Origin of the sequence: Streptococcus infantis, from assembly GCF_001579645.1 — a bacterium.
Taxonomy (GTDB): domain Bacteria; phylum Bacillota; class Bacilli; order Lactobacillales; family Streptococcaceae; genus Streptococcus; species Streptococcus infantis_E.
Map to the genome: position 1 here is coordinate 51,746 of NZ_KQ970821.1, position 57,671 is coordinate 109,416.

At 39.9% G+C, this 57,671-nt stretch carries 51 protein-coding genes and 3 pseudogenes (1 of these 54 cut by a window edge); 6 read left to right on the forward strand and 48 right to left on the reverse strand.

Annotation, left to right across the window (positions count from 1 at the left end; all coding sequences use genetic code 11):
• On the forward strand, window positions 1–626 hold a 626-nt coding region (locus tag SINDD18_RS06650; RefSeq protein ID WP_193750839.1), incomplete at its 5' end, for a transposase.
• Between the two features lie 10 nt (window positions 627–636).
• On the opposite strand, the pseudogene SINDD18_RS06655 reads toward SINDD18_RS06650, so the two are convergent.
• Window positions 637–843: pseudogene (locus tag SINDD18_RS06655) on the reverse strand (hypothetical protein); the annotation flags it as partial.
• Window positions 844–975: 132 nt separating this feature from the next.
• Window positions 976–3,621 carry a DEAD/DEAH box helicase family protein gene (locus tag SINDD18_RS06660; RefSeq protein WP_061863552.1) on the reverse strand — a complete coding sequence of 882 codons (2,646 nt, stop codon included), beginning with the start codon at window positions 3,619–3,621 and terminating at the stop codon, window positions 976–978.
• Window positions 3,622–3,757: 136 nt separating this feature from the next.
• Between SINDD18_RS06660 and SINDD18_RS06665 the strand changes: the two genes are divergently transcribed.
• On the forward strand, window positions 3,758–4,378 hold the full coding sequence (locus SINDD18_RS06665; RefSeq protein ID WP_049503131.1) for a TVP38/TMEM64 family protein: 621 nt from the start codon (window positions 3,758–3,760) through the stop codon (window positions 4,376–4,378).
• Between the two features lie 239 nt (window positions 4,379–4,617).
• Here the strand turns inward: SINDD18_RS06665 and SINDD18_RS06670 are convergent, their stop codons facing one another.
• The 4 genes from SINDD18_RS06670 to prfB all read right to left on the reverse strand — a co-directional run bounded on the left by SINDD18_RS06670 (window position 4,618) and on the right by prfB (window position 8,734).
• Window positions 4,618–5,772, reverse strand: coding sequence for an MFS transporter (locus SINDD18_RS06670; RefSeq protein WP_061863553.1), 1,155 nt, complete (start codon window positions 5,770–5,772; stop codon window positions 4,618–4,620).
• A gap of 239 nt (window positions 5,773–6,011) precedes the next feature.
• Window positions 6,012–6,938: a permease-like cell division protein FtsX gene (ftsX, locus tag SINDD18_RS06675; protein WP_061863554.1), complete on the reverse strand. Its 927-nt coding sequence runs from the start codon at window positions 6,936–6,938 to the stop codon at window positions 6,012–6,014.
• On the reverse strand, window positions 6,931–7,623 hold the full coding sequence (gene ftsE, locus SINDD18_RS06680) for a cell division ATP-binding protein FtsE (RefSeq protein ID WP_061863555.1): 693 nt from the start codon (window positions 7,621–7,623) through the stop codon (window positions 6,931–6,933). The genes ftsX and ftsE overlap by 8 nt, the downstream gene beginning before the upstream one ends.
• 15 nt (window positions 7,624–7,638) lie before the next feature.
• Window positions 7,639–8,734 (reverse strand): peptide chain release factor 2 gene (prfB, locus tag SINDD18_RS06685; RefSeq protein WP_153014433.1). Its coding sequence is split into 2 segments (ribosomal slippage): window positions 7,639–8,661 and window positions 8,663–8,734, totalling 1,095 coding nucleotides; the frame shifts between segments, so codons are not numbered across the junction.
• A gap of 506 nt (window positions 8,735–9,240) precedes the next feature.
• On the opposite strand from prfB, the gene SINDD18_RS06690 reads away from it, so the two are divergent.
• Complete coding sequence (locus tag SINDD18_RS06690; RefSeq protein ID WP_061863557.1) at window positions 9,241–10,719, forward strand: oligosaccharide flippase family protein; 1,479 nt, start codon at window positions 9,241–9,243, stop codon at window positions 10,717–10,719.
• A gap of 167 nt (window positions 10,720–10,886) precedes the next feature.
• On the opposite strand, the pseudogene SINDD18_RS06695 reads toward SINDD18_RS06690, so the two are convergent.
• The 17 genes and pseudogenes from SINDD18_RS06695 to SINDD18_RS06775 form a co-directional block, all read right to left on the reverse strand.
• A pseudogene (locus SINDD18_RS06695) lies at window positions 10,887–13,269 on the reverse strand (MBL fold metallo-hydrolase).
• 79 nt (window positions 13,270–13,348) lie between these two features.
• Window positions 13,349–14,059 carry a LicD family protein gene (locus SINDD18_RS06700; protein WP_061863558.1) on the reverse strand — a complete coding sequence of 237 codons (711 nt, stop codon included), beginning with the start codon at window positions 14,057–14,059 and terminating at the stop codon, window positions 13,349–13,351.
• 3 nt (window positions 14,060–14,062) lie between these two features.
• Window positions 14,063–16,210, reverse strand: coding sequence for a LicD family protein (locus tag SINDD18_RS06705; RefSeq protein WP_061863559.1), 2,148 nt, complete (start codon window positions 16,208–16,210; stop codon window positions 14,063–14,065).
• 8 nt (window positions 16,211–16,218) lie between these two features.
• Complete coding sequence (locus SINDD18_RS06710; RefSeq protein ID WP_193750840.1) at window positions 16,219–17,187, reverse strand: glycosyltransferase family 2 protein; 969 nt, start codon at window positions 17,185–17,187, stop codon at window positions 16,219–16,221.
• Window positions 17,184–18,020 carry a LicD family protein gene (locus SINDD18_RS06715; protein WP_061863561.1) on the reverse strand — a complete coding sequence of 279 codons (837 nt, stop codon included), beginning with the start codon at window positions 18,018–18,020 and terminating at the stop codon, window positions 17,184–17,186. The genes SINDD18_RS06710 and SINDD18_RS06715 overlap by 4 nt, the downstream gene beginning before the upstream one ends.
• A 140-nt stretch (window positions 18,021–18,160) precedes the next feature.
• A complete protein-coding gene (locus SINDD18_RS06720) occupies window positions 18,161–19,480 on the reverse strand; it encodes an LCP family protein (protein ID WP_061863562.1) in 1,320 nt (439 codons plus the stop codon).
• A complete protein-coding gene (gene pheA, locus SINDD18_RS06725; RefSeq protein ID WP_061863563.1) occupies window positions 19,477–20,325 on the reverse strand; it encodes a prephenate dehydratase in 849 nt (282 codons plus the stop codon). Before pheA ends, SINDD18_RS06720 begins: the two co-directional genes overlap by 4 nt.
• Window positions 20,322–20,798: a shikimate kinase gene (locus tag SINDD18_RS06730; protein WP_061863564.1), complete on the reverse strand. Its 477-nt coding sequence runs from the start codon at window positions 20,796–20,798 to the stop codon at window positions 20,322–20,324. The genes pheA and SINDD18_RS06730 overlap by 4 nt, the downstream gene beginning before the upstream one ends.
• The gene (aroA, locus tag SINDD18_RS06735; protein WP_061863565.1) at window positions 20,791–22,074 is read right to left on the reverse strand and encodes a 3-phosphoshikimate 1-carboxyvinyltransferase; all 1,284 of its coding nucleotides are present in this window, start codon (window positions 22,072–22,074) and stop codon (window positions 20,791–20,793) included. Before aroA ends, SINDD18_RS06730 begins: the two co-directional genes overlap by 8 nt.
• Before the next feature lie 167 nt (window positions 22,075–22,241).
• The gene (locus tag SINDD18_RS06740) at window positions 22,242–23,384 is read right to left on the reverse strand and encodes a TPM domain-containing protein (RefSeq protein ID WP_061863566.1); all 1,143 of its coding nucleotides are present in this window, start codon (window positions 23,382–23,384) and stop codon (window positions 22,242–22,244) included.
• A 251-nt stretch (window positions 23,385–23,635) separates the two neighbouring features.
• A complete protein-coding gene (locus SINDD18_RS06745; protein WP_061863567.1) occupies window positions 23,636–23,974 on the reverse strand; it encodes a YlbF/YmcA family competence regulator in 339 nt (112 codons plus the stop codon).
• A gap of 11 nt (window positions 23,975–23,985) precedes the next feature.
• Window positions 23,986–25,089 (reverse strand): prephenate dehydrogenase, encoded by a 1,104-nt coding sequence (locus SINDD18_RS06750; RefSeq protein WP_061863568.1) that lies wholly within the window; start codon window positions 25,087–25,089, stop codon window positions 23,986–23,988.
• Window positions 25,090–25,098: 9 nt separating this feature from the next.
• A complete protein-coding gene (gene aroC, locus SINDD18_RS06755) occupies window positions 25,099–26,265 on the reverse strand; it encodes a chorismate synthase (RefSeq protein WP_061863569.1) in 1,167 nt (388 codons plus the stop codon).
• 9 nt (window positions 26,266–26,274) lie between these two features.
• Window positions 26,275–27,342, reverse strand: coding sequence for a 3-dehydroquinate synthase (gene aroB / locus SINDD18_RS06760; protein WP_061863570.1), 1,068 nt, complete (start codon window positions 27,340–27,342; stop codon window positions 26,275–26,277).
• A 16-nt stretch (window positions 27,343–27,358) separates the two neighbouring features.
• Window positions 27,359–28,216, reverse strand: a complete 858-nt coding sequence (locus SINDD18_RS06765) for a shikimate dehydrogenase (protein WP_061863571.1) — start codon at window positions 28,214–28,216, stop codon at window positions 27,359–27,361.
• A complete protein-coding gene (aroD, locus tag SINDD18_RS06770) occupies window positions 28,206–28,883 on the reverse strand; it encodes a type I 3-dehydroquinate dehydratase (protein ID WP_061863572.1) in 678 nt (225 codons plus the stop codon). Before aroD ends, SINDD18_RS06765 begins: the two co-directional genes overlap by 11 nt.
• Window positions 28,880–30,043, reverse strand: a complete 1,164-nt coding sequence (locus SINDD18_RS06775; RefSeq protein WP_061863573.1) for a class I SAM-dependent rRNA methyltransferase — start codon at window positions 30,041–30,043, stop codon at window positions 28,880–28,882. The genes aroD and SINDD18_RS06775 overlap by 4 nt, the downstream gene beginning before the upstream one ends.
• A 245-nt stretch (window positions 30,044–30,288) precedes the next feature.
• Between SINDD18_RS06775 and SINDD18_RS06780 the strand changes: the two genes are divergently transcribed.
• Window positions 30,289–31,740 carry an alpha-amylase gene (locus SINDD18_RS06780; protein WP_061863574.1) on the forward strand — a complete coding sequence of 484 codons (1,452 nt, stop codon included), beginning with the start codon at window positions 30,289–30,291 and terminating at the stop codon, window positions 31,738–31,740.
• A gap of 198 nt (window positions 31,741–31,938) precedes the next feature.
• Here the strand turns inward: SINDD18_RS06780 and SINDD18_RS06785 are convergent, their stop codons facing one another.
• The 12 genes from SINDD18_RS06785 to cdaA all read right to left on the reverse strand — a co-directional run bounded on the left by SINDD18_RS06785 (window position 31,939) and on the right by cdaA (window position 43,282).
• Entirely contained in the window at window positions 31,939–32,613 is a 675-nt protein-coding gene (locus tag SINDD18_RS06785; RefSeq protein ID WP_061863575.1) for a DnaD domain-containing protein, read from the reverse strand.
• Between the two features lie 8 nt (window positions 32,614–32,621).
• Window positions 32,622–33,566, reverse strand: coding sequence for a homoserine O-acetyltransferase MetA (metA, locus tag SINDD18_RS06790; protein ID WP_061863576.1), 945 nt, complete (start codon window positions 33,564–33,566; stop codon window positions 32,622–32,624).
• Window positions 33,567–33,758: 192 nt separating this feature from the next.
• Window positions 33,759–34,271 carry an adenine phosphoribosyltransferase gene (locus SINDD18_RS06795; protein ID WP_006145170.1) on the reverse strand — a complete coding sequence of 171 codons (513 nt, stop codon included), beginning with the start codon at window positions 34,269–34,271 and terminating at the stop codon, window positions 33,759–33,761.
• 122 nt (window positions 34,272–34,393) lie between these two features.
• Window positions 34,394–34,999: a hypothetical protein gene (locus SINDD18_RS06800; RefSeq protein ID WP_061863577.1), complete on the reverse strand. Its 606-nt coding sequence runs from the start codon at window positions 34,997–34,999 to the stop codon at window positions 34,394–34,396.
• The gene (locus tag SINDD18_RS06805; protein ID WP_061863578.1) at window positions 34,999–36,867 is read right to left on the reverse strand and encodes an ABC-F family ATP-binding cassette domain-containing protein; all 1,869 of its coding nucleotides are present in this window, start codon (window positions 36,865–36,867) and stop codon (window positions 34,999–35,001) included. Before SINDD18_RS06805 ends, SINDD18_RS06800 begins: the two co-directional genes overlap by 1 nt.
• Window positions 36,864–38,063 carry a CCA tRNA nucleotidyltransferase gene (locus SINDD18_RS06810; protein WP_081108285.1) on the reverse strand — a complete coding sequence of 400 codons (1,200 nt, stop codon included), beginning with the start codon at window positions 38,061–38,063 and terminating at the stop codon, window positions 36,864–36,866. Before SINDD18_RS06810 ends, SINDD18_RS06805 begins: the two co-directional genes overlap by 4 nt.
• On the reverse strand, window positions 38,060–38,827 hold the full coding sequence (gene dapB / locus SINDD18_RS06815; RefSeq protein WP_061863580.1) for a 4-hydroxy-tetrahydrodipicolinate reductase: 768 nt from the start codon (window positions 38,825–38,827) through the stop codon (window positions 38,060–38,062). The genes SINDD18_RS06810 and dapB overlap by 4 nt, the downstream gene beginning before the upstream one ends.
• A 156-nt stretch (window positions 38,828–38,983) precedes the next feature.
• Complete coding sequence (locus SINDD18_RS06820) at window positions 38,984–39,832, reverse strand: DegV family protein (protein ID WP_061863581.1); 849 nt, start codon at window positions 39,830–39,832, stop codon at window positions 38,984–38,986.
• 3 nt (window positions 39,833–39,835) lie between these two features.
• Window positions 39,836–40,210: a DUF1149 family protein gene (locus tag SINDD18_RS06825; RefSeq protein ID WP_001050093.1), complete on the reverse strand. Its 375-nt coding sequence runs from the start codon at window positions 40,208–40,210 to the stop codon at window positions 39,836–39,838.
• A gap of 65 nt (window positions 40,211–40,275) precedes the next feature.
• Window positions 40,276–41,625, reverse strand: a complete 1,350-nt coding sequence (gene glmM / locus SINDD18_RS06830) for a phosphoglucosamine mutase (protein ID WP_061863582.1) — start codon at window positions 41,623–41,625, stop codon at window positions 40,276–40,278.
• Window positions 41,626–41,646: 21 nt separating this feature from the next.
• Complete coding sequence (locus SINDD18_RS06835) at window positions 41,647–42,438, reverse strand: CdaR family protein (protein WP_061863583.1); 792 nt, start codon at window positions 42,436–42,438, stop codon at window positions 41,647–41,649.
• Window positions 42,425–43,282 carry a diadenylate cyclase CdaA gene (cdaA, locus tag SINDD18_RS06840; protein WP_061863584.1) on the reverse strand — a complete coding sequence of 286 codons (858 nt, stop codon included), beginning with the start codon at window positions 43,280–43,282 and terminating at the stop codon, window positions 42,425–42,427. Before cdaA ends, SINDD18_RS06835 begins: the two co-directional genes overlap by 14 nt.
• Before the next feature lie 134 nt (window positions 43,283–43,416).
• Here cdaA and SINDD18_RS06845 point away from each other — a divergent pair.
• Window positions 43,417–44,386: pseudogene (locus tag SINDD18_RS06845) on the forward strand (NAD(P)/FAD-dependent oxidoreductase).
• Window positions 44,387–44,419: 33 nt separating this feature from the next.
• Here SINDD18_RS06845 and whiA read toward each other — a convergent pair.
• From whiA to rlmD, 13 genes are all read right to left on the reverse strand, one after another.
• The gene (whiA, locus tag SINDD18_RS06850) at window positions 44,420–45,331 is read right to left on the reverse strand and encodes a DNA-binding protein WhiA (RefSeq protein ID WP_061863585.1); all 912 of its coding nucleotides are present in this window, start codon (window positions 45,329–45,331) and stop codon (window positions 44,420–44,422) included.
• A complete protein-coding gene (locus SINDD18_RS06855) occupies window positions 45,328–46,305 on the reverse strand; it encodes a YvcK family protein (protein ID WP_061863586.1) in 978 nt (325 codons plus the stop codon). Before SINDD18_RS06855 ends, whiA begins: the two co-directional genes overlap by 4 nt.
• A complete protein-coding gene (gene rapZ, locus SINDD18_RS06860) occupies window positions 46,302–47,192 on the reverse strand; it encodes an RNase adapter RapZ (protein WP_061863587.1) in 891 nt (296 codons plus the stop codon). The genes SINDD18_RS06855 and rapZ overlap by 4 nt, the downstream gene beginning before the upstream one ends.
• Before the next feature lie 51 nt (window positions 47,193–47,243).
• Window positions 47,244–47,624, reverse strand: coding sequence for a RidA family protein (locus SINDD18_RS06865; protein WP_001140420.1), 381 nt, complete (start codon window positions 47,622–47,624; stop codon window positions 47,244–47,246).
• 9 nt (window positions 47,625–47,633) lie between these two features.
• Window positions 47,634–48,221 carry a ribosome biogenesis GTP-binding protein YihA/YsxC gene (yihA, locus tag SINDD18_RS06870; RefSeq protein WP_000405196.1) on the reverse strand — a complete coding sequence of 196 codons (588 nt, stop codon included), beginning with the start codon at window positions 48,219–48,221 and terminating at the stop codon, window positions 47,634–47,636.
• A gap of 8 nt (window positions 48,222–48,229) precedes the next feature.
• Window positions 48,230–49,462, reverse strand: a complete 1,233-nt coding sequence (clpX, locus tag SINDD18_RS06875; protein WP_061863588.1) for an ATP-dependent Clp protease ATP-binding subunit ClpX — start codon at window positions 49,460–49,462, stop codon at window positions 48,230–48,232.
• Window positions 49,463–49,494: 32 nt separating this feature from the next.
• The gene (locus tag SINDD18_RS10870) at window positions 49,495–49,665 is read right to left on the reverse strand and encodes a hypothetical protein (RefSeq protein WP_000442255.1); all 171 of its coding nucleotides are present in this window, start codon (window positions 49,663–49,665) and stop codon (window positions 49,495–49,497) included.
• Window positions 49,665–50,171, reverse strand: a complete 507-nt coding sequence (locus SINDD18_RS06885) for a dihydrofolate reductase (protein ID WP_061863589.1) — start codon at window positions 50,169–50,171, stop codon at window positions 49,665–49,667. The genes SINDD18_RS10870 and SINDD18_RS06885 overlap by 1 nt, the downstream gene beginning before the upstream one ends.
• 127 nt (window positions 50,172–50,298) lie before the next feature.
• On the reverse strand, window positions 50,299–50,817 hold the full coding sequence (locus SINDD18_RS06890; RefSeq protein WP_061863645.1) for a Dps family protein: 519 nt from the start codon (window positions 50,815–50,817) through the stop codon (window positions 50,299–50,301).
• A gap of 148 nt (window positions 50,818–50,965) precedes the next feature.
• On the reverse strand, window positions 50,966–52,747 hold the full coding sequence (locus tag SINDD18_RS06895) for an ABC transporter ATP-binding protein (RefSeq protein ID WP_061863590.1): 1,782 nt from the start codon (window positions 52,745–52,747) through the stop codon (window positions 50,966–50,968).
• Window positions 52,748–52,757: 10 nt separating this feature from the next.
• Window positions 52,758–54,494, reverse strand: coding sequence for an ABC transporter ATP-binding protein (locus SINDD18_RS06900; RefSeq protein ID WP_061863591.1), 1,737 nt, complete (start codon window positions 54,492–54,494; stop codon window positions 52,758–52,760).
• 229 nt (window positions 54,495–54,723) lie between these two features.
• Entirely contained in the window at window positions 54,724–55,482 is a 759-nt protein-coding gene (gene tpiA / locus SINDD18_RS06905; RefSeq protein WP_000087887.1) for a triose-phosphate isomerase, read from the reverse strand.
• Between the two features lie 117 nt (window positions 55,483–55,599).
• Entirely contained in the window at window positions 55,600–56,967 is a 1,368-nt protein-coding gene (gene rlmD, locus SINDD18_RS06910; RefSeq protein ID WP_061863592.1) for a 23S rRNA (uracil(1939)-C(5))-methyltransferase RlmD, read from the reverse strand.
• Window positions 56,968–57,023: 56 nt separating this feature from the next.
• Between rlmD and SINDD18_RS06915 the strand changes: the two genes are divergently transcribed.
• Window positions 57,024–57,671 carry the 5' portion of an aminoglycoside 3'-phosphotransferase gene (locus SINDD18_RS06915; RefSeq protein ID WP_061863593.1) on the forward strand. 126 nt of this gene lie beyond the right edge of the window, so only the first 648 of its 774 coding nucleotides appear in the window; it begins with the start codon at window positions 57,024–57,026; its stop codon lies off the right edge, out of view.

Consider the following 57,671-nt stretch of genomic DNA (forward strand, 5'->3'; position numbering starts at 1 on the left):
TTCAATTAATAAAAGAAATGTTTCCTAACGCTAAAATTATCATTGATCCTTTTCACATCGTACAAGCCTTAAATAGAGAATTAAATCGAACTAGGGTACGTGTCATGAATAAGCATCGTTATAAAGATCCAAAATTATATCGAAAGTTAAAACATTATTGGAAGTTAATTTTAAAGAACCCTAATGAACTTCAGAACTATAAATATAATCGTTATAAGCTTTTTGAAAGCTTCATAACAAGTAAAGGAATCGTGGATTATATCTTAGAAAACAATCCATCTCTTAAAAATGATTATGTGGTTGTACATTCACTTCGTGAATGTATTCAGGACAGAAATTATATAGAATTCAAGGAAACGATTGAAGCAGCTACACAATTAAACCTATCTCCTGGTTTAAAAAGGGTATTAAAGACTCTAATTACTTACTTGCCATATATTCAAAATACTTGTGAGCATCCAACTAGAACAAATGGCCCTATCGAAGGAATAAACAATAAAATAAAAGTACTCAAAAGGAATGCTTATGGCTTTAGAAACTATTACCATTTTAGGAACAGGATTATTTTAATAACAAAAATGTTTGGCCCAAAACAAAAAGGAATTAAGCAACAATTAGTTGCTTAATCCCTTCCTAAAATTCTTCATCAACACTATTTGACAAAGAGCCATTAAATTTTAAAAATTGCTCCTTAAAAACAGATACAAGGATGTTGGTATCTGGATCTCTTTCTGCAATCTCTTTCCCATTACGAGGAAGATAGGTATAGCCCATACGCATGAGATGCAAGGCTGCTGGGATTTGAACCCTGGTTAATTCAGAAAAATCTTTTCTCTTTGCCATAAAAACTTCCTTTTGCTAGTCAGAATTGTCTATTTTTACTAACAATATCTTTAGACTATCTCTCTAATTTATCACATGGTTAATTATCTATTATTATATCATAGTCCTATCAGAAAAACTTCCTCTCCCTCCCTACTTCAACGCACTTTTTACCTTTTTCTTAGTTATGATGCGGTCATTTTTGTTGGCTAGGGATTTGAGTCGAGCTTCGAGTAAGACTTTTCTGCCTGCTTCGTTGCGGGTGTAGACTAACTGGTAATCACCTAGCTGAGGTGCGATTGCGTCTAGAAAGAGCTGAGCTTCTTCCTTGCGCTTTTCAAAGAGGCTAGGAACTACAAAATACTTGGATTGACCTTCTGGTGCTTTTTTTGCTACTAAGAGGTAGCGTTGATTGTCCACGGGAGCAAAGAATTCGCCCAAGGTCTGAGAGAAGAGCTCCTTATCTCGCATACTGCCACCTTTTAGATAGGCAAAAACGCAATAGCTATCCTTATCTTCTTCCACCTGCACGCGCGACCGATCATCAGAAAGATGCCCCATCTTTAGCATGGCATTACGAATACCTTCACCCACCTGACGTAGGCGTACATAAGGACTCTTGTAAAAGAAATAGCGAATCACAGTGTAGGCTAGAAAGAGGATGCTCAGTCCAAACAACCAGCGAATACTAGTTCCACGGACCCTAAAGATATAAAAGAGGAGATTGAGGGCAGTTAGCATAAAGGAATAACGGAGCCATTTTTCAGCATCAACAAGAGTGAGCAGAGGGATCTGCTTGCGATCTGTTGCTATCTCATTGACAATCTCTAGCTTATCCGCAACTACCAACGCCTCCTGCCATTTTTTGCGAAGGGTGGTACGGTCCTTGGACAATTCCTTGATTTTCTGATTATAGGCTTGAATCTTATTTTTCTTAAAGGGTGGTTTAGGGAAGTCCAAGCGATCCAGACCTGTTTCGATGGTATCTTCTTTATAGGACAAGCCAAGGAAATGGTCCATACGACGGGCAAGGGTTTGTAGGTCCTGATATGGATTGAGGTCTTGTTCTTCTTGATTTTCATTAGAAAAGGCTGGATTTTTGTAAGGTTTGATAGCGACCAGGTGCCAGATATTGCTGGTCTTATCTGGATGCCCTGGCCAGATACGGATAGCACGGCCCCGCATTTGATTGCTGAGCATAAAGCTTCCGACAAAACTTCCTAAGATTAGAGAGTTGACGCAAGGCGCATCCCATCCTTCTCCCAAAAGAGACTTAGTGCCTACCAAGACCTGGATGGCACCCCTCTGAAAGAGTTCAGTTACAGCCCCTACCATACCTTTACAGGTTGAGGGGAAACCTACCTGAAGATAGACATCTGGATCTAGTTGACCAATAGCTGAGAAGGTCAAAGCGACTGTTGGCAAGAGTGCTTGGAGTTCCTCCCTAACACTAGTTGGCACGATAACCACACTTCCCGAAAGCACTGCTAGGGGAACAGAAATCCCCTGTTTCTGAGCACTGCGGCGAATAGTTTCAAAGTATGGGAGTACACCTAATTGCGTGATTGGTGCTTGGTCATCTCCCAGATAACTAGCAAAATCCTTGCGGATATAGTCCGCCAAGACTAACTGTCTCAAGTCCTGACCTAGACTAGCATACTCGGTTTCAAAGATAGATGCGATGCCAGCCAGTTTTCCTAGAGATTGATTGAGGATTTGGTCATTGGCCTTGGATTTTACCAAGAAGACCTGACGTTTTTCAATCAATCCTCTTGATTTCAATTCGGCTTCTATCTTTTTCTTTGTCCCCTGTGGATCCTCATACCAATCAGGTGTCTGATAGAGAAGGCCTTGCAAGAGGACTTCGAGCCAGTAGTAATTAAGTGCAGGCAAGCCTTCCGCCCCCAGTAAATCTCGTAGATGCTTGGGAATTTCTAGTTTTTGAGCCTGTAGATAAATGAGTAGCGCTGAGAGATACTTGGGATCTTCCAGGAGCATATCCGCAGAGATTTCCCCTTTGAAAACCTTGGAACTCTTAATCAACTCTTGAAAATCTGGATCAACGACTAGTTGGCTGACATACTGCCACTTGGTGTCCTCAAACTCTTCCAGGCGTTTGTCTTCTTCCTTGGTTGGAAAACAGATATAGACAAAGTCCTGATGAGGGCAGAGGGTGTCTTCCTTGACTAGTTCTGGCACCGTGATTTCTTGGTCGATCTCACCACACATCTGGAGATAGCGATCCCAGAGTTCTGGCTCACTGTCATAAGGAGGTGTTGCTGTGAGAGAGATGACTTGCAGTTGTTGGTAATTTTTACGGAAATCTTCTAGGCTTTTCCACCATTCATTTCTCAAGTGATGGCATTCGTCCAGACAAAGGGTTTCAACTCCTTTTTCCTTGAGTCTAGCAATCAGGTCAAAGCCGACAAAATCCTCAACCTCGCCATTATCTTCTTGAGATTGCACCTGTTGCATAGCACTGTGAAAGGCTTGGTAGGTAGCGATAGTGATTTGCTTCATGTCCTTGAGATTTTGAGACACGAGACTTGTGATCTGGTCCTCATCCTCTAAAAAGGCCTGACGAATCCTGTCCACCCATTGTTCCCGAATGGTAACAGTCGGCACCAAAACCAGAGCTGGCTTATCAAAGCGGGCAATCAACTCGATCCCAATGGTTGTTTTCCCAGAACCTGGTGCTGCCACCAAGTGGACATGGCCATCTGCTTGATATTCCTGAAAGTTATCCAAGACCTGTCTTTGGTAGTTGCGCCAAGTGCCATTAAACTTCAATCCTAACATGATTTTCCTCATTCTAAGCTGCCATTTTCTTATTCCCATTTTACCATACTTGAGGCAAAGTCACATGAAGTACCCCATATAGTCTTTCTCCTTAAAATATGGTATAGTAGAATCATACTACTCAAGAGGAGTTTACATGTCACACGATAAAGAAATGAAAGCTGTTTCTCCCCTTCTACAGCAAGCAATTAATATTTCCTCCATCATCGGTGGAGTTGGTACTTTGATTTTCTGTATCTGGGCCTATCAGGCTGGAGTCTTGCATTCCAAGGAAACCCTATCTGCCTTTATCCAACAGGCCGGTATCTGGGGGCCACCACTCTTTATCTTTTTACAGATATTGCAGACGGTTGTTCCTATCATTCCTGGTGCTCTGACCTCTGTGGCAGGTGTCTTTATCTACGGGCATATCATAGGCACTATCTACAACTATATTGGTATTGTTATTGGTTGCGCCATTATCTTTTACCTGGTTCGCCTCTACGGAGCACCCTTCGTTCAGTCTGTCGTCAGCAAGCGTACCTATGATAAGTACATCGGTTGGTTAGACAAGGGTAATCGCTTTGATCGATTCTTTATCTTTATGATGATTTGGCCGGTTAGTCCAGCGGACTTTCTCTGTATGTTGGCTGCTTTGACCAAGATGAGCTTCAAACGTTACATGACCATTATCATCCTTACAAAGCCCTTTACCCTGGTCGTTTACACATACGGCTTGACCTATATCATTGATTACTTTTGGCAAATGTTCGCCTGATCACTAAAAAAAGTTGATCAAAAACTCAATTTTATACTTAATGAAAATCAAAGAGCAAACTAGGAAACTAGCCGCAGGCTGTACTTGAGTACGGCAAGGCGACGTTGACGCAGTTTGAATTTGATTTTCGAAGAGTATTATCAGAAAATGAAAAAATAAAACGCATAGTATCAAGGCTTTTCAACACCTGATAGTATGCGTTTTTCTGATTGTAAAGATTTTTTCTCAACCTCTTTTTGTTAAGCTTCTTTTTTCAATAGGAGAGAAACAAGGACTGATGTGACAATCATCCATGCTCCTAGAATAATAAAAGTCATTCGACCATTCGTTGTTACTAAGCCAATTCCTGAAAGAACAAAGGGTGTTAAGGAGGCACCAAAACTACATCCCAAAACAGCATAGGAAGTTGCTTTGTTGAGGAGTTTTGCAGGGATTCTCTCAGATATCAATTGAAAGACTGTCGTCAGAGCAATGCTATAGGCAAATCCTCCTAAGACAGAACCTGCAACGACAACCCAGATAGAAGGGGAAAGAGCAATGATGATTTGCCCAATACCAAAGGTTACACCCGCAACCAATAACAATTTTTCCTTAAAGGCAGAGATGAGGAAAGAAAAGCTAATTCCCGCCAGAATCCCAATCAACTGCATGGCACTGAGTACCAGACTAGACAATTGAGCATCTCCAAAGCCTGCCTCAATCATGAGACTAGGAATACGGAAGGTAATAGCTGTATTGGTACATACAATGACTGCAGCACCGATAGCTAGAAAGAAAATCAACTGTTTCATGGAGCGAGTTAGTTTCGCTACTTCTTCTGTCTTTTGCTTAGACTCATGAACTTCTTCTTTGTTATAAGGGACAAAGAGAAGAAAGAGTACAAGAACCACTAAACCTGCTACATAGGCTAAGAAGGTTGCAGTCCATCCAAAGGTCAAGAGTTGACCAACTGCCAGAGTCAAGATAGAGGCTCCCACCACCTCAGCTGACCCACGAAAACCAAGCATCTGGATACGAGTCTTACCATGGTATCGTTCACTGATGATAGAGATAGCCTTAGCATTTAGCATCCCCACTCCAATCCCAAAGAGAAGACGAGTGGCAAAGACAAAGTAGTATCCCTGATACCAGAAGGGAGCTGTTCCACTGATTGATAAAATCAAAAGTCCCAAAGTCAACTGGAGACGTTCAGGAAAAATCCGTTCTAAAACTCCATTTAAGAGGAGCATGGCCATAATCCCAAAGGATGGAAGGCTGACCAAGAGCTCGACCTGACCTGTCGAGTGGCCCTGATAATAGTCAAACATGGCTGGTAGGGCACTTGATATTGAAAATGATGTGATCAATACTAACGACAGGGAAAGTATACTCACTTTTTCCAAAAATTGTTTCATTTTATCCTCATTCATTATTTATGTTAAGTCAAAAGAGCTAGATATTACTGTAGAGATAAAAGATATCTTTCATCTAGTCCCTATTACTCTTTTAGCAAAAAGGTCCTTTCCTATCATACACTGTTTCCCAAAAATTGGCAAGCAACTGCTTTCTAAGTTCAACATAAAAAGTAGGACCATCAGACTCGGAGAAGCCTCGATGGTATCCTACTTTTATAGATTTTAGTAAACTATCTTACTTAGATTTTCAAGAATCGACGCATAGAGATTCCTGAACCAAGTGATCCGATACAGATCCCAATTACAAACAAGAGACCAATCATCAAAGGAATAAAGGTATCTGGTGTAATCAGAGATAAATTCTGTCCGACCAAGGATGGGTTAACAGATTGGAAAACTCTATTATAGACAAAGTAAACCAAGGCTGAAGGTAAAGCAGCTCCTAATAGTCCGATAAAGGCACCTTCTAGTAAGAAAGGTCCACGGATATAGCTGTTTTTCGCTCCTACCAAACGCATGATTTGGATTTCACGGCTACGAGAAATAATGGTGATACGAATGGTATTTGAAATCAAGAATACTGCAATGAAAATCAAGAGACCTGCAATGACCAAGCCCCAAACACGAATGAATGATGCTAGGTTAAAGAGACGTTCTGTGTTGGCACCACCGTCTTGAACTTCAGAGACACCCTCAATCTTTTTAGCTTCAGCAGCTACAGTCTTTACATCACTAGGTGTATTGGTATCTACAATATAGGCATCATGAAGGGGATTGGCATCTCCTTCAAAGACCTTCCATTCTTCCCCCATGGTTTCAGTCAGCTTGTCATACTGTTCTTCCTTGCTTGAGAAAGTAACATTCTTGACAGCTGGCATGGCTTTAAGGGCATCATAGACCTTGTGATAGTCATTATTGGTAACGGTCTGTCCTTCTTTTACAATGGTTTCACTATTGTCTTCAACGTCCTTACGGATATAGACCATTACACGGACATTATTTTCAATATCAGTGGCCAATTTTGCAGTATTAAAGATAACTGAGGCAAAAACAGCAACCAAGGTTAAAGTGATCATTACTGAACTGACAGCAGCAATAGTCATCCATCCATTACGCTTTAAACTTTTTAAAGCTTCCAATAGATGGCGGAAAAATCTACTAATCATCGTATCCGTACTCTCCTTTCGCTTCGTCACGAACCACGCGACCATTTTCAATGGCGATAACGCGGTGGCGTAGGGTATTTACGATTTGGCTGTTGTGGGTCGCCATCAAAACTGTCGTGCCTTGAAGATTAATTCGTTCCAAGAGGTTCATGATTTCCCATGAATTATCTGGGTCCAAGTTCCCTGTTGGTTCGTCGGCAATCAAAACTTTTGGATTGTTGACGATGGCACGGGCAATGGCAATACGCTGTTGCTCCCCACCCGAAAGTTCATTTGGGAAGGAACGAACCTTGTGTTTCAAACCAACAAGATCCAAGACTTCCATAACACGTTTTTTGATGTTGCGACGGCTTTCACCAACTACTTCCATTGCGTAGGCAATGTTCTCATAAACAGTTTTCTTTGGCAAAAGTTTGTAGTCCTGAAAGACTACGCCGACGTTTCTACGCAAAAGCGGAATATCTTTCTTTTTAATCTTTACTAGGTTGAAACCTGCGACTTGCAAGCTTCCTTTGTCGATTTTTACCTCACGATACAAGGAACGAATAAAGGTTGATTTCCCTGCACCAGAAGGTCCTACGATATATGCAAACTCTCCTGCATCAATACTTACAGTAACGCCACGTAGGGCAGTTGTCCCGTTGTCATACTTTTTGACAACATCTCTCATTTCAATGATTGACATGTGACTTCCTTTCTATTAACTAATGCGCCATTTGAGGTAGGCATCGATGAAACCATCTAGGTCACCATCCATGACCTTGTCCACTTGGGCAACTTCAAAGCTAGTACGATGGTCTTTGACCATGGTATAAGGGGTAAATACATAGGAGCGGATTTGGCTTCCCCATGTGATTTCTTTTTTCTCTCCCTTAAGTGAGTCAACCTCAGCAGCTTTCTTTTCCTGCTCCATCTGATAGAGTTTCGCCTGAAGCATCTTCATTGCACGGTCACGGTTACCGTACTGGGTACGGTCAACAGTTGATGCTACGACAATCCCTGTCGGAATGTGGGTCAAACGGACACCTGTTGAAACCTTGTTGACGTTTTGTCCACCTGCTCCACCTGAGCGGAAAGTATCCATCTTGATATCATCTTCTCGGATGTCAACTTCAATAGTATCATCCAACTCTGGCATAACTTCTACAGAAGTAAACGAGGTGTGACGACGCTTAGCTGAGTCAAATGGTGAGATACGTACCAAACGGTGAACTCCCATTTCTGACTTGAGAAGTCCATAAGCATTTGGCCCTTCAAAAGACAAGGTCACCGACTTAATTCCTGCTTCATCACCAGCTTGATAGTCCAAGACTTCAACCTTAAAGCCTTTAGCGTTACCATAACGAGTGTACATACGAAGGAGCATATCGCCCCAGTCTTGGGCTTCTGTTCCACCAGATCCTGGGTGAATCTCTAAAATAGCATTATTATGATCATAAGGCTCTGATAAGAGCAAGGTCATCTCGTAGCTGGTCATCATCTGATCTAGCTCAGCTAGCTTCTCCACCAACTCATCCTTAACAGACTCATCCTCTGCTAAAAAGTCTAGTAAGATTGCAACCTCATCCTGCAACTCTTCCATGGTATGGAAGGTATTGTAGGTATTTTTTAATTCATTTAATTCTTGCGACGTTTTTTGGGCCGCAATATTATCGTTCCAAAAATCAGGTTCTGTCATTTTGTTTTCCAAAATGGCAATTTCTTCTTCTAACCCTTCGAGGTCAAAGAGACCCCCTAAAAGAAGCTAATTTTTCACGATTGGCGTCAATTTTTTGACGGATTTCTGAAATGTCCATATATACTCCTTTTTTGTATCGTTTTATTATACCATAATTTTTCTTATTTATCTAATCGGTGTTTTTTAAAATTTCTTATCAAAATATTTCGATTTGAAGACTAAGAAAATGTTTTCAACAAATTAGGGGGTAAAGAATCAAAAAACATCCCAAAGCTAATCAATATTTTCAAGCAAAATTCTTTTGTATTTCAAAACTGTAAAAACTTCAAAAGCAGAAAGAAGCAATTTGATTCTCTCCATAATATGACTTGTTCAGTGTTTTTTATGAGCTCCTCTCTCATGTAAAACATGAGAATTTATATTTTCTGTAGCTAATTTAAATAGATTTTCTAAAGTTATGGTTGTTTTTAAATTGTACCATTATCTTATTTCCAACCTAACTCTAGTAAACATACGCTAGCAGTCTATCTATGCAAATCTTATTTTAAAGATTTTATCAAAAGGATGACGTAGCAATGTGATATAATACTAGTATCTATTTTAGAATGTAAGAAAGAAAGTTTCATGAAAAATATAAAAATCAACGCTCTGGCTAGCTTGCTGGTCAATATTTTAAACATCGTGTTCCCCCTGATTACTAATCCCTATCTAACGCGAATTCTTAGTAAATCAAATTATGGTTACTTTAATACAGCTAACACCTGGGCAAGTTTTGTTATTCCGCTAGCTGCTTTTGGAATCTACAATTATGGAATTCGAGCCATCAGTAAAGTAAAGGATGACAAAAATAAGATTAATTATGTCTTTTCTAAGTTGTTCTATATCTCAGTAATTACTTCAGTTGTAACAACTGCTATTTATTTCCTCTTTATTTATTTTGATACTAGTATTGTCAATCTAAAAATCCTTTACTATATCCTTGGAATCCAAGCTCTCTTCCAATTTTTGAATATCGAATGGATGAATGAAGCCTATGAGAATTATTCTTTTATCCTTTATAAAACACTAGTTATTCGTATTGGAATGTTGGTTGCTATCTTCGCCTTCGTTAAGACACCTGATGATATTGTTCCTTATGCTACAATCATGAGTGCGACAACCATTATCAACTATCTACTTAGCTTTCTATGGATTAAACGAGAGGTTTCCTTTGTTAAGATCCAAGTCATCGAACTTCTCAAAGCTTCTAAGCCTCTTATGACCATGCTACTCCTAGCAAATGCTAATATGCTCTATACCTTGCTAGACCGTATGTTCATTACTAAGGGTCCTGATGAAAATTTCATCTCCTACTACACCATTGCCTCAAGTATCGTCATGCTGATTGCTAGTGTCCTCAGTGGAGCCATTAATGTCAGCATTCCTCGACTTGGCTACTATTTAGGAAAAAAAGATTTTAATTCTTATAAGTATTTGGTCAATCAAGGAGCAGCTCTCTTTTTCTTCCTTATGATTCCGACTAGTATCGGAATTATGGTTTTAGGAACCTATGCTACTGTTATCTATTCTTCTGAGAAATACATAGAAGCAGGAATTGTAACAAGCGTCTTTGCCTTTCGAACCATTATCTGGGCTATCGAATTAATCCTTGGAAAGCAAATCATCTTTATCAATGACCACGAAAACCGATTAACAGCCTTTTACTTTATCGGCGGTGGAGTCAATGTAGTTCTAAACTCTCTACTCCTTTTCAACAACATCTTTACTCCTGCATACTACATCGGAACAACGATTATTGCCGAGGCAATCGTCGTTCTACTTGAAGTACGGTTTATTCTGAAGCATAAACTCTTGGATTTAAAAGAAATTTTCGGAACATTAGCCCGTTACACAATTGTGTCACTTGGCTTTATCCCAATTTACTATACCTTTAAAATCCTCTTCCAAGTTCATTCATACACAGTGAATATGGCTATGCTCAGCATGGTGGCATCTACAATCGCCGGATGTGCTATCTATTATGCCTTAACTCTCTTTGTAATAAAAGATAAAACCCTCCACTATGCACTTGATCTAGTTCGTGCTAAAATCAAAAGAAGTTAACAAAACACCTATAAGGCTAAGCCTTATAGGTGTTTTAATTATCTTCTAAAAACATTGATCGATTCTTTGAGATGTATATAAATACTATTTCATGAGAAAGCTAGGTAGTGAGTGAAATACCAACACAAAGGGAGTTTCTCGAAGACTTAGTAAGAGGTAAAAAGCACTTATTCTTTATCTGCCTTCAAAGTCGATTTTATTTCCTCAGCTTCCTCTTTTTCAATCGCTTCTGCTGATTTTTCTTCCTTATCTACTGGCTTATCATAATCCTTCTTAGGCTCTTCTGAACTTCCTTGGGCTTCTTTATCAGGTTTCAAACTCCAAATACCATCTTGATTGACCTTGTAGCCATCAGGTGTTGTTCCATTTCTTAGAAGTGAACCATCTGCTTGGAAATAGTACCAGTTGCCATTCAACTGTTTCCAACCAGTCTCCATTGCGCCACTAGTATTGAGATAATAACGAGAGCCATCAATCTCTTGAATACCTGTTAGCATGATGCCTTCCTTGTCTAGATAGTACCATGTGGCCTTATCTTTGAACCAGCCTGTCTTCATAGCTCCGCTAGTTGCAAAGTAGTAGTAATGATTATCAAGCCATTTCCAACCAGTTTGCATAGCTCCACTTGCATTGAGGTAATAGCGAGTGTCATCAATTTCTTGAAGACCTGTTAGCATGATACCTTCTTTATCTAGATAATACCAAAGATAGTTTTCTTTGAGCCAGCCTGTCTTCATTGCTCCACTACTTGTGAAGTAACTATAATGATTATCAAACCATTTCCAACCTGTTTGCATAGCCCCACTTGCATTTAGATAATAGCGAGCACCTTCAATTTCTTGTAGGCCAGTTTGCATGATACCTTCTTTATCTAGATAGTACCAAAGACCCTTATCTTTGAGCCAACCTGTCTTCATTGCTCCACTGCTTGTGAAGTAGCTATAATGATTATCGAACCACTTCCAACCTGTTTGCATGGCTCCACTTGCATTTAGATAATAACGAGTTCCTTCAATCTCTTGTAGGCCAGTTAGCATAACACCTTCTTTATCCAAGTAATACCAAGTATCTTTATCCTTGATCCAACCTGTTTTCATCGCTCCGGAACTTGCAAAATAGTTCCAATGCCCTTCAATCGAGACCCAACCTGTTTGCATAACTCCCTTATCATCAAAGTAGTAGGTTACTCCATTGATTTCTTTTTTACCAACTATTTGTTTTCCTTCTTCATCAAAGTAGTACCAGTTTGATTCAATCTTTTGCCAACCAGAACCTGTCTCATCTGTCTCTAAAGCTCCGCTACTTGCAAAGAACATTTTCTTGCCATTAAAAACTTGTGAGCCAGTAAGCATTTTACCATCTTTATCAAATAGGTACTTTTTACCGCCTATTTCAGCTAGTTCATTATAGAGTCTAGCCCCTGTAGAGCTGATATAATACCAAGAACCATCTTGCTTGAACCAGCCCTCATACTGCATCTTCCCACTACTATTTAGATAATACCAGTTGCCTTCCAGCTTTTCTCTACTATCATTTAAATGAATCCATTTGCTTGCCTGCATCTGACCTTTTCCATTAAAGAAATAATAGATATTATCTATCTTTCTCCATCCAATGGCCATTTCATTATCTGATAGACGATATTTCCAGTAACCATCTTCTTGATACCATTCTTCAGATACTGTAGGAATATCTGGGAAAGAATCAGAAACATTTGTAAAACCAGAATCAGCAATATTAAATACCGTCGCATCCTTAGTTAGACTAGAAGCATGAACAACCTGAATATTCTTCTTTTTTAGATAATCTCTTGTTGAAGCCAGATTTGCGTCATAAGAAGACGTATGGACAACCATACTAGGTGAAAGAGAATCTAAAAAAGGAATGGTATTTGAAATTTGAGCATCATAATGATGATTCCATTTCATCATGTCTACTTTGCCAATTTCTGGGCCTAATCTATCCTCAGCACCTTCAGCATTATCTAAGTCACCACCAAGATATATCTTCTTCCTTAATATCTTGAACAATCGTTACTCCTTTTTCACGAGCAACATTGAGTGCATTATCATAATTAAAAAGGTTATCCCACAAACGCCATTTACTGGTAATTCTCTCATCAGTATATTTTTTTAAATAAAGTTTTCCGACTGGATAACGTTTTAGAATTTCATCCGCGCCACCGATATGATCACTATGGACGTGCGTTCCTAAAATAAAATCGAATTTTTGGATACCAAGTCGATTTAAATGACGAAATAGTCTATCTTCCAAAACAAGCTCATTTTGCCTTGTAATACCAACTCGGCTTGGATAACGCGGATCCGTTCCATCTGGAAAATCATAATCTTCTCCCATGTCGATTAGGGCATAATGTCCATTACTTTCCAATAGAATGGCATCACTTCCTGAAGCTCCCTTGGTATTGATAAAGTGAATACGATTCCCAGAACCTGCTGAGATAGTGTCTGCCTTTACTGCTTGCAAGTGACTGGCAGTAACTGACAAAAGTATAATACTAAATAAGATTGTCTTCTTTAAATTTTTCAAATCTATCACTTCTTTCTTTTAAACTTTTCACTAGACATTCACAAATAGACTTTTTGATTCATTTGTAAGTGTACTTAGCTTATTTCTTTAAAACAACTCGAGCAAAGTTAGCATCACCTTGTTTATAGATTGGATTTTCTTTCCAGTTATAGTTGGTATTCGGAGTTTCAAAATCAAGTCCATACAAGTGACTGATATATTCTCTAGTATTCTCTGGAATTTTCACATCTACTCCCTTAAAGTTAGCGACTTGCAATTGACTGAATGGTAATTCATAATGATAGACCTCGTGGCGAGTCGGTACTCCCAAAGCATTAATCATAAAGAAAATCGTATCAGAGGAGATTGTTTCCTCTTTTTTATCATAAACAATAAGATCGACATTCAATCCTTTAAAACTATAAGAAAGTTCTACCAATTGCTCATTATAGTAAAATTCTTTAGTTCTTGAGAAACCTCTTTCCAAGAGATATTGTTCATCCTCTACAAAGCGTTGATAATCTGGAATAATGATGCCAAAGTCCATATCCAGGTCATGGCTAATAAAATCATTTTCTCTAAAAAAGCCTAATAGAGTCCCAAAATCCAACCAAATATCATAATCTTTTAAAGGAGAACTATAAATCGTTTGAAGAATCTCTTCAAAGTTGTCTTTTAACAACTCACTTCTTTTGGAGTCCAATTCAACGTTCGCTTTGTCATTGAGACTTTTAATGATTGGTAAGTTCTTGATGAGGTCTTTCTTGTCCCCTAAAAGACTTGCCAAACTTCTTTTTAACCATTGTAACACGTCTTACACCTCTTTTATATAAGCGACAAAATCATCATGTTTCACTCGTTTTTCAACTGGTGGAATTTCCATAAAATCATCACCGTAGATAGCTGATAAGATCTGGTGAGAAGCTTCTGGAATTTTATAAATTCTATCTTCGAATGGGCTGTCCATTACTTTATCAAGCAGCGTCTTCTCAAATTTTGTAGAAGTTCTCTTATTTTCCATCAAATAATCAATAGAATCATTATCATTAGCCTGCATTGAGAGAATGTTCATTTTTTTATTCCAAGTTTTAACTCTTGTTAAACGGAAAACAAGTACTAATAGATATCTGACAAGATTCTTAAATCCAGCATTTTTACTATGAATACCATAGAGAGTATAAACAGAAAGTCTACGATAGGTATCTAGTTTAACCATCTCTTTATTGACATCAGCATAATAATCAAATGGGAAAACATCCACGCAAATTCCTAAATCGATATCATTTTCAATATAGTTATTCTCATAAACGGTACGAGCATCATATACTCGATAAAATGGATAAGGATAGCGAGCATCATTTTCCCAAGATACTACTTTGTAGATAGGGTCATTGTCCCGTAGAACTGCTTGATATAACTTGTCATACTCATCACGTTTCAATGAGATATCAACATCATCATCCCAAGGGATGTAGCCCTTATGTCTAACGGATCCTAATAGAGTTCCATAAGCCAAAGAATAACTAATATTCTCTCTTTCACAGAGATTGTGGATATAATCCATTACCCCTAATTCTACTTCTTTAATCTCTTCTTCAGATAGTTTTCTGTATCCATCTCTCTTTTTAGAAATAACAGAGAAATAATAGCCTGAGATTATAAACAGAATACAACCTAATAATGAGATACCATAGAAGGTTGAACTCAAGAATAAGTTAGAAATCAAGATAACGACGGTCATCAGTAATCCTGAAACAAGCTCATGATCAATTCTATCTTCCTCTTTGTCTTTTTTGAATTTTCTAAGACTTGCAAAGATAAATGAGAGCATGAAAATAGCGATCGGCACGATACCAAAGATTCCGTTATAGAATAATAACTCTAGGTATCCATTGTGAGTTAAGTAATGTTGTTTAATGATATATGCACTTGCATCATAAATTTTCCCTAACTCATACCAATTACCTGCTGAGTAACCAAATAATGGTCTCTTTGGAATGAACGAAGCTGTTGATTGCCAAATAGCAAAGCGGTTATTTGAAATATTTTCTTCGCTAGTATCAGTTCGCTCCAAAGTCAAATTATTGTTTGCACCTTTTTCCTTATTTCGTTGAATTTCAGCTGAGTGAGCTCTCAAGTATAAATCACTGCTATATTTGACACCATTATAGGATAAAAATACTAGTCCAACTGTTAACAATACAGCGACAAAAGATTTTAGCTTGTTACGGAATTCAAATTTCACCAAAGAATATAGAAAAGCGGCCACAACCAAACAGATGTAGGTCGTTCTTGAACCAGATAAAACGATATAAGCGAAATTAAGAAGAATGGATGAAATAGCTAGAGTTTTAACAATTTTGTTTAAAGTAGAAAGTCTCACCCATAAATAAATAATGATAATTAAGGAGATAATCGATAAATAGTTAGGACTTGCTAAAATACCAAATAAACGGGATTCAACAAATCCTTGACGAATCAACAAACCTTTATAGTCGAAAACTCTGTAACCAATCAACATAAAGAATTGAACAAGAGAAATAAAAACTCCGATAGTATTGGTAACCGTAATCACTGAGAAGAATAAGTTAAACAAAAGTCGAGATTTTTCTTTACTAAAGTTTTGAAAGATTGGGTAGATAGCAAAGAAATAGATAAAGAATACTACTAAGTTCTTAATATTCGTTGAAAAGCCATACTTAATCACCAGTAAACTTGTGATAATATTCATGGCAAAAAAGAGGATTAAGTACTCAATTTTTCTCACAAATAAATAAGCTTTTTTTACAAAGAAATTATATAAACCTAGTAAAACTCCCATAAGAGTCATGCCTAGGGTAACAAATTTATTTGCAGAGATGAATTGAAGGGGAACAATGAGTCCCGCCATACAATAAAAAGATATGACTGATAAAAATAGCAGATTAATTTTAAAATAGTTTTTCTCAATAATAGAAATCATTTTCTCTCCTAACGGTTATGTTGACCAAGTAAAATTTGTGTGTAGAGCTTTCTGCTGAATAGTAGAGCTAGGAAACTTATTTTTCTAGCATTGGTAAATCTAGCATCTCTTAAAATATTCACTCTATTCTGTTTTAGATAGTGTATCAATTTATCTTCTAGTACTTTATCTTTAAAATCAGAATCAATCAACAATCTATCCAAGACATAGAAATAGGCCCAATTTAAACGCATCGTTGCAACATCAGCGATTGCGGGATAGTGCTCTCTTATTATATTCGCATTTTGCTCATAAGCCTCAATCACATTTAAGAATTTTAATGAGAATTTTTGTGTAGTAATACTGTTTTCACGATGGACATAATAATACTTTTTCTCATTAGTCGCAACAACCTTCTGGCACTGATCCAATAAGCGAATCATAATAAAAGCATCTTCAGCAATTTTTCCAACTTCAAATTTTAGATGACTAAAGAGTTCTTTTTTATATAATTTATTAACAGCAGTCACAGACAAAATCTTTGCTTCCATGACCATTTTTATGGCTTCTTCTGAAGAAAGTTCCCAAGTTTTAATCTCTGAAACTTGTTTTTCAGGAATCTGATGAAAGACATCGTAGTGACCACACATTGATAAATCTGCATTGGCCTCTCTTAAATGACGGTAGAGAGTCTCGTACATATCTTCGTCAATATAATCATCGCTATCAATAAAGCCAATTAAATCTGAACTTGCTTCATCAATTCCTCTATTTCGAGCATCAGACAAACCACCATTTTCCTTATGAATAACCCGAATTCGTTGATCTCTCAGCGCAAGTTGATCACATAGTTCACCACTCTTATCAGTCGAACCGTCATTGACAAGCAGTATCTCAAGATTACTATAGGTCTGTTTTAAAATAGACTCTACACATCGTTCCAAATAAGCTTCTACATTATAGACAGGAACAATAACACTAATTTTTTCTTCCATCATGCTCCATATTCTCCCTTATATTCAGTGTAACTCTTATCCATATCTGCTATAAGGGCATCGTGGTGCGGCACTTGCTTGTCAGCTGGTGGTGGTGTCATGTAGTCACCAAAAGCTGTGCTGAGATAGGCATCATAACCAACTGGAATAGGCATTTCTGTTCCTTCAAAAGGTAAGAAAATGTTGTCTTCAAAGGCTTGAATTGGGTATTTCTTCTTCATGTAACCTGGACCTGAGCATAATTCTGTAATCCCATCACTGTCTGCTGGTCCATACTTGGTCATTTCTTTTTCAGCCTTTTTCCAGATACGATAACGAAGGGGTTTAGGAGTTAATCCTAATAGAATCGTGCTCCCCCATTTCATGAGAGCTCCGTGTTTTTCTGGAATGGTTTGCGCACAAAAGAGAGAATAAATCAAAGCCCAACGTACTTGTTTCTTACGTTCTTCTGGATTTTTAGGATAGTAATCCAAGGGAAGAACATCCAAGGCCAAGCCATGGGGGAGGTCCAAATCTTGTTGGTAAGGCTTAATGCAAGTTGTTTCCTTATCTCGAATAGTGATAAAGAGGTTGCGGTCTACAAAGTCTTTATCACTTTTTGATAGGTAGTAACGCTCGTCCGCATAACGAGGCCATAGCTCTGCTAATTTTTCATAATCCTTGCGTGGCATAAAGAAGTCTAAATCATCATCCCAAGGGATAAAACCTTTATTTCGTAGAGCTCCAATAGCTCCTCCACCACACAAATAACAGAGTAAATCGTGTTCTTTACAAAAGGCGACAAAATATTCAGCCATCTCTAGGCTACGAGCTTGAATTGCCTTTAAATCACTCATCTCATTCTCTTCCTCTTCTATAGAATACATCATTCTATTATACCACAAAAATAGTTTATAAACCCATTTGACCATGCGAAAAATCAAAGCTTGAGATACCTGTTTAGATAGGTATCTCAAGCTCTGATTCATTTTACATGTTATCTAAGTCCCATTTTGGCCAATTTATTTTGGTAAGCTTTTTGGTCCACTCGAAGGGATTGACCGCCGTATACATCAAAGTCATCTACCCAGTCTCCAAGTTCTGGGACTGTCAGTTTTTCAATCCCATTTTGAGCTCCTTCAAGAACAGATAGGCCATTGGTCAATAAGAAGGTATAAGGTAGGTTTGTTGAGGTCATGGCGAAAACTTTCCCGAGTGCTTCTGAGCCGGTGAAAAGTTTTGTAGGATCCTTAATCTGCTGCAAGACCGCTGTCATGACCTGCTGTTGTCTACGAGTACGGCCATAATCCCCTTCATCATCATCACGGAAACGTGCATAGTTCAAAAGAGTCGAACCATTCATCTGTTGTTTTCCAGCTCGAATGGTTTGAGTCGGTGACTCAGTTTCCGTTGCGTGCAAGTCATCTCCTACAGTCGCTTCTGTAACTGGAACCCCATTTAGAGTTGAAAACTGAGCATCAATAGTCACACCATCAGGGAAAAGCGTATCAATGGCTGTCGCAAAGGCTTGGAAATCGACAAGGGCATAATATTTGATGTCTAAATCAAAATTATCCTTGAGGACCTTACGAACCATTTCGGCTCCTTGTTTACCTTCTTGTTCCCCTAATTCGTAGGCTAAGTTTAATTTGTGGTCAGCTTGTTTCTGACCATCGATAACCTGACTATAACCATCAATGTAAACTAAATTGTCACGCATAAAGCTAACGAGCTTGATTTTTTTATCCTTACCACTTACGTTTAGAACCATGACTGAGTCTGTCCGCGTTTCGGAACTATCTTGTCCAATCCGTCCATCTGTTCCCAAAATAAGAATATTAACCCCATCACGCGTATCTTGTCCATTGAAAACTTCAACCTGAGCAGCTTTGGCATCTTTGGGCCCATTTGAACTATTAGGGTTCGCCGATTGGAAGCCTTTTAAGAACATGACGATCATTCCTACTGCTACACAAAGCAATATCATCCCTAACCAAGCAAATAAGCGTTTAAAACGAAAACCTCTTTTTTTCTTTTGCTTCTTAGCTTTTGGAATCTTCGTTTCCAGTTGATCTCCACTACTACGGCGACTAGAACGACTACGATTAGCATAGGTTGGCAGGTCGATATCAGAGTCTGAAAGAAGTTGTTCTTTGGCTTCTGGATTGAAAACTTCCTCTGTACCTTTTTTACCTTCTAACTTGGCTTGTAAAAAGGCAAATTCTCTCTTTTCTTTCTCATTCAAATAATAAATATTTTTCAAAAGATAGTCATATCTCAGTTCTTCATGATGTGTCAAAGGATTCTCTCTAGTCATTCCTTCTCCTTCCCTTTATCCTGTATGGTATAGATAGGGTAAGCTCCTAGTACTTTATAGTGGATCCCAATCGTTTCTAATTCTTTTTGAGCAAAATGGACCAATTCTTTATCAGCATAGTCCACATCAATGATAAAAAAGTATTCGCCCAAGGCTGTTTTTAGGGGACGACTCTCAATTTTAGTCAAGTCAATCCCACGCCATGCAAAGGTAGAAAGTGCCTTGTATAATGCACCTGGAAGATTATCTGGCAAGGTCAAAGCTAGACTCATCTTTTCAGAACCTGGACTCAAGGGGATTTGTGGTAATTTAGGTCCCAAAACCCAAAAACGAGTAAAATTGGCTTCCATTTCTTGAATATCTTGAGCGATCAGTTCTAGCCCATATTCCTCTGCAGAACTTCTTGGGGCAATCGCCGCAAATGGTTGATCAGGATGCTCAGAAACATAGCGCGCAGCGTAGGCTGTACTGGCAGTGACTTCTAGTTGCGCATCTGGATAATGCTCGTCAATAAATTTCTTCCCTTGTGCCAATGCTTGTGGGTGAGAAAAGATTTTCTCAATTTTAGATTGCCCTGGCACTGCCATCAATTGTTGGTGGATTGGCTGAACAATCTCTGCCACAGCTTGAATGCGAGCCTGATGGAAAAGATAGTCTAGTGTCTCATGAACACTACCTTCAATGGAATTTTCAACTGGCACTACTGAATAGTCTACCAATCCCTGTTCATAGGCCTTAATAACGTCTGTAATATTTGAAAATGGCTCCAGTTCCTCATGAGGAAAAGCCGTCTGCACAACATGGTGCGAAAAAGATCCTTTGGGACCTAGATAGGCAATTTTCATGTCAATTCCTCTATAATTTCCTCTGGGCTTAGCTTGGACACATCGATAACTTTACTAGCCACTTCCTCATACCAAGCCTGTCTTTCATTAAAAATCCCTGCCAAATCTTCCTTGCTATTGTTTAGAAATAGCGGGCGTTGATTGTCCTTATCATCTGAAATTCGCTGGTAAAGGGTCTCAAAATCTGCTTTTAGGTAGATATTCTCTGGATTTTGCTTGAGTAAGTCACGATTTTTCTGAGAAATGACCACTCCACCACCAGTAGACACGACTTGGTCCGTTTTTAGTAGGTCAGCCAAAACTTCTTCTTCTATCTGACGGAAGGCTGCTTCTCCTTTTTCTTCAAAGAAACGAGCAATTGGCATCCCCAGTCGGTCTTCTAGCAAGGCATCCATGTCTACAAAGTCAGGATCTAATCCTCTAGCAATAGTAGATTTTCCTGCACCCATAAAACCTAGTAAAACCTTAGCCATGAATCAAAGTCTCCAAATCATCAAAGAAGCTTGGGTAGCTAGTATTAATGGCTTCTGCACGATCCAATTCGACCTCTCCATCTGCCACTAAAAGCGCTGCAATGGCTGTCATCATGCCGATACGGTGGTCCCCAAAGGTATTGACTCTGGCACCATGGAGGGTAGATTTTCCTTCGATAATCATTCCGTCTGCTGTAGGAGTAATAGCTGCTCCCATGCTATTTAAAGCATCTGCGACAACTTGAATACGGTCAGTTTCTTTAACCTTGAGTTCTTCCGCATCTTTGATAACTGTTTGACCTTGAGCTTGGGTAGCTAGGAGAGCGATAATTGGTAATTCATCAATTAAACGTGGAATCAAGGCTCCACCAATCTCTGTTCCCTTCAAATCTGAAGTTTCAACAGTCAAGGTTGCAGACTTAGCAATTGGATCAATATCAGTAATCTCTAATTTGCCACCCATAGCACGGATAACATCGATAATACCTGTACGTGTTTCGTTAATACCGACATTCTTAAGTACCACTCGAGAATTAGGAACAATCAAACCTGCCACCAACCAAAAGGCTGCACTAGAAATATCTCCTGGAACGACAACTGTTTGCCCGCTTAGTTTCTGTGGCCCCTGAACTGTGATTTTCTTACCATCAACACTCAAGTCTCCACCAAATTGACGCAGCATATCTTCTGTATGATTACGAGTGCACTCCTTCTCAATGATGACAGACTGACCCTGAGCCTGCAAAGCCGCGAAAATCAAGGCTGACTTTACTTGAGCAGAGGCAATCGGCAATTCATAATGAATAGGTGTTAAATTTTTTGTACCTTTTAAGTGCAAAGGTGGCAAGTCTCGCTCTGTCTTACCAGAAATGCTAACTCCCATTTTTTTCAAAGGAAGGGTCACACGATCCATGGGGCGTTTAGAAAGACTATCATCTCCAAACATCTCTACTGCAAAGTCTGCACCAGCAAGGACGCCTGAAATTAAGCGAATAGAGGTCCCAGAATTCCCCATATCCAGGGCTTTCTGAGGGGCTTTTAATCCACCCATCCCAACACCTTGAATAGTAACGACACCGTCCTTGTCCTCAATCTCTACACCGAGGTCCCGAAATACTTGTATGGTTGATAGGACATCTTCACCACGCAAGATATCATAAACTTTAGTCTCACCTTCAGCCAAGCTTCCAAAAATAATAGAGCGATGACTGATGGATTTGTCACCTGGTACGCGAATGCTACCATTCAAATGGTTAACGTTTGTTTTTAACTTCATACTAGACCTCATACTGACAATACTTTTTCTTATTTTATCATAAAAAGTCAGAAATTTCTTAAAAATTCCTGACTTTATGATAGTTAATAATATTTTTCAATACGCTTTTACCTTTTTGATTTATTTCAACCTGAAGCTTTTTAATACAATTCTTTTTCACTTTCAATTTACCAGCTATCTGAAGAGCCACCACCATCAAATCCTCCGCCATCCCAATCATCAGAAGACCAAGATGAACTAGAACTATCAGTATCATATCTAGATGTGGAAGAATCTAATCTACCATAAGAACTTGACTGTATCCTTTGTGAAGCATAGTAGCTTTTTTTGAGCTCGGAAGTCCAAGAAGCATTCTTCACAAAATCTTTATCGTTTGGATAGAGTTTTCCCTTCCCATTATAAGAGTATTGAGAGCGGTTCAGCCTATCTAGTTGCTTTCTTTCAACTTCTGCGTAGTATGCTTCTATCAGTAATGTAGTCCAAGTATCATTAGGTAGAAAACCTTTTGAGTCTGGATATAGTTTGTTATATCCTGTGTAGTTATACTGAGACCTAATTAAACGCTTATTTTTTTTATAGTCCGATTTACGTTCTTCAGTCCACGTATCGTTAGGTACAAAGTTAGAAAAATCTGGATACAGCTTCCCCTTTCCCTCATACTCATACTTAGAAAAGCGACATCTTTTTAAGTAATCGAAGCAAGTTGCTAAAAGTGCATAAACCAAGATAAATAACGGAATGTAGTTAAAGCATATCCTAAGGATTGCAATAATTATTGCTGTGTATTTTAAGCTTTTTGGAAGCTGAGTATTCTTATTCTCTTTCTTGTTTATGATTTCAGCTTTTCCAGATTCGGCTTTAGAGATCCCTACTAGAATTCTGTTAAGAGCATCAGTATATTTCCCTTCTTTCATGTAAGGCTTCGAATCATTTAGTAAAGAACTGGCCTTCGAGTCAGTAAGCCAAATTGCTGCTTCGTTGGATGTTTCAATACGAAACTTCCTATCCTTTATAGCAATAGCGATTAAAATTCCACTGTTGGAATCTTGTTTCCCAATTTTCCATTTGCGTGCAACCTCATTGGCTACCTCTTCGATACTGGAACCGTCCAGGGTATCTACAATATAAATCCCTACTTGGGTTTCACTTCCAGCATTCATACTCTCTAACGTTTCTGCAACACTAGTGGTCAAATAACCATTAGGATCGTAAATACCATTTAAAGGCCGATCTGGAACAGCGATATTAGCCGCCACTAGTGGCATGAAAAAGAATAAAGGGATAATTAAGAGTAAAATTAACTTTTTCATAGGAGATCCCCCACAAGACTAATCAGTTAAATTGATTTTAGGGACAATTCTGCATCTTTCTCTGCTCCAATTAACCCAGCTCTATAGTTAGAAACTTTCAAATTTGTTTTACATTTTTTTATTAGCAAAGACAATCATTCTCTCAGTCATTATTAAACAGACCAGGCTAATAATTCTAGCTTATACAGTAGTTACCGATAATAAAAATACGATTGAGAAAATAACGATAAATCATAAACAAAATAAATTTTTTATTTTAGCAATTCTGAAATTGGTTCAAAAACGATTTTTTCAATATCAGATAGATAAATAGAAAGTTGTTGCTGTTTGGCAAAGAAAGCTGACAAGAGAGCGTTGCCCTGAATCAACTTGCCAAAAGATTCCATTTTTTCTTGGAAAGAAGCGTCTGGCATTTGACCAGTTTGGGCCATGACTTGGATTTCATGCTGAAAAGCAATATAATCCGCAAAAATCTTGCTAGCTTCTGCATCGGCTTGGATAGCCTCTCTAGCTTCTTTAACCGCCTTGTATTCTGGCAATTCGCGTAGTCCGCGACTAAGTTCGTTTGCACTATCATAAATATTTGACATAATTGTCCTCCTTATTTAATAACGACTGTGTAATTTGTATTTTCTGTAATTACTTGCTCAGCACGTTTTAAATCCTGAGCATTCTTAAAGGAAATTTGCAGAATCCCGTGAATATCTTCACGGTTTTCCTCGTTAATATGGATATTGACCAAGGAAGTTCCTCGTAGCAATTCCAAGATGCGCAAGATAACATCTTCCTCATCGGGAACGTCTACATAGAGGTCAAATGAGCTATCTACACCACCACGTTTATGGATTTCCATAGCCTGCCGTTGCTCACGCGCTTGATTGAAAAAGTTCCAGATTTGGTTTTCATCACCCTTACTAATAGCTTGTCCAACCTCGTCTAAACGTCGCTTAAAATCTTCGATACGTTCAATGATGGTCTCTCGATTAGATAAGAGGATAGAAGTCCACATACCTGGCTCACTTTCGGCAATCCGAGTCATATCTCGAAATCCACCGGCCGCAAAGCGTCGCGCCATTGCGTGCTCTTCAGCATAACTTGCAGTTTGTTCCATGAGACCAGACGCTAAGATATGCGGAAAATGGCTAATCTGAGAAGTCACTCGGTCATGCTCTTCAGCATCGATTTCAATGAAACGAGCGTGCAGACCTGACAGCAAGTCCCTCATTTCTTCAAGCGTATCCTGGGTTGTTAAGCTCGAAGGCGTGAAGATATAGTAGGCATTTTCAAAAAGATTAACATCTGCAGAGGCCGCTCCTGTCTTATGACTACCTGCCATAGGATGAGCTCCAACAAAGCGAACAGGCTTATCTGCAAAACAGTTCTCAGCTGTAGCCACGATTGCTGACTTGGTCGATCCAGCATCAGAAATAATGACACCTTCTTTTAGTTCCAAAGTTGCCAATTCTTGTAAAAAAGCAATGGTTTGCTTGATTGGCAAGGTAAGAATGATGACATCTGCAAGTGGAGCAAAACTGGCAAAATCATCCGTCGCACGATCAATCATTCCTCGCTCCAAGGCAATATCTCTAGATGCCTGACTGCGATTGTATCCTAAAATTTCATAATCAGGATGATCCCGCTTGATTCCCAGTGCCATGGAAGCACCAATCAAACCTAGTCCTGCAATATAGATGGTTTTTGCCATAAGAACTCCTTAATAATTCTTTGTATACTCCCGATGTTTTGCAACAGTCTCTTTTAATTCTTCCAGATTATCAGAGGAGAATTTCTCAAGGATTTCCTGAGCCAAAACTGTTGCTACGACTGCTTCCATAACGACACCTGCTGCTGGAAGAGCAGTTGGATCACTTCTCTCCACCGTTGCCTTATAAGGTTCATGGGTTTCAATATCAACGCTCATCAATGGTTTATAGAGAGTTGGAATTGGTTTCATAACCCCACGAACAATAATCGGTTGACCATTGGTCATACCACCTTCGAAACCTCCAAGATTATTGGTACGACGAGTATAGCCATCTTCTTGTGACCAGAGGATTTCATCCATGACTTGGCTACCCTTGAGATAACCTGCTTTAAAGCCTAGTCCAAACTCCACACCCTTAAAGGCATTGATGGAGACAACCGCTTGAGCTAATCTTGCATCTAGTTTGCGATCCCATTGGACATAGGACCCCAGACCAACTGGAATGCCACCGACAACTGTTTCGACAACACCACCGATGGTATCTCCATCACGTTTAATCTGATCAATATAGTCCTTGATTTCCTGCTCACGTTCTTGGTTGACGATAGAAACTTCTGACTGGGCAGCTAGTTTTTTAATCTCTGCGACTGTTAAGTTTTCTGGAACATCGATTTCCTTACCACCAAAGACAACAACATGGTTGGCAATTTCAATATCAAGCTCAGCCAATAAACGCTTGGCCACAGCCCCGACTGCTACTCGCATAGTCGTTTCACGAGCAGATGAACGTTCTAGGGAATTTCGCAAATCATCAAAGCGGTATTTGATGCCCCCAACCAAGTCTGCGTGACCTGGACGAGGATGTGTGATTTTTCGTTTACTTTTAAGTTTATCTTCAATATCCTCGGCAGACATGATATCTAGCCATTTTTGGTGGTCTTTGTTAATGACATCCATGGTAATGGGAGCCCCTGTCGTCTTCCCGTGGCGAACGCCAGAAGTAAAGACAACCTGATCACTCTCAATCTTCATGCGACCACCACGGCCGTAGCCACCTTGGCGACGTTTGAGATCCTCATTGATATCCTCGGCAGTCAAAGAAAGGCCTGCTGGGATTCCTTCAATAATTGCTGTCAGACGAGGACCGTGTGATTCTCCTGCTGTTAAATATCTCATACATTCTCCTTATTTTACTAGGTAATCTTTCATTTCTTCGAGAGAAACTGGGTGAATGGTGGCTGAACCAAGTTCTGGCACCAAAACTAATTTCATGGTATTCCCACGCGCTTTTTTATCGTGAGTCAAAGCCTGATACAGCTTATCAACATCCCAGTTTTCATAATCCACAGGAAGTCCAAATTTCTGACACATTTCTCGGATAGACTGAGTGATTCCAGCTGGCATAAGTCCTTTTTGTTCGGCTACCTTAGAAACCTGAACCATTCCCATCGCTACTGCCTCACCATGCATAACGCGTCCATAACCAGCAGTTGCTTCAATAGCATGACCGATTGTATGACCAAAATTGAGATACAGACGAATACCATTGTCCAATTCATCCTCAACTACCATCTTGCGCTTAACCTGGCAAGAATGCTCAATCAAACTTTCTGAATGCTCCAAAATACTCTCTACAGAACCATCCATTTCAGATAATAAGTCCCAGAGTTCTGGATCTTCAATTAAGCCGTACTTGATGACTTCACCCATTCCTTCAATCAATTCTCTCTTCCCTAAGGTTTCAAGAACCGTTGGGTCAATCAAAACACCATCTGGCTGGGCAAAAGTTCCTACCATATTCTTAGCAAAAGGAGTATTCACTCCTGTCTTACCACCGATTGAAGAGTCCACCTGAGCAGTCAAACTGGTCGGAATTTGAACAAAGTGAATACCGCGCATATAGGTTGAGGCTACAAAACCAGCCAAATCACCAACGACACCACCACCTAGAGCTACGATGCCGTCACTGCGAGTCAAGTCTTGCTTAACTAGAAATTCATAAGCCTTTTGAACTGTGGTTAGATTTTTTCGCTCTTCACCCTCTAGAAAGTCAAAAACTGCCACTTGAAAACCAGCATCCTCTAGGCTCAATTTAACTTTTTCTGCATAGAGAGAGGCCACATGGTTATCGGTAATGATAACGACTTTTTGCGGTTGCCAAAATTCCCGCAACCATTTTCCTGCTTGAGACAGGCATCCTTTTTCAATCTGAATATCATAAGGATGGTGGGGAAGGTCTATTCTGATTTTCATAGCAGTTCTCCTTTTTTCATTTTTGATACTTTTGTTTTAGTAATTCCCAGATTTGATCGGTTGGCATTTCCTTACCTGTCCATAACTGAAAAGCTTCCGCAGCTTGGTAAAGCAACATGCCTAGGCCATTAACAGCGTGATTGCCCTGGTTTCTTGCCCACTTTAAAAATGGTGTCTCAAAGGGTTGATAAATCACATCAGCTACTAAAAGTTTCTCCAGTAAAAGGACACTTACTGGGATTGGCAGAGATACTCCATCCATGCCAACACTAGTAGCATTTACCAGTAAATCCGAATCAGTTATCCTTGCTTGCAGTTCAGAAACATCTTCTAAAGCAAATAAATCTGCTTTAAACCCTGTTTCATTTTGTAATTTTTCTAAGTAAGGTCTTGTTTTTTCTATTGAAGCCGAACGAACAAAGACAGAAACCTGACTGACTCCATCCAAGATTGCCTGTACCAAAATTGCCTTAGCTGCACCGCCTGCTCCTAACAAGACCATTCTTTTCCCAGATATTTTAAAAGAAGGCAAGCTCTTAAAGAATCCCTTGCCATCTGTGTTATATCCGATTAAAGTTCCTTCTCGATTCACCACTGTATTGACAGCACCAATCAACCGAGCTTCTTCACTCAACTGGTCCAGATAAGAAATCACCTGCTCCTTGTAAGGCATGGAAAGATTGATCCCATACATCTGATAGCGACGAATGTTGGCAACTGTTTCTGCCAAGTCAGTCGCTTCTACTTCCCAAGCTACATAGACACCGTTAGTATGAGTTGCTTCAAAAGCTTGATTGTGAATGAAGGGAGAAATGGAATGTTTGATAGGATTGGCGACTACAGCTGCTAAACGTGTGTAGCCATCAATCTTCATTTAGTATCTCCCGAATTTTTTTCATGCTAGAAAGTGAAATCTGTCCTGGAGCACTGGCTTCATCCAGACTTGCAAAAGACCAGCTAGAACCCGTCACATCTGAAGTGATACGAGAAACCTTACCCACTTTCCCCATAGAAATCGTCACATATTCTTGTTCTGGGTTCAATGTTTTAAAGCCACGTGTAAAGTTCATAAGATCCAATACATCTTGTTCTGTTTGAGCCATAACCGATACTTTAACCACTTTCGGAGTTAGACTGGTTAGCTCGGATAAGATTTCCATCATATTCTCTGGAGTTTCTTGAAAGTTATGATAACTCAAGACTAGATTTGGAAAATCAAGCATCTCTTCAAAAACATCCTTGTGAGAAAAATACTCAAAATCAATATATTCTGGTTGATAGAGTTGAGCTACATCTTTGATAATTTGTACATACTCTGCCGAATCCAAATCTATCTCTCCTCCCTCAGCACGAGTTCGTAGGGTAAAGAGGAGTTCGCGACCTGCAAATTTTTCAAAAATAGCTGGGGCTACCTGTAAAATAGCCTCTTTTGGTAGGAAATCGGCACGCCACTCAATGATATCTGCATCGATATACCGCATGGCATCGATTCCTTGTACCTCTTCTATACTCTTTGGCATTACTGAAACGACTAATTTCATTTAGTTACCTTCATGCTAATCACCTTGAGGTAATTACTACTTTCATCTTTTTCATTGTAGACAAAGTCTGCTGGAAGTCCATACTTTTGAAGAACCTGATATTTTCTTCCTGCGAATCCTTTGTCGATTTGTTCTATAAATTTTTGACGGGAAACATTGGCAGCATTGGTGCTAGCAATGATCATACCTCCCGGATTTAAAATCTCTAAACTCTGGGAAATCAACTTGTGATAGTCCTTAGCTACAGAGAAAGTTTGCTTTTTATTACGGGCAAAGCTAGGTGGATCAAGAACGATCACATCATAAGACAAGCCCTTGCGTTTAGCGTATTTAAAGTATTCAAAGACATCCATGACGATGAAACGATGACTGTCGAGACTGAGTCCATTAGCATGAAAATGAGCTTCTGACAGTTCTCTTGAACGTTTGGCCAGGTCTACAGAGGTTGTTTCACTAGCTCCTCCCATGGCTGCAGCAACTGAGAAAGCTGCTGTATAGGAAAACATGTTGAGTAAGGATTTCCCCATAGCTAAACCATCAACCAAGCTACCACGCACTTCATGTTGGTCCAAAAAGATTCCTGTCATAAGACCGTCGTTCATAAAGACTTGATAGAGGACACCATTCTCAAGAACTGTAAAATTTTCTGGTGCTTCTTGACCATAGATATGGGCAGACTCATAGTCTAGACCTTTAAAACGAATCTTTTCATAGGCACCTAAGACTTCAGGGAAAACCTGAGCAAAAGCTGCTAAGATCTGTTGGCGAAGTCCATAGATATAGGAGTTATACCAAGAAAAAACAACATAATCTCCATAAAGATCCAAAGTCATTCCACCAAAACCATCGCCTTCTTGATTAAACAAACGAAAGGCAGTTGTCAACTCATCTTGATAGTAAGCAGAACGTTTTTGTTTGGCTTTTTCAAACAAACTTTCAAAGAATTTTTGGTTAAAAGAAAGCTTCTGGTTCGTTACAAACCAACCAATCCCCTTATTTTGACGAGATAAATAGGCCTTGCCCAAAAACTGCTTGTTTTGACTCAATAACTCAACTTCTTGATCAGTTTCAGATAGATCAGGAAAATCAATTTCCTCCAAAACTACCTGACCCTTATTTAGTTTTTTTTCAACACGTCTACTGACGAATACTTTATTCATAAACACTATTATAACAAATTTTATGACAATTCACAAAATAGAAACTATTGATTCATCCATCATCTTGCCCTATCTGAGAGAATTTTTCCTCCCATTAGTCCTACTATTTTTATTTTATATATTTCAACACTTCTAGTTGAAAAATAGACATAAAATTTAAAGAGTTTAATTTAAGCGCAAACGTTTGCGTAGAAGCTAACTTTATGCTACAATAATTCTCATCACTGTAAGCAAGAGGATAAACTATGAAAAATCAAACCCTAATGCAATATTTTGAATGGTATCTACCCCACGATGGAAAACACTGGATGCGCCTAGCTGACGACGCTGAACACCTAGCTAACTTAGGCATTAGTCACATTTGGATGCCACCTGCTTTTAAAGCAACAAATGAAAAAGATGTTGGTTATGGCGTCTATGACTTGTTTGACCTTGGAGAATTTAATCAGAAGGGTACTGTACGTACTAAATATGGCTTTAAAGAAGACTATCTTCATGCCATCCAAACTTTAAAATCTCATGGGATTCAACCAATGGCTGATATCGTCTTAAATCATAAGGCAGCCGCTGACCATTTAGAATCTTTTCAAGTTATCGAAGTGGATCCAGAAGATCGAACTGTGGAACTAGGAGAACCTTTTACCATCAATGGCTGGACTGGTTTTACTTTTGATGGACGACAAAATACCTACAATGACTTCCACTGGCACTGGTACCACTTTACTGGAACTGACTACGATGCCAAACGCCGTAAATCTGGAATCTATCTGATACAGGGAGACAACAAAGGTTGGGCTCATGAGGAATTAGTCGACAATGAGAATGGCAATTACGACTATCTCATGTATGCTGATCTAGATTTCAAACATCCTGAAGTGATAAAAAATATCTACGACTGGGCAGATTGGTTTATGGAAACAACTGGTGTAGCTGGTTTCCGTTTGGATGCAGTTAAACACATTGACTCTTTCTTTATGCGCAATTTCATTCGCGATATCAAAGAAAAATATGGCCAAGATTTCTATGTCTTTGGAGAATTCTGGAATCCAGACAAGGAAGCAAATCTGGACTACCTTGAAAAGATTGAAGAGCGTTTTGATCTTGTCGATGTTCGCCTTCACCAAAATCTCTTTGAAGCAAGCAAGGCTGGAGAAGACTATGATTTAACAACCATCTTTGAGGATAGTCTAGTACAACTCAATCCAGACCGAGCTGTAACCTTTGTCGATAACCATGATACTCAACGTGGCCAAGCTCTTGAATCCACTGTTGAAGAATGGTTTAAACCAGCAGCCTACGCCCTCATTCTTTTGCGAGAGCAGGGACTCCCATGCGTCTTTTACGGAGACTACTATGGCATTTCTGGTCAATATGCTCAGCAAGATTTCAAAGATGTTCTTGACCGTTTGCTAGCTATTCGAAAAGAGTTGGCTTACGGAGAGCAAACGGACTACTTTGATGACCCTAATTGTATCGGTTGGGTCCGTTCAGGAGCTGAATATCAATCACCACTTGCCATCGTGATTTCTAATGCCCAAGCAAACTCTAAAACCATGTTCGTCGGTCAAGAATGGGCTGACCAAACCTTTGTTGATTTACTAGCAAATCATCCTGACCAAGTAACGATTAATGCTGAAGGTTATGGAGATTTCCCAGTTACAGAACGCTCTCTTAGTGTATGGGGACTGGCTAACTAATCAATTAATACTCTTAGAAAATCTCTTCAAACCACGTCAGCTTCCATCTACAACCTCAAAGCAGTGCTTTGAGCAACCTGCGGCTCGCTTCCTAGTTTGCTCTTTGATTTTCATTGAGTATAAAACACACAAAAAATGCCCACAAGCTAGATTTTCTTTCTAGCCTGTAGGCATTTTTTCTATTATCAATACTTAAAACTAGTCTTTCCAAAGATCCATAGCATTTTGAAAATCTGCAGAAACTTGAACATTTTGAGGATTAGTCGCTTCTCTCTCCTGACGCTTAGCCTCTACCTGGACTACACTCTTAATGCCTTCATGACGCCAGTTTCGTAAGATAGCCTGGATGTACTTCCAATTTGGTTTTCCATTCAAAACGGCCTCACGTAGGGCCTCTTTGATCAGGTCCGCACTGGTCCCGTCTTCTTTCAAACTCTTTTCCAAATCTTCGATTTCAAAAGGACTTAAGAGACGACCTAGCTCTTGTTGGAAGGTTTCCACCAAGTCTTTCAAATCATTTTTAGCAGGTATCGCTTGGCTAGGTTCTTGTTTTTCAAAAAGTTGGTCTAAGCGCTCTAAAGCTAAAGTCGCATCAAAAATCACTTCTATCTCACCATTGAGTTCAATGGTTCGGTATTGAAGTAAGCCTTTTTCTGTCAAGCGCGAAATAGCTTGATTGACTTCAAAGACTTGCTTTCCAATTTTCTCTGCGATTTGACTTGGAGACAATTCCCCTAAAGCTGTTGTATTTTGTAGGTAAAAGAATTGCCAAACTAAGAAATCATCACTTGATGAAAACAGTTGATTATAGTTTAAGAGCAGAGCACTTGGTAACACCAAGTTCCCTGATTTGAAAGCATCTAAATATGTCATAATTCCTCTTATAAATATCCAAAATGAGAAACATCTTCTTCTGCACTCTTCCACTCAAAAGGCGTTTCTTGGTAAACTGCATAATTTACCCAGTTACTGAAAAAGAGAGCTGCTGAGGAACTCCAACGCATACAGGGAAGTTCATGGACGTCATCATTTTTGAAATAATTTTCTGGTATATGGGGATCTAAACCAGCATCTAGATCTCTAAAATATTCCTTGGCTAACGTATCACGATCATACTCCAAATGCCCAAAGCTATAAACTTCTCTTAAATCTCGGCTTGCAAGGATAGAGATTCCCACCTCTTTTCCAGATGCTAAAATCTCTAGATTGGTTTTATTTACAATGTCTTCTTTGAGAATTTCTGTGTGACGAGAATGAGGAGACACATACAAGTCATCAAAACCTCTCAGCAAAAGATGACCTTCTTTTAAAACATCCTGAGGATAAATTCCCGAAAGCTTTTGAGCCATCTGGTGTTTATCTACGCCGTAACGATAGTAGAGGCCAGCCTGTGCTCCCCAGCAAATATGCAGGGTTGAAAAGACATGTGTCTTTGACCAATCGATGACCTGAGTAAATTCTTCCCAATAGTCCACTTCTTCAAAAGGAAGATGCTCAACCGGCGCTCCTGTGATGATCAAGCCATCAAAATACTGGTCTTGAACTTCCGAGAAGGTCTTATAAAAAGTCTCCATATGTTCAGAACGAGTTGTTTTCGACTGATGACTTTCCATATATAAGAAATCAATATCTAACTGCAAGGGAGTATTAGCTAAATGTCGTAAAAGCTGAGTCTCTGTAACCATCTTCTGTGGCATCAAGTTTAAAATCAGAATTTTCAGTGGTCGAATATCCTGATGAGCCGCCCGCTGGTCATCCATGACGAAAATATTTTCCGTTCGTAAAATCTCAACTGCTGGTAATTTTTTATCAATTCGAATCGGCATGGAAATCTCCTTACTGTATCAATTCTAGGCTCAAACGAACATACAGTCGTCAAATGAAAAATCAGCTGACGAAAGTCCTTCCCTTTATTATACTGTAAGAAGATATAGTTTTCAATTATAGTTTTTCTCTAACTAGGTATAGCTTATTTTTATATCAAATGAAGAGAAAACAGCCCTAGGGACTGTTTTTCATTAATAATGCATAAGCACCTTGTAGTCATAATCTCCGATAGCTTCACGACCTTTAAGCTCATCAAGCTCAATCAAGAAGGCACAACCAGCTACGATACCACCAAGTTTTTCAATCATTTCGATGGTTGCTTTCACAGTACCACCTGTTGCCAAAAGGTCATCTACGATCAGAACACGTTGACCTGGTTTGATAGCATCTGCGTGCATAGTCAAAGTATCAACACCATATTCTTTTTCGTAGTCAGCTGAAATAACTTCGCGTGGTAGTTTTCCAGGTTTACGCACAGGAGCAAAACCAATTCCCAACTCAAAAGCAACTGGACATCCAACGATAAATCCACGCGCTTCTGGTCCTACGATCATATCAATCTTTTTATCAGTAGCATATTGAACAATTTCACGAACAGCATAGCTGTAGGCATTGCCGTTGGCCATCAAAGGGCTGATATCACGGAATGTAATTCCTTCTTGTGGATAATTTTCAATACTTGCAATGTAATCTTTTAAGTTCATAGCATTTCTTTCTTTTTAAGTTTTTACTCCCTATTATACCATAAATCTTAGAAAAGAGAAATAGAAAGAAACCCTGGAAACTGAGTCCAAGGCTTCTAATCAGATCTGTAACTATTGCTCGTTTAATGAAATCTTTCCTTCTTTTTGCTTTTAGAGTTTTGATTGCGTTGACGATTTTGTTGGATTCGCCACTCTCGCTCAAAGTAGGACATGGTTTCAAATACTCTGCGCGGTAAACCAACATCCAGCAAATAGATTGGGATTTTCAAAACATTTGCTTGCTTTGCAGTCAAAAATCTACTTCGTAGACGATTCCATAAAGAGTTGGGTTTTATAAAATCCTTGTCATAAAAATGAACTTCAATAGTATAAAAATCCCTTGAACTTCTACCACCCTTGATTCTCATAAGAGAAAACGTTTCTACCTGCCCCCAGGAATAAAACTGCCAATCTTTTTTAGGATGTGGCTTATAGGAAAAACCTTGGGCCGTACATTTCAAATACTCTTTATCTGAAAAAAGAAGTCGCAAACGTTCATACAAAATCCATCCAACAATGATGATTAAGAATAAGACAAAGAGTCTTAATGCCACCAATCCCACAGGTGCCTCCTTGGGATAGGTCATCATAAAAGATAGGATCCAAAGAAGAAAAGCTAACTCAAGGAAGCAGAGAAGAATAGTCCAAATGATTTTCTTACTGCTCCATTTGATGATTTTTTCTTCCATTACGCCAACTCACTTAAATATTCATAGCGTTCATATTTTTCAAGCAAGGTTTCATTCTTTTCATCTAACTCTTTTTGAAGAGTAGCTAGCTTCCCAAAGTCCGAGCCATTGGCCAGCATTTCCTCTTCAATGACAGAGATACGATTTTCCAAGGCTTCGATGTCACCTTCAATACTTGCCCACTCTTGCTTTTCTTGGTAAGTCATGCGTTTCTTTTCTTCACGGACTTTGACGACTTTTTCCTTCTCAGCCTTTTGAACTTGACTTGTCGCTTCTGCTTCGAAGGCTTTTTCATCTAGGTAGTCGGTGTAATGCCCAAAGAAAGGACGAATGCTACCATTCTCAAAAGCAAGAATCTTAGTCGCAACTTTATCAAGGAAATAGCGGTCGTGACTAACTGTTAAGACTGGACCTGCAAAACCTTGTAAGAAATTTTCTAGAACAGTTAAGGTCGCAATGTCAAGGTCATTGGTTGGCTCGTCCAATAGAAGCACATTGGGTTTTTCCAAGAGCAACTTGAGGAGATACAGGCGTTTCTTCTCTCCACCAGACAGTTTCTCAATCAAGGTACCGTGCGTTGAACGTGGGAAAAGGAACTGTTCTAATAACTCCGCGATAGATGTCGTAGAGCCACTGCTAATTTTAACCTCTTCTGCCACTTCTTGTAGGTAATTGATAACTCGCTTGCTTTCATCCAAACCTTCGATTTGTTGAGAGAAATAAGCGATACGAACCGTTTCTCCGATAATAACTTGACCTTCAGTAGCTTCAAGTCTTCCTGCAATAAGGTTAAGGAGGGTTGACTTCCCAACACCATTGTCCCCGACAATTCCGATACGGTCTTTGGCTTGAACCAAAAGGTTAAAATGTTGCAGAATCTGTTTGTCGTCATAGGCAAAGGAAACATCCTTAAACTCGATGACCTTTTTACCGATACGGCTAGTTTCAAAATTCATGCTCAAGTCTGTTTCAACACTAGTATCAGAAACCTCCTTTTTCAAGTCATGGAATCGATTGATACGTGCTTGCTGCTTGGTTGCACGGGCCTGTGGTTGTCGTCTCATCCAGGCCAATTCTTGCTTATAAAGTTGTTCCTTTTTGTGAAGAAGAGCTGCGTCGCGCTCATCCTGTTCAGCCTTGAGACGAACATAGTCTTGGTAATTTCCTTGATATTCGGTCAAACCTGCTCTGTCCAACTCAAAGATTCGCGTAGAAAGAGCATCTAGGAAATAGCGATCGTGGGTGATAAATAACACTGTTTTCTTGGAATTTTTCAAGAAGAGGGTTAGCCACTCAATGGTCGCAATATCCAAGTGGTTGGTAGGCTCATCAAGAAGCAAAAGATCATGATTTCCTAGCAGCACTTGGGCCAACTGAACCCGTCTTCGCAAACCACCTGATAGGGCTCCAACGGGAGTTGATAAATCCTGAATTCCCAACTTGCTGAGAACGGTCTTGACCTGACTCTCAATTTCCCAAGCTTGGAGGGAATCCATCTCCGCCATAACCCTTTCCAAACGGGCCTGCTTGTCCTCACTGTAGTTGAGCATGAGTAATTCATACTCACGAATCAACTGGATTTCTTTCAAATCGCTCGATAGAACAGTATCCAAGACAGTCTTGCTATCATCAAAATCTGGGTCCTGAGTCAAGTAGCCAATTTTGTAATCATTCTTTGCTGAAAATGGGCTAACATCACCATCGAAACCTGAAACTCCAGAAAGCACATCTAAAAGGGTTGTTTTTCCAGTTCCGTTGACACCGATAAGACCGATTCTGTCCAAGTCATGAATGATAAAGGAAATATCCTTAAAGACGGTCTTGTCCCCAACGGATTTACTTAGTTTTTCAACAATAAAATCACTCATTTTTTCTCCCTCAAGTAGGCATGAATAGCTTCCAAGTTATTTTCCAAATCTCCATCCACAATAGCATACTCAATCTCTGCTAAAATTTCTCCCATTTCTGGTCCTGGTTGATAGCCATATTCTTTGATCAAAATCCCACCATTGATTTGAATTTCTTTTTTATCATGGATGGTTAGGCTGTGGTAAGTCTCTGTAATGGCCTGTGGATTGACTTCTTTTCCTTGAGCCTGACGAAGATTTTCAGCCTGTAAAAGCAAATCTAGATCAAAGCGGTAACAATCGCGCTTGCTTAGTTCCCCTTCTTCACGAAGTTCTAAGATTGTTAGCAAATCTTGAACTTGCTTGGCAAATTGACGCGAAGTTTTCCAATGTTTCAAAAATTGTTGAGCATCTTCCACTTCTAAAACCCATAAAAGTGCTGCCCAGGCTTGCTCAGAAGATTCAAAGGTAAAATCAGCCTCTAAGTCAAACAAAGATTGGAGTTTGTCCTGACTACCAGCCATATCTGGAAGATAATCATAAGCTTTGCTTGCAATCATAGAAGACAGACCTACTCGCCAATGAGGAGCTAGTAGAAGTTTATCAAATTCAACAAAAGTACGTTCCACAGAAATTTTCTCTAAGAGTGGCGTTAAGTTCTTCATCGCTTCAAAGGTTTCTTGCTCGAGTTCAAAACCAAGACTGGCTTGAAAACGAAATCCACGCATGATGCGTAGCGCGTCTTCGTTGAAACGTTCACTAGCTATACCAACTGCTCGTAAAACTTGATTTTCTAGATCTTGTAAACCATCAAATAAATCAACGATTTCCCCTGTCTCATCCAAGGCAAAGGCATTGACTGTGAAATCTCGGCGTTTGAGATCTTCTTCGAGTGAACGAACAAAAGAAACAGAACTTGGTCTCCGATAGTCTACATAGACATCCTCTGTTCGAAAAGTGGTGACTTCGTACTCTTCATCTCCATCTAAAACCAAAACGGTCCCATGCTCAATGCCGATATCAGCTGTGCGTGGAAAAATCTGCTTAGTCTCTTCAGGATAAGATGAAGTCGCAATATCCACATCATGGATGGGACGATTGAGTAGGGCATCTCTAACAGAGCCTCCAACAAAATAGGCTTCAAAGCCAGATTCTTTAATTTTTTCTAATACTGGTAAAGCCTTCTGAAATTCAGAAGGCATTTGTGTTAATCTCATAATAAGTGTTCTAATCCATAGACAAGCTCATGACGCTTGACAACTTCTTTGATTCCCAAATTCACCCCTGTCATGAAGGAGCTACGATCATAGGAGTCATGACGCAGGGTCAATCCTTCTCCTTGATTTCCAAATATAACTTCCTGATGAGCTACCAAACCTGGCAAACGGACTGAGTGGATTCGCATACCATCAAAGTTAGCTCCACGTGCACCTGCAATGAGTTCTTCCTCATCGCTAGCACCTTGTTGGATAGACTCACGAACCTCTGCCATCAACTCAGCTGTTTTAATAGCTGTACCACTAGGAGCATCTTTTTTCTTGTCATGGTGAAGCTCAATAATCTCTACATTTGGGAAGTATTTTGCAGCTTGTGCCGCAAATTGCATGAGCAAGACAGCACCCAAGGCAAAGTTAGGAGCAATCAAGCCACCCAAGTTTTTAGAACGAGAAAATTCTTTTAGTTCTTCAATCTCTTGACTAGTGAAACCTGTTGTTCCAACGACAGGTGCAAAGCCATTTTCAAGCGCAAAACGGGTATTCTCATAGGCAACAGCTGGTGTTGTAAAGTCCACCCACACATCTGCTTCAAAGCCTTCTAAGGCAACCTTATCATTAAATACAGTAATTCCCTGCCATTCTGTTGCATTTTCGAAAGGATCCAATACTGCTACTAGTTCAAGTTCAGGATCAGATAAAACCATCTGACAAGCAGATTGGCCCATTCTCCCCTTAAAACCAGCAATAATTACTCGAATACTCATCTCAATCTCTACTCCTGTTTAAGATACAAAGGACCTTAGCTGCCCATGAAAAATAGGGAATGGCGCTGACTTTACACGAAAGGCAAGACAGGCATCTTTTTTCAAGAGGCAGATAGTCCGTGTTCAATTTTAAGATACATTGACTGTAAGAACAATCTAGACGATTGGTGTGTATGCCAAAGCGATGCTTCCTTCTCCCAGGTGGGTTCCAATAACACTACCGAAGGTTGCAATTGAAACATCTGTAGCCACTCCACCATCGATTAAAAGCTGGCGCAAATCTGCTGCTTTTTGAGGAGCATTCCCGTGAATGACAGTAATCTGGTAATTCCCATTAGCTGTTGCTTCTTTAACAATTTCAACTAAGCGTTTTGTAGCCTTTTTCTCTGTACGAACCTTTTCATATACTTCTATCACACCTTGGTCATTGAAGTATAGGATTGGCTTGATACTAAGGAGATTCCCCAAAATAGCCGCGCCATTAGAGAGTCGTCCCCCCTTAACTAGATGGTCAAGATCATCCACCATGATAAAAGCAGAGGTGTTTTCAATCTGTTCTGTTACTTTATTCAAGATAGACTCGAAGTCATCACCCTGTTCTACCCATTGAAATACACTCTCCACCATGAAACCTAGAGGAGCACTTGTAATACGAGTATCAGGAAAGGCAATGGTTAATCCTTCGAACTCATCCGTCATATACTGGATATTTTGGTGAAATCCTGAGATTCCAGAAGAAAGGAAGAGACCCAGAACATGAGTATATCCTTTTTCTTTCAATGATGACAAAATTTCATCCAACTTAGCAATACTTGGCTGACTTGTTTTAGGTAGCTCAGATGAACGAGCCATTTTTTCATAAAATTCTTGAGCGGTTAGATTTACACCTTCAACATACTCCTGTCCATCGATATTCACAGGAATGTCTAGCACAAATAAATCTTCTTTCCGCAAGGTTTCCGCTTGTAGAAAAGCAGATGAGTCTGTTATGACCGCTAATTTCATTTCTTAAAACTCCAAATTAATTCCCGGTAAATCAAGGGCAATTTCTGTTACTTCATAAGTCAAACGATTAAGCATATCCAAACATGGACGAGCTAGTGTCTCAACCTCTTCTTGGCTGAAATCACTTGGTTGGTCGATAATACGACCTTCAACATGATTGACTTGAGAAATCGTTCCACTAATGACAAATCTATCAAAGACAATCATAAAGCTCAAAACAACTACTAAAGAGGTAACTTGATTTTCTTGATCATGCTGAAGCAACTGGAAGTTTACATCAACCTTAGTTTCAGGTGCTCCATTTTCATTTTCCCATTCAAAGTTACGCGCATCGAAGTGATACTGACTAACAAATTCTTGTTCACGTTTTAAATTCATTTTCATCTCCATTGGTACAATATAGTTGCCATTGTACCATATTTTTTTATTTTCTGCTAGATTTACTAAATACCAATCTCAGTTTTAACAACTTCAGCAATAGTGTCTACATAGTAGTCTACTTCCTCAGTGGTTGGTGCTTCAGCCATGACACGCAAGAGTGGCTCCGTTCCACTTGGGCGAACGAGGATGCGACCATTGCCTGCCATTTCTGCTTCCATCTTCTCGATAATAGCCTTGATTGCTGGCACTTCCATAGCTTTTTCTTTCATGGCATTTTCCACACGGATATTGACTAATTTTTGTGGGTAAATGGTCACTTCTGAGGCCAATTGAGACAAACTCTTACCTGTTTCTTGCATGATCTTCGTCAATTGAACCGCTGAAAGCTGACCATCACCTGTTGTATTGTAATCCATCAAGATAACGTGACCTGACTGCTCACCACCGAGATTGTAGCCTGATTTTCTCATTTCTTCAACGACATAGCGGTCTCCAACAGCAGTAACTGCCTTATTGATCCCTTCACGGTCCAAGGCCTTATGGAAACCAAGGTTGGACATAACTGTTGTCACAATCGTGTTTTGAGCCAATTGACCTTTTTCAGAGAGGTATTTCCCAATGATGTACATAATCTTGTCACCATCGACAATTTCTCCGTTTTCATCAACTGCAATCAAACGGTCGCTATCACCATCGAAGGCTAAGCCAATGGCAGACTGGCTTTCTTTTACAAGTTCTTGCAAAGCTTCTGGATGAGTTGAACCAACGTTCAAGTTGATGTTAAGGCCATCTGGAGTTTCTCCGATAACTGTTAATTGAGCACCTAGGTCTGCAAAAATTTGACGAGCACTTGTTGCAGCTGCTCCGTTAGCAGTGTCCAAGGCAACCTTCATCCCTTCAAGAGGAGTTCCAGTTGAAACAAGATAGGCTTCATATTTACGCAAGCCTTCTGGATAATCAACAACAGTACCTAATCCTTCTGCACTTGGACGTGGAAGACTATCTTCACTTGCATCAAGCAAGGCTTCGATTTCTGCTTCTTTGTCATCGTCTAGTTTAAAGCCGTCACCACCAAAGAATTTAATTCCGTTATCAAGGGCTGGGTTATGACTTGCTGAAATCATAACACCTGCGCTTGCACCTTCAGTTTTAACAAGATAAGCTACTGCTGGTGTTGCAAGAACGCCTAGTTTATAAACGTGAATTCCAACTGAAAGGAGACCAGCAATCAAAGCCGCTTCTAGCATTTGACCTGAGATACGAGTGTCACGTCCTACAAAAACTTTTGGTGCTTCAGTCGTATGTTGACTGAGAACATAACCTCCAAAACGTCCCAATTTAAAAGCTAATTCTGGCGTAAGTTCTACGTTTGCTTCTCCACGGACTCCGTCCGTTCCAAAATATTTCCCCATGTTATATCCTTTTCTAATTTTTTAGTCTTTTTTTGAAGAGTCTGGTTTGGTTTCAGACCCTGTAGTAGAAGATTTCGTTGAAGATGAGCTAGTAGTTGAAGAGGTAGAACTACTTGCTGATCGAACTTGTTTCGTTGTTATCTTCATGGTTGTTTCATACGGTGTAATCACCGTTGGTAAAACTGTTCCATTCTTATCAATAGCTTGTAGAGGAACTGAACCTGTATAATTTCCTGTAATTTTTTCACTAGTTGGTAAAACAGCCACAATCTTATCAATCTTAGACAAGGTATCAACATCACTAGTAACCGAAACGCGTTCATCCGAAACAGTCACACTATCGATGAGAATTCGTTCATCAACCTTACCAGAGTCAATCTGTGGAGTGACTGGTAAATTATCCCGTGTTGCTTTCTTCCCAATTTTAACGGTGATTTTCTGCGGTGTTGCTAGGGCTGTTAAACCACTTGGTAGATTCTCAATGGTCAAGGGAACTTCAACGGTTCCTTCTGTCGCCTGTGTTAAATCTGCAGTAACCTTAAATTTACGAGTGCTTTCTTGCATCTCACTAGCCAAGGTCACTCGATTGGATCCAGTTAAAAATACCGTTACTTCTGAACTAAAACCACTAATAAAATACTGCTCACTATCGTACTGAATATCAATTGGTACATTTACGACTGTATTGGTATAGGTTTCTGTTCGAGCCGGTCTTGCATTATTATTATTTTGATAATTAATAGAGGTAGCGTAAATAAATAAAACGCAAGCAAAGAGGAGTGAGGAGATGATATATAAACTATTTTTTTTCATTCTTCCAGCCTCCTAATATACGCTCTGTTAAGCTTGGCTCTTGTGAATTTTCCGGAATCAGTATACGACGAAGCTCTTCCTCAAATTCTTCCATCGTTAAATCATGCTTAAAGACACCATTATAGGTAATGGAAATACCTCCAGTTTCCTCTGATACCACAAAAGTGAGAGCATCAGAAACCTCAGATAAACCAATGGCTGCACGGTGTCGCGTTCCAAACTCCTTAGAAATACCAGTGTCTTCAGTAAGTGGAAGATAAGCAGATGTTACAGCTATTCGATCACCTTTTATAATGACTGCACCATCATGTAAAGGTGTGTTTGGAATGAAGATATTGATTAAGAGTTCTGCAGAAATCTTAGCATCTAAAGGAATCCCCGTGGAAATATATTCCTGCAAGGTTCTGACACGCTGAACTGATACAAGTGCTCCAATTTTCCGAGGGCTCATATATTCTACCGCTTTGACAAAGGCCTGAATCATCTGTTCTTCTGAACTCATTGGTGTACTTGAAAAGAAATCAGTCGCACGTCCCAAACGCTCTAAACCTGTCCGAATTTCTGGAGAGAAAATAACTACCGCTGCGATAACACCGTAAGTAATCAATTGATTGATCAACCAGGAAATAGTTGTCAGGCCTAGGGTATTTGCCGCTATCTGAGCTAAGATAAAAACTAAAACACCTCGAACCAGGATCATAATCTTGGTTCCTGCAATTGATTTTGTAAATTGGTATAAGATATAGGCAACGATAAGAATATCAATCACATTTATCAGAATACTCCAAGGACTGGAAAATAAACTAAACCAGTATTGAAGATTAGATAATTGTTGAAAATTCATTCTAGGCCTCCTCTCCATAAAAAAGCTACTCTTCATTATATCATTTTATATGAAAATTTTCTTCCCCCTACTTCATTTTAAATTGGTAGAAAATATGATAGAATAAAATGATAGAAATGAATTAAGGAGAAACCATGTCTGAACTATATGATATCACCATTGTAGGAGGTGGACCTGTCGGTCTTTTCGCAGCCTTTTATGCTCACCTTCGTCAAGCCAAAGTACAAATCATCGATTCTCTTCCTCAACTAGGTGGTCAACCTGCTATCCTATATCCTGAAAAACAAATTCTCGATGTTCCTGGTTTTCCAAACCTCACAGGGGAAGAATTGACTAACCGCCTTTTGGAACAACTTGAAGGTTTTGAGACACCTGTTCACCTCAATGAAACTGTTCTTGAGATTGAAAAAGAGGATGATGTTTTTAAGATTACAACCAATAAGGGAAATCATACTTCTAAAACCGTTATTATTGCTATGGGTGGTGGTGCCTTTAAACCACGTCCACTTGAATTGGAAGGTGTAGAAGGCTATGACAATATCCACTACCACGTTTCTAATATTCAACAATACGCTGGTCAGAAGGTAACCATCCTGGGTGGTGGTGACTCAGCCGTTGACTGGGCACTAGCTTTTGAAAAGATTGCTCCAACTACACTTGTCCATCGTCGCGATAACTTCCGTGCTCTTGAGCATAGCGTCCAAGCCTTGCAAGAGTCTTCTGTGACTGTCAAAAACACCATTTGTGCCAAGTCAGCTTCTTGGAGATGGAAAAACTTTAGACAAGCTTGAAATCACAAAAGTTAAATCCGAGGAGACAGAAAGCATTGAACTCGATCATCTCTTTGTCAACTATGGCTTCAAATCTTCTGTAGGTAATCTTAAAAAATGGGGACTTGACCTTAACCGTCACAAGATTATCGTCAATAGCAAGCAGGAGTCAAGCCAAGCTGGAATTTACGCTATCGGTGACTGCTGCTACTACGAAGGTAAGATTGACTTGATTGCGACCGGTTTAGGTGAAGCACCAACTGCCGTTAATAATGCTATCAACTATATCGACCCCGAACAAAAGGTACAACCAAAACACTCTACAAGTCTATAAGAAAAGAACCACGAATCATACGATTCGTGGTTTTTACAATTCCTCTGCGATTTTGTTAATCTTTCTCAGGCGATGATTGACACCACTTTTGGTTAAGGGATTTGTCAGACTATCCGCCAACTTTTGAATAGAATAGTCTGGATGCTGGATACGCAGACGGGCAACTTCCTGCAAGTCTGCTGGAAGATTATCCAAGCCAATTCTATCTTTGATTTTACTGATATTGTTAATGGTTTTCATACTCGCTGAAACCGTACGAGCAATATTAGCCGTCTCTGCATTATTGGCACGATTGAGATCATTACGAGTTTCTCGGAGAATCTTGACACCTTCAAAAGTATCTCGCGCCTGCATGGCTCCCACCAAAATCAGGAAATCCATAATATCTTCTGCTCGCTGGAGATAGGTCACTGCACCTTTTTTTCGTTCAATCACCTTGGCATCTAACAAAAACTGCTGCAAGAGCGAAGCAATCCCTTGGGCATGATCTAGATAAACTGAACTAATTTCCAGCTGATACTTGCCTGACTCGGGATCACGAATGCTGCCATTCGCTAAGAAGGCGCCACAGAGATAGGCACGTCCTGCTTCTTCATCTCCTAAAATATCTGGATCAATCCCTGTCTCCAGACCAAAGAATGAATCGGCCAAACGTAAATCCGCTAAAAGTTCTTGGACTCGCTCATCAGTAAATACAGTATAGACGCGGTTTTTCCGTAGATTACTTCTCTGGTGGTGACGAATCTCCGACTTGATGCCATAGAAGTGTAAGAAAGATTCATAGAGATGGCGGGCAAGCTTGGCACTCTCTGTAACAACGGACAAGGTTAAGCCAGAACTCGACAAACCTACGCTTCCAGACATCTTGATAATGGCTGATAACTCATAGCGACTCAGATGGTGCTGACCTAGGATTTCTTCTTTTACTGCTACTGTGAAACTCATTTTCTCACCTGTATGATGTGCATCAATTCATCAACGATTAAATCCCCATCGTGGAAGGCGCCACCATTTTCCAAACGTAGGAAGTTGGATGAAATGACACGTGGGACTTGCTTACGTAAGCCTTCAAAATCATGCTCAACCTGTACTAAATACTCATCAAAACGGTTGGTATCCATATAGTCCCTCGGAACCTTTTCGATATTAACAAGCACAGTATCAATAAATGGTCTACCCAAATGACGTTGCAAGACTTCTACGTGGTCACTGTCTGTGAAATGCTCTGTCTCTCCACGCTGGGTCATGATGTTGCAGACATAGGCAATTTCAGCCTTGGTCTCAAGAAGTGCTTGTCCAATCTCCTCAATGACAATATTTGGCAAAATCGATGTAAAGAGCGAACCTGGGCCCAAAACAATCATATCACTCTCGAGAATGGTATTGACGACTCTGCGACTTGCTTGCGGTTTTTCATCATCCAAAGTATTGGTCACATAGACATGGTCAATCATGCCTGGATGGTCTGCAATATGACTTTCTCCAGCTACTTCTGTTCCATCTTTAAAGACAGCATGGAGTGTTAAAGGATAGTCACTTGAAGGATAAATTTTACCTGTCGTGTGGAAAAATTTACTCAGCAATTGCATGGCGTTATAGGTCGAGCCCTGCATTTCAGATAATCCAGCTATGATAATGTTTCCTAATGGATGACCAGCAAAAGCACCTGCATCCTCTGAAAAACGGTATTGAAAGACCTTTTCATAGAACTTTGGCATATCTGACATGGCTACAAGGACATTACGTAAATCCCCTGGAGGTGTCAACTGTTGAATATTCTTACGCAATTCACCTGAAGAACCACCATCATCCGCAACGGTTACTATGGCTGCAATTTCGACGTCTTTTTCCCGTAGACTATTTAAAATAACAGGGATTCCGGTTCCTCCACCGATCACTGTAATTTTGGGTTTTCTCATGAACGGTTTACCGTTTCCTTTCTTCGGTCTTTATCACGATGACTTTCATTTACAGGCCAACTTTTAGATAGGTCAGTTGCTAAACGCTTGGTAAAAGCGACACTTCTATGCTGTCCACCAGTACAACCAATCGCAATAGTTAAGACTGATTTGCCCTCTTTTTTATAGCCTGGTAGGATTGGTTCAACCAAGGCTAACAAATGACGGTAGAAATCTTCAGATTCCTCATGGTTCATGACATAGTCATAAACTGCCTGGTCTTCACCTGTCTGATTACGAAGTTCTGGCAGATAGTACGGGTTTGGTAAAAAGCGAACATCAAATACCAAATCGGCATCAATTGGAATACCGTATTTAAACCCAAATGACATGACCTCGATACGGAAAGACTGCGTTTGTTCTTGGTCCGAAAATTGCTCTGCAATAGTCTTGCGAAGTTCACGAGGAGTTAACTCTGTTGTATCAACCACATTTTGACTCATATTTTTCAAAGGAGCCAAGAGTTCGCGTTCCAGCTTGATACCGTCCAAGATACGACCATCTGCTGCAAGAGGGTGACTTCTTCTAGTTTCCTTATAGCGTGCTACCAATTCCTTATCAGCTGCATCCAAAAAGAGAATCTTGAAGTCCAAATCATCTTGATTTTCCAATTCATCTAAGACAGCCTGAATCTCTGAAAAGAAAGAACGGCTTCGCATATCCACCACTAGGGCTAACTTGTGGTCGTCATCCTTGGTCTCTACCAACTGCAAAAACTTTGGCAAGAGAGCTGGTGGCATATTATCAATCGTAAAATATCCTAAATCTTCAAAGGATTGAATGGCTACAGTTTTCCCTGCACCACTCATCCCTGTTACAATCACCAGGTGAAGTTGTTTCATTGTCATCATAGTCTCCTTATATCAAAAGAAGTTTGGAAGAACCAAACTTCAACTCGCTTATCCAATCTCAGCGATGACTTCAATTTCGACTTTTACATCACGAGGAAGACGTGCAACCTCTACAGCTGAACGAGCTGGAAATTCCTCTTTAAAGGCAGTCTGGTAAACCTCGTTAAAAGGAACAAAGTCATTCATATCGCTCAAGAAGCAAGTTGTTTTAACAACATGGTCAAAGTCTGTTCCTGCTTCAGCCAAAATAGCACCGATATTTTTCAAGACTTGTTCTGTCTGTTCTTGGATCGTTTCTCCTACAATTTCACCAGTTTCAGGTGAAAGAGGAACTTGACCGCTCGCAAACAAAAGATTGCCAACGATTTTTCCTTGAACATATGGTCCGATAGCCTTTGGAGCTTTGTCTGTATGAATTGTTTTTGCCATTTCTTTCCCTCATAATTTTTCTAATATTGCATCCCAAGCCTGATCCATCCCTGCCTTGCTAACAGATGAAAAGAGGATGAAGTCGTCACTTGGGTCGAAGTTTAATTTCTTTTTGATTGCTGATTCATGCTTGTTCCACTTACCACGGGGAATCTTATCTGCCTTAGTCGCAACGATGATAACCGGAATCTCATAATACTTGAGAAATTCGTACATCTGCACATCATCTGCTGACGGGTCGTGGCGGAGATCCACCAGACTGACCACGGCACGGAGATTTTCCCTAGTCGTCAGGTATTCCTCAATCATGCGCCCCCACTTTTCACGTTCCTTTTTGGAAACGCGGGCATAGCCATAACCTGGTACATCCACAAAGCGCATCTTGTCATCAATGTTAAAGAAGTTGAGTAGCTGGGTTTTTCCAGGTTTCCCAGATGTACGGGCCAGATTTTTGCGGTTCAACATGGTGTTAATAAAGCTAGACTTGCCAACATTTGAACGGCCTGCTAGGGCAATCTCTGGCAGGTCATCCTGCGGATAGTGGGACTTGTTGGCTGCACTCAGCAAAATCTCAGCATTGTGTGTATTGATTTCCATAATCACCTCTAGGCTGTCTCTAGGATTGGCTTAGCCGTTCCGTCAACCGCTTCTTTTGTGATACGAACTGTTTTCACATTTTCTTGACTTGGAACTTCAAACATAACGTCTAGCATGGTTTCTTCGATGATTGAGCGAAGGCCACGCGCACCAGTCTTACGTTCAATAGCTTTGTTGGCAATCTCTTGGAGAGCCTCATCGTCAAATTCAAGTTCAACATCGTCATATGAAAGCAAGGTCTGGTATTGTTTGACCAAGGCATTTCTTGGCTCTTTCAAAATGCGAACCAAGTCATCTACTGTCAACTGCTCCAGAGCTGCAAAGACAGGCAAGCGCCCTATCAACTCAGGGATAATACCGAATTTTTGAATGTCCTCTGCAATGATCTCTTGCATGTAAGAGCTATTTTCATCAATGGCCTTGTTGTTTTGCCCGAAACCAATGACTTTTTCTCCCAAACGCTGTTTGACGATTTCTTCGATGCCATCGAAGGCCCCACCCACGATGAAGAGGATATTCTTGGTATCCACTTGAATCATTTCTTGTTGTGGATGTTTGCGGCCGCCTTGAGGTGGTACGCTAGCTACAGTTCCCTCGATAATCTTGAGGAGAGCTTGTTGCACACCTTCACCAGATACATCACGTGTGATAGAAACGTTCTCGCTCTTCCTAGCAATCTTATCGATTTCGTCTACGTAGATAATTCCACGTTCTGCACGTTCGATATTAAAGTCAGCTGCTTGCAAGAGTTTGAGGAGGATATTTTCAACGTCCTCACCGACATAGCCAGCTTCCGTCAAGGCTGTTGCATCTGCAATAGCAAATGGTACATTCAAACTTCTAGCAAGAGTTTGAGCAAGGAAAGTCTTCCCTGAACCAGTTGGGCCAATCATCAAAATGTTTGACTTTTGCAAATCCACATCTTCAGTCTCTTCACGAGTATCATGGAAATTGATGCGTTTGTAGTGGTTATATACAGCTACTGCGAGAGCACGTTTAGCACGATCTTGACCGATAACGTAGTGGTTTAAAATATTGAGAAGTTCAATTGGTTTTGGAACTTCTGAAAGATCTGTCAATACTTCCTCTGCCAACTCTTCTCGGATAATCTCCTGAGCTAGCTCCACACACTCGTTACAGATAAAAGCATTGTTACCTGCTATAATTTTTTGTACTTCATCTTGGCTCTTGCCACAAAATGAGCAATAAACCATCATATCATTTTTTCTATTCGTCGGCATGATTTCCTTCCATTTCTAATCATTCATTCTATCTAAAATAAGGTCATATAAAAAGCATGAATGCTATTCACCAAGTTTGTAAAGGCATTTAGCCAAAGTAGAGTAGCAAGTCCAAAGCGCTTTTTACGAAAAGCGTGTGTTCCAGCTACAAGACAGACAGCACACAAAAGAGCTGTAAAAAATCCAAAAATACTACGCTCCATTAGACTTCCTTTCTCTTTCTATATTCGATGGTGAAATCATGGGCATTTTTCTCATCTCTAGTATAAGATTTGCTTGCAAGAGTCTCAAAAACAGTCAAATCAAAATCTTCCGGGAAATAAGTATCCCCTTCAACTTGAGCGTGGATTTGTGTCACAATAATCTCATCAAGATAAGGTTCAAAAAGCTGGAAAATCTGCTTGCCCCCAATGATATAGAGATTTTTATCCTGGTTATGGTACCAGTCTAAAACATCCTCAACATTTTGGAAAACCAGAGCACCCTCAATTGACTCTTCAGGATTGCGCGTCAAAATCAGAGTCTCACGTCCTGGAAGCAATCGTCGTCCCATTCCATCAAAGGTGACACGTCCCATCAAGATGGCATGATTCAAGGTTGTTTCTTTAAAATGTTTTAACTCTGCTGGCAAATGCCATGGTAAGCGATCCTCTTTTCCGATTACACCCTTTTCATCTTGAGCCCAGATGGCTACGATTTTCTTTGTCATGCTTTCATCCTTTTTATTGATAGTTCTATTTTATCAAAAATCTTGAAAAAAGACTGTTTTGGAACGCCCTCCGAAATAGAAAAAATCCGTAGAAACTTTCTACGGATTTTTGACAAAATAGAGTATCTTACAAACCAGGTGCTTGTCCTAATTCTGCTGCAAGCATCCAGACAGTTTTTTCAAGGTCTGCCTTAGCACCAACGAAGATATCATTGGTTACATCATCACCTTCTTCATCTGTTACATCCAAAGCTTTTTGGAAAAGGGTGATGAGGTAACGATAAATTTCAAGAACACGTTCCAAACTTTCTTCTACATTACGGAACTCTCCAACTCCTTCTTCGATTTCACTGTGTTGAAGGAATTCTGTCAAAGTAGAGTATGGTTTGCCACCAAGTGTAATCAAGCGTTCGCTGATTTCATCTAGGTAACCATCAAGGCTATCCATGTATTCATCCATCTTAGGATGCCATACCATGAATCCACGTCCACGCATGTACCAGTGTACTTGATGAAGAGCGATATGTGCTACATACAAGTCTGCTACTGATTGATTCAAAACTTCCTTTGTATTTACTAGCGCTTCTGCCGCTGGTTTAGATAATGTTGCTACGTCTTTTACTGCTTCTTTTTTCAATTCTACCATCTTTCTCACCTCATAATTATTTTTTGTAACCATCTTTATTGATTACTACCTCAGTATACTACTCCTAGTAGATAAAAGCAAGGAAATTAACCCATATTAAAAAAGTTGTAATTGACTGATAATTTAAGAAAATGAGTGGCTATTTATCCTAGCTATTTTCTCTGTTTTTACTAGAAAATTGACTTTGATAAAGATCATAATAGAAACCTTTGGCAGCTAAGAGACTTTCATGATTTCCTTGTTCGATAATCTGTCCATCTTTCAGCACCAAAATCTTATCAGCTTCCTGAATAGTCGAAAGGCGATGGGCGATGACAAAGCTTGTTCTTCCCTTCATCAAACGCTTCATAGCCTTTTGAATCAAAAGTTCTAAACGTGTATCAACTGATGAGGTTGCTTCGTCCAAAATTAAGATTTTAGGATCCGCCAAGAGAGCACGCGCGATAGTTAACAACTGTTTCTGGCCAAGAGAAATATTACTTGACTCTTGGTTCATTTCCATGTTATAGCCACCAGGAAGAGTGCGAATAAAGTGGTCAACATTGGCCGCCTTAGCCGCCTCAACGATTTCTTCATCTGTTGCATCCAAATTTCCAAAGCGAAGATTTTCCTTGATGCTACCTTCATAGAGCCAGGCATCCTGTAAGACCATGCCAAACTGTCGACGATAGTCCTGACGAGACAAGTCTCGAATATCTTGTCCATCCACTAAAATAGCACCAGCTGTTACATCGTAAAAACGCATGAGAATGTTGATCAAGGTTGTTTTACCTGCTCCAGTTGGTCCTACGATGGCTACCATCTCTCCAGGTTCAACATCTAAGTTAAAATTGCGAATCAATGGTTTGTTTTCTACATATTGGAAATCGACATTTTTGAAACTAACTTGTCCTGTCAATGGTGCTAGTTCTTTCACTTCAGCAGTTTGGACTTCTTCCTGTTCATCTAGAACTTCAAAGACACGATCAAGAGAAGACTTAGCACTTTGCATTTGCCCAGCTAATTGAGTGATATTTTGAATCGGTTGGCTGACTTGCCATACATATTGAACGAAGGCCTGCATGTTACCAATAGTCAAGCGTCCTGCAATAACTTGCAATCCACCTAATACTGCAACAATCAGGTAGGTTAAATCAGATACGATGTGAAGGGCAGGCATCATCAAACCTGAAATAAAGCTAGCCTTGAATCCGACTTGTTGTAATTCATCCGTAATCTTTTCAAATCTCTCTTGAGAGTTTTCTTCACGTCCGAAAAGTTTTAAAACATTAAAACCTGTCAAGTTTTCCTGTACAAATCCATTCATACGTCCCAATATAGCTGCTTGCTGTTTAAAGTACGGCTGCGAACGATTCAGAATCGTTTTAGCACCAAAATAAGTAATCGGAATCGACAAGATAACAATGATAGCCAACTGAAGATTTAGATAGAGGACCATTCCCATAACAAAAAGAATGGTAAAGACTGCATTAACAATCTGTAAGAAGGATTGTTGGAGTGCATTAGATACGGTCTCTACATCACTAGTAAAACGTCCCAGCAAATCTCCAAATTGGTGTTTGTCAAAGTAAGACACAGGGATGCGGTTGATTTTTTCGCTCATTTCATTTCGCAAATCCTGTATCATAGACTGGACAGCATTGGTCATGAAGTAGTTTGAGTAATAAGAACCCAACTCATAAAAAAGGCCACGCAAGAGATAGATCGCCAGAATCACTGCGATATAGCTAGTATTAATGCCTGCTCCTGCAACACCATTTGCCATGGCAAGGAGGTTGCTGGTTAACTCAGTGATAGCAAGTCCCAATACGAAAGGCTCGATAACACTCATAATGACGCTAACTATTTTCAAGAAGACTGCAAAGAAAACAGAGAAACGGTAGGCTTTTAAATAGCTCCATAGACGAGCTAGACTAGATTGTTGTTTCATCCTTTACCCCCTATTCTTCTGTCAGAGACGCATTTTTCAACTGCGACTCAGCAATTTCTCGATAGATGTCATTGGTTTCCATCAATTCCTCATGGCGACCACGTCCAACGATTTCACCCTTATCCAGAACGATAATCTGGTCAGCGTCCATGATGGTTCCAACACGTTGCGCAACAATCAATACCGTAGCATCTTGAGTCACTTCCTTGAGACGACGACGCAAGATAGCATCTGTACGGTAGTCCAAAGCTGAGAAAGAATCATCAAAAATGTAGATATCTGGACCCTTGATGACTGCGCGGGCAATCGACAAGCGTTGCTTTTGACCACCTGATAGATTGCTTCCCCCTTCAGCTAGATGAGTTGCAAAACCTTCTTCTCGACTTTCGATAAAGTCTTTGGCTTGGGCTACATCAGCTGCTTGGTGCAAATCCTCATGACTGGCGTCCTCTTTTCCGTAACGGAGATTATCTGCGATAGTCCCTGTAAAGAGCAAGGCTTTTTGTGGAATAAACCCAATCTTCTGGCGGAGTGATTTGAGGCGGTAATCTCGGACATCAACACCATCGACCTTAATTTTCCCTAGTGTAACATCGTAGAAACGAGGAATCAATTGAACTAGAGTAGACTTACCTGAACCAGTTGAGCCGATAAAAGCAATGGTTTCTCCCGGTTTAGCAGTAAAGGAAATGTTATGCAAAACAGGGCTTTCTGTTTCCCCAGGATAGGCAAAGGTTACATTATCAAATTCTAGATAACCATGGGTTTCTGTTTCTTGAATTCCGTCCTCATTTGGATCAATGGAAATCGGCATATCCATGATTTCCTTCAAGCGTTCACTGGATACGGCCGTTCTAGGGTACATGGTAAAGAGGTTTGACAAGAAAAGGAAGGACAAGAGAGCGTGAAAACTATACTCGATAAAGGCCACCAAATCCCCAATCTGCAAACTTCCCTGTTTGAGAGGATCCAAAGCAAACCAAACGATAGCTACAATCATAGCGATAATGATTTGCACAAATAGTGGTTCCGTCAAACCAGTTAATTTGAACAAGCGATTCGAATTATCTGCATAGATTGCATTTTTCTCTTCGAAACGTTTTTCTTGAAAATCTTCACGAGCAAAGGCACGAATTACTCGTAGCCCCATCAAATTTTCACGGACATACTGGTTAATCTTATCCAAAGTTTTCTGTTGTTTTTCAGATAAAGGACGCGTTTTCACCGCCACATAAATGACTACTACAGCTAGAAAAGGAACGGAAAAAGCTACAATCCAAGCTAGTGAAGGACTGGTCAAGAAAATCATGAGAATACTCGACAACATCATCATGGGAGTGATAACACCCAACTTAAGCGTTTGTTCCGCAAACTGCATGAGGACAAAGGCATCACTGGTAATACGAGTGACTAGTGAAGACACACCAATTTGTTCATATTCGTGATGAGAATACTCTTGCAGCTTAGCATAGACATCATCTCGCATGTCCTTAACCATATTCGTGGTCAATTTACTAGCAGCATAAGCCAGAACAACTCGTCCAAATGTTCCTAGAACAATAATAACCAACATGATGATGGCCCAAAAATAGAGTTTATCCTGGTCACCTTGGTTGATTCCCTGGTCAATCATGCGGGCTAAAACTGTTGGTAAACCTAGATTGACAATGACAAAGAAAATTGCCCCGAGAAAGTCTAACACTAACCACTTGGGATAGCGTTTGAGATAAGACCAAATATACAGCATGATTCTCCTTTCTTTTTCTTCTAATACTCTTCAAAAATCTCTTCAAACCACGTCAGCTTCATCTTGCCGTACTCAAGTACAGCCTGCGGCTCGCTTCCTAGTTTGCTCTTTGATTTTCATTGAGTATAAAATGCAGAAAAGAGCGTGCTTTCGCACGCCATTTTACTAAAAAGAAGACAGGCAGCCAAAACCTCGAGAGGGGGAACTGTCTGTCTCAGATATTTAAGGCTTATTTTACAAAGTCAAGCAATGCCAAGAAGCTTTCTGGGTCAAGTGATGCACCACCAACAAGAGCTCCGTCAACGTCTGGACAAGCCATGTATTCAGCAACGTTTTCAGGTTTAACTGAACCACCGTATTGAACACGTACTTTGTCAGCTACTTCTTGACCGAAGTCAGCAGCTACAACGTCACGAACAACTTTACACATTTTTTGTGCATCGTCTTGTGAAGCTGATTTACCAGTACCGATAGCCCAGATTGGCTCGTATGCGATAACTGTTGAAGCTACTTGTTCTGCAGTCAATCCTGCAAGAGCAGCAGAAACTTGAGCACCTACGAATTCTGCTGCTTTACCAGCTTCGTAAGTTTCAAGGCTTTCACCACAACAGATGATTGGAAGCATACCGTTTGCAAAGATTGCTTTTGCTTTTTTGTTGATATCTTCGTCTGTTTCGTGGAAGTAGTCACGACGTTCTGAGTGACCGATAACAACGTAGTCAGTACCGATTTCTTTCAAAACTTGTGGGCTAGTTTCACCAGTGAAAGCACCAGCATTTTCAAAGTAGCAGTTTTGAGCAGCAACTTTAAGGTTTGAACCTTTAGCAGCAGCAAGCACAGTTGTCAAATCAAGAGCTGGAGCTGCGATACCTGCTTCAACAAGGTCTGCTGAAGGAAGTTTTGATGCTACAGCTTCAACGAATGCTTTTGCTTCTTCTGGGTTTTTGTTCATTTTCCAGTTCCCAGCGATAAATGGTTTACGTGACATTTCACATACCTCTTTTTTCATTTTATTTTCTACTTATTTTATCATATTTAAAGATAGCTTGCAAATCTTACTCTGTAACTAGAAGTCTTCTTTTCAAAAACTTTCCAGTTGCCGTTTTTATCTAGAAGCTGGCTTTCTCCTGGTTAATTTGACCACTGCTTCTGTTCTAGCCGTGTGTGGAAACATATCAACAGACTGGATATAGTGTAGATCATAGACCTCTACTAGACGGACTAAATCACGCGCCAAGGTAGACACATTGCAGGAAACATAGACCATCTTTTCAGGAGCATACTTGACAATGGTATCCAAGAGCTTATCATCTAAACCTGTACGTGGCGGGTCTACAATCAAAGCATCTGCACGGTAGCCTTCCTTGTACCAACGAGGAATAATTTCTTCTGCAGTTCCTGCTTCATAGTGAGTATTGGTATAACCCATGCGCTTAGCATTTTCTTTGGCATCCTCAATAGCTTCTGGAATAATATCCATCCCCCTCAGATTTTTAACTTTTTTGGCAAAGGCAAAACCAATGGTTCCAACACCACAATAGGCATCAATCAGGTTGTCGTCCTCAGTCACGTCCAATGCTTTAACAGCTTCACTATAGAGGATTTCAGTCTGTTCAGGATTGAGCTGGTAAAAAGCTCGAGGTGAAAGAGAAAATTCATAATCAAGAACACCCTCACGTATACTATCCTGCCCCCAAATAATCTCGGTCTTGTCTCCATAAATCTCACTGGTTTTCGCAGTATTGGTATTGACTGCAACTGTCACCACTTCTGGAAAATCCTTGACTAGGTCTTGAACTAAGAGAGTCAGATTCAATTGGCGATTAGTAACGATAATGATTTGAACCTGCCCAGTTTTCCGTGCTCGACGAACCATGATGGTCCGAACCCCAAGGATTTTCCGTTCATCTGTAATCGGAATTTGATGATAGGTCAAGAGTTCAGCAATGCGATTGGCAATAATCTGCGTGTCCTTGTCTTGAACCAGACAGTCTTTTAGCTCAACCAAGTAGTGAGAATTCTGAGCATACAAACCAGCCTTGACTTGACCTTTAAACTTTCGCGTTTGGAATTGCAGTTTAGCCCGATAATACTTGGGTTTCTGCATGCCAATGGTTGGTCTGATTTCATAGTTTTCATAGCCAGCAGGTGCAAATTTCTTCAGAGCTTGATGGAGGAGATCCGTCTTGAACTCTAGCTGCTTGTCATAATGCAGATGCATGATTTGACAGCCTCCACACTCATTATAAATGGTACAGTCTGGAACCACTCGAAACTTAGATTTTTTATTGACCTCAAGCAGTTTAGCCTCAACGTAGTTACGCTTAACCGAAGTCACCTGACAATAGATATCTTCTCCCTTGAGGGCACCTGGAACAAAAACGAGGGTTTTCTGGAAAAAACCAATTCCTTCCCCGTTAATCCCCATGCGCTTAATTTTTAATGGAATTTTTTGTTTGACTTTTAGATTCATAAGTCTATTATACCACGTAGTTTCTCAATGGTTAAGAATATGTTACTAATAAAACCATGAATACAAAGATATCTTTTTCCTCATTGGATTTTCCTGAGCAATTACGAACTTATATAGAGGGGACAAGCCTTTCTGACAGCTCTTCTCATTCAGGCGCAAGGGTCCTTTATCTTGACTCAGGTTACTATTTAAAAATTGATCAAAAGGGAAGATTAGAGCGAGAAGCTAGCATTGCGAGTTGGTTTGAACAAGAGGGAATAGGAACTCCTGTTATCGACTATGTATCTACGGATAAAGACTACCTCCTGACTAAAGAGGCTATTGGTCATGATTCTCTCGCTTTTTTAGACCAGCCAGAAAAAATCTGCCGAACAGTGGCAGAGGCTCTTAAAAAGCTTCACAGCTTAAACCCACAAAATTTTCCATCAGAAAATCATTTAAAATCCTATAAAGACAGAGCCTTTAAAAACTATGAAAAAGGGGAGTTCTATGCCAAGGCGCTCCTACCCCAATTCCAGATTAGCAGTCGCGAAGAGGCCTTCCAACTCATCCAAGAACAAGGGCACCTTTTAGAAACAGATGCCTTTATTCACGGGGACGCCTGTCTACCAAACTTTATTCTCAAAGATGCTGACCACTTCTCTTGTTTTATTGATCTTGGTTTGGCTGATTTCAGTGACCGACATATCGATCTTTTTTGGGCA

Excerpts from the sequence above, each read along its gene's own strand:
- SINDD18_RS06765 (WP_061863571.1), bottom strand. The coding sequence starts at position 28,216 with ATGAAGATTGATGGCTACACACGTTTAGCAGCTGTAGTCGCCAATCCT.
- SINDD18_RS06805 (WP_061863578.1), bottom strand. The coding sequence starts at position 36,867 with ATGAGTGATTTTATTGTTGAAAAACTAAGTAAATCCGTTGGGGACAAG.
- SINDD18_RS06750 (WP_061863568.1), bottom strand. The coding sequence starts at position 25,089 with ATGGCAAAAACCATCTATATTGCAGGACTAGGTTTGATTGGTGCTTCC.
- SINDD18_RS06780 (WP_061863574.1), top strand. The coding sequence starts at position 30,289 with ATGAAAAATCAAACCCTAATGCAATATTTTGAATGGTATCTACCCCAC.
- SINDD18_RS06865 (WP_001140420.1), bottom strand. The coding sequence starts at position 47,624 with ATGGCAAAAACAATTCATACAGACAAAGCTCCAAAGGCTATCGGACCA.
- pheA (WP_061863563.1), bottom strand. The coding sequence starts at position 20,325 with ATGAAAATTGCCTATCTAGGTCCCAAAGGATCTTTTTCGCACCATGTT.
- aroC (WP_061863569.1), bottom strand. The coding sequence starts at position 26,265 with ATGAGATATTTAACAGCAGGAGAATCACACGGTCCTCGTCTGACAGCA.
- SINDD18_RS06710 (WP_193750840.1), bottom strand. The coding sequence starts at position 17,187 with ATGATGGAAGAAAAAATTAGTGTTATTGTTCCTGTCTATAATGTAGAA.
- SINDD18_RS06885 (WP_061863589.1), bottom strand. The coding sequence starts at position 50,171 with ATGACAAAGAAAATCGTAGCCATCTGGGCTCAAGATGAAAAGGGTGTA.
- SINDD18_RS06740 (WP_061863566.1), bottom strand. The coding sequence starts at position 23,384 with ATGAAAAAGTTAATTTTACTCTTAATTATCCCTTTATTCTTTTTCATG.
- clpX (WP_061863588.1), bottom strand. The coding sequence starts at position 49,462 with ATGCCGACGAATAGAAAAAATGATATGATGGTTTATTGCTCATTTTGT.
- aroA (WP_061863565.1), bottom strand. The coding sequence starts at position 22,074 with ATGAAGTTAAAAACAAACGTTAACCATTTGAATGGTAGCATTCGCGTA.
- whiA (WP_061863585.1), bottom strand. The coding sequence starts at position 45,331 with ATGAGTTTCACAGTAGCAGTAAAAGAAGAAATCCTAGGTCAGCACCAT.
- ftsX (WP_061863554.1), bottom strand. The coding sequence starts at position 6,938 with ATGATTAGTAGATTTTTCCGCCATCTATTGGAAGCTTTAAAAAGTTTA.
- SINDD18_RS06890 (WP_061863645.1), bottom strand. The coding sequence starts at position 50,817 with ATGGTAGAATTGAAAAAAGAAGCAGTAAAAGACGTAGCAACATTATCT.
- yihA (WP_000405196.1), bottom strand. The coding sequence starts at position 48,221 with ATGGAAATCAATACACACAATGCTGAGATTTTGCTGAGTGCAGCCAAC.
- SINDD18_RS06670 (WP_061863553.1), bottom strand. The coding sequence starts at position 5,772 with ATGAAACAATTTTTGGAAAAAGTGAGTATACTTTCCCTGTCGTTAGTA.
- metA (WP_061863576.1), bottom strand. The coding sequence starts at position 33,566 with ATGCCGATTCGAATTGATAAAAAATTACCAGCAGTTGAGATTTTACGA.
- glmM (WP_061863582.1), bottom strand. The coding sequence starts at position 41,625 with ATGGGGAAATATTTTGGAACGGACGGAGTCCGTGGAGAAGCAAACGTA.
- SINDD18_RS06660 (WP_061863552.1), bottom strand. The coding sequence starts at position 3,621 with ATGTTAGGATTGAAGTTTAATGGCACTTGGCGCAACTACCAAAGACAG.
- SINDD18_RS06795 (WP_006145170.1), bottom strand. The coding sequence starts at position 34,271 with ATGAACTTAAAAGATTACATTGCAAGTATTGAAAATTATCCACAAGAA.
- SINDD18_RS06705 (WP_061863559.1), bottom strand. The coding sequence starts at position 16,210 with ATGATTTCTATTATTGAGAAAAACTATTTTAAAATTAATCTGCTATTT.
- aroD (WP_061863572.1), bottom strand. The coding sequence starts at position 28,883 with ATGAAATTAGTCGTTTCAGTAATGCCAAAGAGTATAGAAGAGGTACAA.
- SINDD18_RS06690 (WP_061863557.1), top strand. The coding sequence starts at position 9,241 with ATGAAAAATATAAAAATCAACGCTCTGGCTAGCTTGCTGGTCAATATT.
- SINDD18_RS06745 (WP_061863567.1), bottom strand. The coding sequence starts at position 23,974 with ATGTCAAATATTTATGATAGTGCAAACGAACTTAGTCGCGGACTACGC.
- SINDD18_RS06665 (WP_049503131.1), top strand. The coding sequence starts at position 3,758 with ATGTCACACGATAAAGAAATGAAAGCTGTTTCTCCCCTTCTACAGCAA.
- SINDD18_RS06835 (WP_061863583.1), bottom strand. The coding sequence starts at position 42,438 with ATGAAAAAAAATAGTTTATATATCATCTCCTCACTCCTCTTTGCTTGC.
- SINDD18_RS06810 (WP_081108285.1), bottom strand. The coding sequence starts at position 38,063 with ATGAGATTAACACAAATGCCTTCTGAATTTCAGAAGGCTTTACCAGTA.
- SINDD18_RS06730 (WP_061863564.1), bottom strand. The coding sequence starts at position 20,798 with ATGGCTAAGGTTTTACTAGGTTTTATGGGTGCAGGAAAATCTACTATT.
- SINDD18_RS06720 (WP_061863562.1), bottom strand. The coding sequence starts at position 19,480 with ATGACTAGAGAGAATCCTTTGACACATCATGAAGAACTGAGATATGAC.
- aroB (WP_061863570.1), bottom strand. The coding sequence starts at position 27,342 with ATGAAAATCAGAATAGACCTTCCCCACCATCCTTATGATATTCAGATT.
- rlmD (WP_061863592.1), bottom strand. The coding sequence starts at position 56,967 with ATGAATCTAAAAGTCAAACAAAAAATTCCATTAAAAATTAAGCGCATG.
- tpiA (WP_000087887.1), bottom strand. The coding sequence starts at position 55,482 with ATGTCACGTAAACCATTTATCGCTGGGAACTGGAAAATGAACAAAAAC.
- SINDD18_RS06775 (WP_061863573.1), bottom strand. The coding sequence starts at position 30,043 with ATGAATAAAGTATTCGTCAGTAGACGTGTTGAAAAAAAACTAAATAAG.
- SINDD18_RS10870 (WP_000442255.1), bottom strand. The coding sequence starts at position 49,665 with ATGGAGCGTAGTATTTTTGGATTTTTTACAGCTCTTTTGTGTGCTGTC.
- SINDD18_RS06715 (WP_061863561.1), bottom strand. The coding sequence starts at position 18,020 with ATGAGTGATTTAAAGGCAATTCAAGCTCGTAGCCTAGAGATGGCTGAA.
- SINDD18_RS06820 (WP_061863581.1), bottom strand. The coding sequence starts at position 39,832 with ATGAAATTAGCGGTCATAACAGACTCATCTGCTTTTCTACAAGCGGAA.
- SINDD18_RS06900 (WP_061863591.1), bottom strand. The coding sequence starts at position 54,494 with ATGCTGTATATTTGGTCTTATCTCAAACGCTATCCCAAGTGGTTAGTG.
- SINDD18_RS06895 (WP_061863590.1), bottom strand. The coding sequence starts at position 52,747 with ATGAAACAACAATCTAGTCTAGCTCGTCTATGGAGCTATTTAAAAGCC.
- SINDD18_RS06785 (WP_061863575.1), bottom strand. The coding sequence starts at position 32,613 with ATGACATATTTAGATGCTTTCAAATCAGGGAACTTGGTGTTACCAAGT.
- SINDD18_RS06800 (WP_061863577.1), bottom strand. The coding sequence starts at position 34,999 with ATGGAAGAAAAAATCATCAAATGGAGCAGTAAGAAAATCATTTGGACT.
- rapZ (WP_061863587.1), bottom strand. The coding sequence starts at position 47,192 with ATGACAATGAAACAACTTCACCTGGTGATTGTAACAGGGATGAGTGGT.
- SINDD18_RS06825 (WP_001050093.1), bottom strand. The coding sequence starts at position 40,210 with ATGAATTTAAAACGTGAACAAGAATTTGTTAGTCAGTATCACTTCGAT.
- dapB (WP_061863580.1), bottom strand. The coding sequence starts at position 38,827 with ATGAGTATTCGAGTAATTATTGCTGGTTTTAAGGGGAGAATGGGCCAA.
- ftsE (WP_061863555.1), bottom strand. The coding sequence starts at position 7,623 with ATGTCAATCATTGAAATGAGAGATGTTGTCAAAAAGTATGACAACGGG.
- cdaA (WP_061863584.1), bottom strand. The coding sequence starts at position 43,282 with ATGAATTTTCAACAATTATCTAATCTTCAATACTGGTTTAGTTTATTT.
- SINDD18_RS06855 (WP_061863586.1), bottom strand. The coding sequence starts at position 46,305 with ATGAGAAAACCCAAAATTACAGTGATCGGTGGAGGAACCGGAATCCCT.